Origin of the sequence: uncultured Granulicatella sp., from assembly GCF_938030755.1 — a bacterium.
Lineage (GTDB): Bacteria > Bacillota > Bacilli > Lactobacillales > Aerococcaceae > Granulicatella.
In genome coordinates this window covers 1-53,797 of sequence record NZ_CALHIF010000013.1, presented here as the reverse complement: position 1 = coordinate 53,797, position 53,797 = coordinate 1, and the positions used below count along the sequence as shown (strand labels likewise).

Genomic DNA, 53,797 nt, shown 5'->3' with positions numbered 1-53,797 from the left:
GGAAATTTTTGCTAGTAGAATTCGATAGCTCTAGTTGTCAATCTCTGTCAAACTTTTTAAATTCTGAGGTTCATAATTTTTATCTGGATGTTCGAGAAGCTTTGGAGAATGTAATTACTGGGAAGATGGAAGAATATGCTTTTGATGGTAATTTGTTGGGAATCGAAATTGGAAAAGAAATAACAGAAGTTTACTTTCAATTTGAGGAAGAAATATTAGGTGAACCATATTTTATTTCAACTGATGAGCTATATAAATTAGTGATTGAGTGGAAAGAAATGGAAGATAGAATGTACAGAGGAGAAGATATTTTTCCTCTTACCCTAGAGGATTGATGTTGAATAAACAGATTAAGTAACTAATAACAAAATTGCTTTTCAATTAAAGATCATAGATTTTGTGACTCAAAAGATTAAGTGGAGACGAAGAAGATGCTCGAATCGCAAACTTATATCACGAACTTGAAAAAGTTTTTAGGTCATGTTGAAGTCGTTGAAAAATCAGACAGCATTCAAATTCACGATGGTGTGGATATCATTTATTCATTAGTGGTAGAAGCGAATCGCTACTCTATTCTTATTAGTGAACGTGGAACTGTATCGAGCTTTTGTACCATACAAGATACGAAGTTCGCACAAATCTATTTTGCAATCTTTGTGAAGAACACCTTGGCGGATATCAAACTTCCGCTAATGCCAAAAATCGAAGACTTAACAGAAGAATTGGAGACACTACTAGACTTATTCAATCAAGAAGGCCTAGCACCATATTATTCGGTGGATTCGGTTGAAGCGCAAAGAGTGAATCTGTCTACGGCTTCTAAACGTCTTTACTACGTAGACGCAAGCGGTCGTGAATACGATATCGCTTATCTACCGAACCGATTCCATCAAACCTTCTATTCATCTATTGTGAACTTGGAAAACCGCAGAGAGTGGTTAACCGAGTGGGTGGATTATTCAGATGCAATTCAAAAATACGAAGCGACTTTACTAGGATTTAGTTCAGAAGGCATCGTAAAATAACAAGCAAAAAAGGAGTAAGACTACTGCCCTACTCCTCTTTTTTTATCTCACAAACACCAACTTTTCTGGAGTTGATAGTTCTGCATCAAACTTAAATCCATCTTCTCTAAAAGCCTCCAACTGCTTGACGTCAGTTACTTGTTCGCGCATGGCAAACCCCACTAACAACCCGCGTCCTTTTTTCGACGTCGTAGAGTGTTGTTTTAACGTTCCGTCTTTACGTTCGTAAAATTCCACATCTACCCAGTTGTAACGCGAGCGGTCTAACAATGTGCTGAACTCATCACTGGCACAGTTGACCACCGTTTCACCTTCTTCGAACAACTCGGCCCACTCCGCTTTCCAGTAAGCCTTCAAGCTCTTCCCGTCCACGCGCAATGGTCGTAACATATCCAAGCGATACGGCTTCACAAAAGCATCCGGCGCCACAGCTCCATACAACGCTGATAAGATGCGCACATGCTCGCTTCCATAGCCTAAGCCCTCATTCCATCCCTCTACTTGCTTCAACCAGCGAAACGCCAGTCCGTTGTAAAGTTCAATGGCAGGTGCAGACCTGGCCACCTTCCACCCTTTGATAAACGCTTTGTTTTCGTCGAGCAACTTCCCTTTCACCCCAAGCACGCGTGCAAGCTCTTCTTCAGGCACTGCGCTCACAGCTGCCACTACTTTCCTAGCAGCCGAGCTCACTTCCCAGTCGCGTTTCTCTAATGCGTCACTATTCATTTCCTTTGCAGGCGATAGTATGAGTTTCATCTTGGTCCTCCCTTCGTTCATGTCCTCTTTAGTGTACCGCACCCGCCGGATTTTGACAAAACACAAGGAGAGATTTATACTGATTACTATCAAGCTTAAAGGAGAATTGTATGCCTCAACCATTGACACTTCTGATTAATTCCATCGCCTCATTTTACTTATTACCGTTTTTTGCCGTTGGAATTTATGCTATTTGGGCCAAAAAATATTCACTCGCAAACTTCTTACTCTTTTTTGGAGGTGCGAACGCCCTCCATTCGATTCGTCTAATCTATCAGAAATCAGTTATTGGATATATCATATGGTTTGTAGCGTGGGCGCTGATTCTTTACGCGTCTTACTGGAATAACCAGCACGAAAAGCCCTATAAAACAGAAAATGCCATGCTGGATTTTCTCGTTTGTATTGTGAATGGAAATCCGTTTCCTGATAAAATCGAAGACCCAAACAAAGCTCGTGCCATTATTGCACTCGTACTCACAATTTTAATGATTATCGCCTAACAAGGAGAACCTCATATGGACTTTGTATTCATCTTATTTTCTATTCTTAGTTTCTTTATCGTTACATTTGCTTTCTTACATCTACTCGCAGGAGGCGTCGCTCTTTCAAAAGGAGACAAAACAACAGGAAACATCCTCATTTTTGTAGGAGGCCTCATCGCACTTCCTGCAATCCCATTACTAGCAATGGTCCACGGACTTTCATTCGTTACATGGATTGTTGGGGCAACTCTTTGCTGCGTGGGAGCCTATATGAACGGAAAAGAAAATGGCAATAACAATATATCACATCACATTATCCGCATCACCATTGCAGTCCTTCTCACGATTGGACTGGCACTGGTTTAAGAAAGGAGTCACTATATGCTTGGACTGCTCTTAATACTACATGCTCTCAGTTTTATCGCATTTATATTTGGTTTCTACCACGCTGCAAAAGCCGCTTTGCTTCTCTACAATCAAGGCAACATACTTCCTGCCTATCCGATTCTTATTGGAGGGATTCTCGCTACAGTGTCTCCCACCATGTTTATTCCCATTCAGGACATCGGATTAATTCTATGGGCTATCGGTTCCCTCCTCTGTTGCATTGGAGTCTTTTGGTATAATAAAATCACTGAAAACCCTACTGCCGTTCCTCTTATACTACATTTATTCATTCCGGTTAGTATCTTTATGATCTTAAATTTCTTTCAAAGCGTTCTATAACACAAAATCGTACGGAGCTTCCGTACGATTTTTTAGTTACCACACCATTAAAATAGTCCCTGTTGCAATGAGCGCACAACCGATGAGTGATTTCACTGTAAACGTATCCTGTAAAAAAATAAACGCCAAAATCAAGGTGAAAACAATGCTCAGTTTATCCACCACAGCCACTTCAGTCGCCTTTCCTAGTTGAAGCGCTCGGTAATAACACAGCCATGACGCCCCTGTCGCAAGCCCGGATAAAATGAGAAATACCCAGCTCTTCTTACTAATTTGTGCCAGTCCTGACTGATTATTCGTGATAAACACTATTAACCACGACATCACAACGACCACAACCGTCCGCACCGCTGTTGCCAAATTCGAATTTACACCATCAATTCCTATTTTTGCAAATATCGATGTTAACGCCGCAAACACAGCCGATAACAACGCAAATACAATCCACATTTGAAAGACCCTTTTCATTACATCTTTCTACTATTATACCTATTTTTTTCCTAGAAAAATATAGATTGCATCTGAATGAATTTCTGCTACAATGAACTTACTGACTGAAAGGGAGGAAAAGAGGATGCCAGAAAAACTTTTTGAAGAATTAGCACAACTAGAGCAAGTCGAAGCCGTGGTCCTTGGAGGTTCCAGAGCTGGAGAACAGTATGATCAAGATTCAGACTATGATGTCTATGTCTATTTGAAAGCTCCGATTGATCCTGAAATCCGCGAAAAACTACTCGGCAAGTACTGTTCGTATATGGAAATCCAAAATCAATTTTGGGAAGTGGAAGATGACTGCATTCTAAATAATGGAATTGAAATTGAATTTATCTATCGTTCCTTGGATGATTTTGATAAAGACTTACAGAAGGTGGTTCTAGAACATCAACCTCAAAATGCGTACACGACTTGTATGTGGTACAACTTGCTTCATAGCAAAGTTCTATACGACCAAGAAAACCGATACACCGCGCTTCAGAACAAATACCAGATCCCTTACCCTGCGAATCTGAAGCGGAATATCATCGAGAGACAGTCCCTTTTACTCGAAAAATCCTTGCCCGCTTTTTCAAAGCAAATCAAAAAAGCCCTTAAACGCAAGGACGTTCTTGCCTTGAACCACAGAAGTAGCGAGTTCTTTGCTTCCTATTTTGACCTTCTCTTTGCTTTGAATGAGCAATTACACCCTGGCGAAAAACGGATGCTGTCATACGCAAAAGAAAACTGCGCTCTTCTCCCACAAGATTTTGAAGCAAACATCCAAACTTACTTCAAAAATCTCTATCAATGGGACAAACCACAAGAAACACTAGACACTTTAAACCAACTCTTAGAATACCTAGAAAAGCTTGTCGAAACAACTCATAACTAAGAGGAACGCTCTTGGCACTGGTTTATTAACGGTGCGGGCAATAAATTACGAAACAAAACGGATTCACAGTGTGAATCCGTTTTTTGCTTCTGCCTTTCTGTGTTGTATGCTGTGTAGTTGAGCTCGAAAAGGCATAGGCTCAAGCCTTTCGAGGTTAGTCCGCAGGACTACAAGCAGTCCTTTGCGTCTAACCTGCGAACCGTCATCACCTATTAACGCCTTTTCTCACATCCTGGTAGTTGAGCTCACTATCGCAGAAATGGCGTTCACTTCCCGTAACGTCCGCAGAACGTTTCTCGTTCTTTACGGCGTTCCAGTCCAGTGGTCCATTTCTGAGCGCGATGTCTCTCATCCTGTTAGTTGAACTCAGAAAAGCAGAAACGACGTCCACTTCCCAGAAAATCCGCACGACTGCAAGCAGTCCCTTGCGTTGTTCTGGTCCAGTGATTCGTTTCTAAACGCTTTTCTTCGTATCCTATTTTTCGGATGGTCCGGTGGTCGACGAAGTAAATTTTAATCGTTCAAAAGCCAGACCCTCTTGTTTTTCGCTCAAAAAATAAAGAAAAATTCGTCAAACCATTGTGTTTGAAAAATAGAAGTGTGCGAGTTTCTTTGGATTCCATCCAAACGCCTAAGGAGGATAAACGAAAAAAATCAGTTTATTGAAAGAATAGTGGGACTAAGCATTAAAACGAATTAGCGGACGTAAGAATTTATTCCGTACGTCCGCTTTGAGGCTTTAAAGGTGAGAGACCTAGGCTCGAACCGGTGCCCCACTATAACTCTTTCAATAATAAAACTGATTCTGAACTCGTTTATCCGACGATGTACTTTCCTCTAAAATCCAAAGAAACGAAGCGAAGCTTCTCCTGTTCCCTCAAGCACACACTCATTCACAATGGTTCAACGAATTTTATCCTTTTATTCCATCACCATTTTATTTATTTTTTTGCACATAAAAAGCCGAGAGGGTTCTCGGCTTTTCTCAACGATTATTTGTTTGCTAATAAGTCGCGGATTTCTTTTAAATAGTCTTCCGCAGTTGGTGCAGCTGGTTCAGCTTCTTCAGTAGGTTTGTTACTTTTTGCTAATTCAGCAGCTTTATTCATTCCTTTAACGATTAAGAATAATACCGCTCCAACAATGACAAAGTTGATGATTGCAGCGATGAACGCTCCAATACCGATTTGAGCAGAACCTAATTTAAATGAAACTGCTGCGATATCGCCAGTGTTAGCCACCATTGCGATGATTGGTGAGATAATATCTTTTACTAATGAATCAACAATTGCTTTAAAAGCACCACCAATAATAACGGCTACAGCTAATTCAACGATATTCCCACGCATTAAAAACTCTTTAAACTCTTTTAACATTCGTTTTTCCTCCTTTTATAAAAAGTTACATAATTACTTCTAATAGAATACTAAATTTTTATTCAAAACACAAATAAAATTATATTTTGTTTCTATGTTTTTCTTATATAATTTTTGGGAGGATAGTTTTTAATGGCAAAATCAACGCTCTCTTCTGCCGATAACCGCGCTAATAATTCGCCAATCCAAACGCCACTGGTCAGACCCGAAGAACCGAGTCCACTCGCCACAAAGGCATTCGAAGTTTCCGGAACTTTCCCAAAAAATGGTAGAAAATCGGAAGTATACGCGCGTGTTCCTACACGAACCCCGCTTCGTTTCGCCTCTTTTAACGATGGCAAACTTGCACAGGCTTCTGTATACATGCCCTCTAACAACGCTTTATCTGGCGTCAAATCGAACCCTTGCGTATTCTCATGCGTCGCCCCTACTAAAATCTTGCCATCAGGGAATGGTAAGATATCGATTTCTCCATGAAGCATGCACACCGGCCATTTTGAGGTATCTTCCGTCGTTTCTAGTTCCAATTCGATCAATTGCCCTTTTTGCGGACGAACATCCACATAGTAGTCGAGCCCTTCTAATAATTCCTTGACCCAAGCGCCACTGGAGAGAATCACGGCATCAAAAGGAAGGACTTCTCCATCCTCTACCACTCGAATGTCTTCGCCTTCTTTGGATAAAGAAACTTTTTGATGCTTCACTGTAGCTCCGTTTTTTTCGGCTTGCTCTAGAAGGAGGGCTACAAGTTTTTCTCCGTCAACACGACCGCCACCGCTACAATACAACGCCCCATCTGGATTCGCCCATCCTGGAATCACCTTTGCGACATCTTCTCTGGATAGTGCCTCTACTTCTCCAATCATTGGCGCATCCACTCGGCGTTCGACCGCCATTTCTTCCACCTTTTTGAGTTGTTTTTCAGTATGTTTGAAAATATACGCCCCAACCTGTTCATACGGCAAGTCCGTGACGCCATCCGCACGTAACTGTTCCATTAAAATAGGATAATACGCTGCCCCATGCGATACGAGTTGGTACCAGTCTTTATTGCGGCGTTGCGATAGCCACGGACAAATAATTCCCGCCGCGGCCTTGGTTGCTTGACCGACTCCCGCATCAAAAACGGTCACGGCCATTCCTTTTTTGCTGAGTTGGTAGGCCGCCGTTGCCCCTACAATCCCAGCTCCTACGATTGCTACTGATTTAGTCATCTTGTTCACTCCTAGCTGAACTGTCTCATTTCAAACTGCCCTTGCTCTTCAAACCACTCTGCCACTTGCAAGAGTAATGCCTCTTGCCCACGAGGTGCCATGAACTGCACGCCGATTGGTAAGCCTTTATCACTCAGATACACCGGCAAGCTAATGGCAGGCGCACCTGTAATATTCGATAATTGCGTAAATGGCGTCAAGGCCAAGGTGCGATCAAACATCCGCCAAATCACACTTTGTTGCTCAGGGACGCTGAGTTCTTCGATATGGTTGAGCGCTTGACGGACCGATTCCTCCATCGGAAATTGCGTTTGAAGAGGCGCCACATCACTCACAGTCGGCGTTAGAATAAGGTCAAACTCCTCATGCACCTTCTCCATCGCATGTGCGTAAGTATCCCATTTGGCAAGAGCTACACTGTAATCTTTAGCAAGAATGTTCTGTCCGGATTGATAAATGCCCCATGTCATCAGTTCCATATCGTCCTTGGTGAGCGCTCGTCCAAGACTGGCTTCCAAACCTTGCATCATCGCTGCGGTCTCGACACTATTCATTAAGTAGTAATTCTTCATCACTTCCACACCGTCGACAGGCCAGCCGATGGGTTCCACTTCACAGCCGATGTCTTCGAGGAAATGAACCGCCTTACGAAGCGCGGCTTTAGCTTCTGGAGCGACCACGCTCTCAATCGGGGATTTCTCAATGACCCCCACTCGAAGCGGACGCTCTAAACGGACTTTCCACTCGCGAATCAGTGGCGCTAAAAACGGACTATCCTTCTGCTCGACTTGCAAAGCGCGCAACAGTTCACGTGTATCGCGCACACTTTTTGTCATCGCAAAATTCACCGAAGCGCCTTGCCAGCCACGATAGCTACCAGGACCGACAGGAATTCGACCACGACTCGGCTTCAAACCTAGTAATCCTGAGAAACTTGCGGGAATACGAATCGAACCGCCTCCATCACTGGCTGCTGCAATCTGCACCATCCCGCTTGCAACGGCTGCTGCTGCGCCACCGCTAGACCCCCCGGCATTACGTTTCAGGTCATAGGGATTATTCACCGGCCCCCAGAGCTTGGCTTCCGTCATATTTTTAAATCCAAACTCGGGAATATTCGTCCGTCCCACGATAATAAACCCGGCCTCTTCCAGACGCTTCACAAAGTTGTCGGTGCGTTTCATGGGGATGTCCTTTAATAGTTTACTACCGCAACTTGACGGTTCCCCCGCTTGATTTTGCCCGAGGTCTTTCAATAGAAGCGGCACGCCTCCAAACGGTAAGCCCTCAAACGAGCGCGTCTTCGCTTCTTCTAGCGCCCGCTCTGCTTGGATGTGAACAACCGCATTCAACTCGGGATTGAATGCTTGGATTTTTTCTAAACTTTCTTGTACTAATTCAACCGGAGAGACTTCCTGATTCCTTACAGCCTCTCGCATCTCAATGGCGTCTTTCCACATAGTTCCACGTCCTCTCTACAGCTTCATTGTACAAGGAAAAAGAAAGAGGGTAAAGGGGCACTCAGCTGCTTTGGTGCGATTTAACAAAGATTTTACTCCTTGAAGCTTATCTCTTCCTCAGAAATATCGCCAATATGGTTCTGACACAATATTATCAAATGCTCATAGAGGTATCTTCTGACAAGAAAAATGTCGCCTATTATGTCAACATAAAAAAATAAAGCCATAGAAATAAGCTTGTATAAATATAATAAAAAAATACGAAATGCTAGAGTTAAATATACATCTCAAGTATTATAAATTTATCTAATGACTTAATATAGTTTATTTAATGTGTTCCTATTTGGAGTCTTAATATCGATTTGTTTCATTTTGAGACAGACTTTTCACCAATGATTATCAAAGAGACTATTAGAAGGAAGATCAATCGGTCTATAGATAGAATTATTAGATTTATCTCCCATATGGATTTATATAACGAGAAATTTCTTCCTTATACACGATTCATAACGTAATACTAATTTCGTTATAAATACATTCAATCGAATCAATTTAGCTAAGGATATTCTACCACGTGGTAATTAAAATATGGTTTATATCTCTGCAGAATACTATAATCTATATAAAGAACAAAACATTATCCTCAGCCTATAACGTAAGGGGCCCCCGCAGATAATACTTCTATTGAAAACTTCCATTCTTCTCTAAAGTTCGAATCTTTCTACCTAAAAGGTGAAATAATAAGCTCATCTTCTATTAAAATTGTAGAAAATTACATCAAATATTATCAAAAAAACAAATCTATCTAAAAATAGACTACCTATATCCGGTTAAATACCAGATATGGTAGCCTTAAAAAATGCTATTAAACTCTCTCTTTGGGAGTCAAATCCGATGAAATCGAGAAAATCTAATATTTAGATCAGTCTAAGTTTTTCATAGTCGGGAATAATAAGACGTTTCGGATTGATTGGCTGTTTGTTAGTAACATAACTAAACGGTCAATTCCGATTCCTACCCCCCCTGTTGGAGATAAACCATATTCCAACGCTTGGATGAAGTCTTCATCATGTGGATGTGCTTCGTCGTTCCCCGCAGATTTTTCTTCTACTTGTTTCATGAAACGTTCACGTTGATCAATTGGGTCTGTTAACTCCGTGAAGCCATTTCCGTACTCTTTCGTACAGATGAAGCATTCGAAACGATCTGTGAAACGTGGGTCTTCATCGTTTTTACGCGCTAGTGGAGATACTTCCACTGGATGTCCGTAGATGAAGGTTGGTTGGATTAATGTTTCTTCAACGAATGTTTCGAAGAATTCGTTCACGACATGTCCAAATGTCATTGAATCTTCGACTTTCACGCCTTTTTCTTTCGCGATGGCGCGTGCTTCTTCGTCAGTCATCTGTGGCCAGAAGTCAACACCTGTTACTTCTTTAATCGCATCTACCATATGAATTCTCTTCCATGGAGCTTTTAATTCCACTTCATGTTCGCCATATGGAACTAATGTTGTTCCTAGTACTTTTTCAGCAACGTCTGAAATGATTCCTTCTGTTAAATCCATAACATCTTTGTAGTCTGTGTAAGCTGTATAGATTTCGATTGAAGTAAATTCAGGGTTGTGAGTGGTGTCGATTCCTTCGTTACGGAAAACACGTCCGATTTCGTATACGCGTTCCATCCCACCAACGACTAAACGTTTTAAGTGTAATTCTGTAGCGATACGCATGTATAATTCCATGTCTAACGCATTATGGTGTGTGATAAACGGACGAGCGTTTGCCCCACCTGCTAATGTGTGAAGTACTGGAGTTTCCACTTCTAAGTAATCACGGTCGTCTAAGTAACGACGGATTTCACGGATGATTTTACTACGGGTTACAAAACGGTCGAAGCTGTCACGGTTACTAATTAAGTCTAAGTAACGTTGACGGTATTGTTGTTCTACGTTTGTTAATCCGTGATATTTATCAGGAAGTGGACGAAGTGCTTTTGTTAAATGAACGAATTGCTCCGCTTTAACAGATAACTCTCCCGTATTTGTGACCATGACAGTCCCTACAACACCAACGATGTCTCCTAAGTCTGCTTTTGTGAAGACTTCGTACGCATCATCTCCAACAGTATCTTTACGCACGTAAATTTGGATTTGGCCTTTGCCATCTTGGATGTGGGCAAAACCAGCTTTCCCTTTTCCACGTTTTGTCATCATACGACCCGCAATTTGAACTGTTACAGGCTCTTGTTCAGCAAGTGATTCCTTTGTAGCTCCTTCAAATTGATTGTGGATTTCTTCAGTTGTATTTTTTTGTTTGAATCCTGTACCGAAAGGATCGATTCCTTTTTCGCGTAATTGACTCATTTTTTCACGACGAACTTGTAATTGGTCATTTAATGTTTCTTGTGTTTCTACTTCGAAAGACACGTTTGTTCCTCCTTTGAACGCTGCTTGTTCTTCATAACTCTCCTTATTGTACCAAAAGAAGAGGCTTTATTGAAAGTATTTCAAGGCTTTTTACTTAAATTTCTGCCAAGCGTTGTTTTTGACGTTCTTCACGTTCTAAATGTTCTACCACGAATTGGTCTAATAAGGCTTCTACCGTTTGTAAATTCTCAGCTTCATTAATGGCTACTTTTGTTTTGGAAGCACGTGGCACCCCTTTTAGGTAATAGCCCGCTAATTTACGAAATTCTTTTGTTGCGACCGCTTCACCTTTCAGGTTGGCAAGTCGTTGTAAGTGTAATTTTGCAATTTCAATTTTCTCTGGAACGGTATTTTCAGGAAGCAATTCGCCTGTTTCTAAATAATGAACCGTTTGACGAATCATCCATGGGTTTGCTAAGGCGGCACGTCCAATCATAACGCCATCTACTCCTGCAATGTCAATCATGCGTTTAGCGTCTTCTGGAGAGCGAACGTCTCCATTTCCGATTAAAGGAATGCGCGTTAAGTTCTTCTTCACTTCTCCTAGGATTTCCCAGTCGGCTTTCCCGTCATACATTTGAACACGAGTACGGCCATGCATCGCAACCGCACTTGCACCGGCACGTTCTGCAGCTAGCGCATTCTCAACCGCGAATAAATGCTCGTGGTCCCATCCTGTACGCATCTTCACCGTCACAGGTTTGTCCACTGCGTCTACAACCGCTGCTACCATTTCGTATACCTTATTTGGGTCTAACAGCCATTTTGCTCCGGCTTCTGCTTTAATGACTTTGTTTACTGGGCACCCCATATTGATATCGATAATCGCCGCTTCTGTATTTTCAGCCACGTATTTCGCTGCTTCGACCAAAGTATCTTTATTTCCACCCATAATTTGCACGCTCAGTGGATACTCGTTTGGTTCGATATGAAGCATGCTTAATGTTTTTTCATTACGAAATTGAATCCCTTTATCGCTAATCATCTCGCACACGACTAAACCAGCACCGAATTCTTTTACAGTGACACGGAAAGCAGAGTTTGAAATCCCAGCCATTGGGGCTACAACCACGCTATTGTCAATTTGAATATCTCCAATTTTAAAACTCATTTTTTTCTCCTTTTTCAAACTGATTCGCATCTTAGCAAATCTTTGTTACGTATTTATAGTGATAATCGTAAAGAAGTCACTGATTAACAAGAACATCCCTTACGATTACCGCTATCCATCTAAAAACACGAGCTGCAACCCCCATAGTGAGTGCGACTCGTGCGCTATGTTCACTGATTTCTTGCCGGATTATTGTACCATAACCCACGTCAACTTGCATTTGTTTCCTCTTAATAAAAGAGTCTCATCGAAAACAGCAAGTACGTAATGAGGAATCCACCCGTTAAGAGTAACTGCCATCCCGTTTCGTTCACTGTTTTTAGTTTAAACGAAATCCAACTAAACAATGAGAAATTGAGAAGAACCCCACTGCCGCCACTGCTAGAATATACAGCATAAAAAGGAGCATTCGACCATCTGGTAAAAAATAGTTTCCCATCGCTAACATCGCAAAGAAAACTAGGACCCATGAAATCCACATCAAGACAGTAGCGACTTTATGCATTTTTTATAACCCTGATTGTTTTTCAAAACGTCGTACTTCCATTAACCTCTTCCTCCTAAACCTTTTTTATCAAAACCTAATTACTCCCGTGAATAACAATAACAAAAAGGTACTCCAAGCGCCTGTGAGCAGTAGCTGCCACCAAGTGTCTTTAACCGATTTTTCTTCTACCGCAATTAAAACATACATCAAGAAACTCACAAACGTCATGATCATGAAAATCGGCATAATGAAGATGGCAATCAATAGCCCTCCTGGAACGCCACGACTGGTCATGAAAATCCATTGTGGCACTAACCCGATCCACATCAAGACTTCTGCGATATTCTTTGTTTTCTCTAGTCTCATTCAAAACCTCCAACATTATCGAATAGTTTGTTTCTGAATTTGTTTGGCAAGCGATTTTGGAGCTAGCGACAAGAAACAAATGGCAATTCCAAATAAGAACACCACCAACCCAATCACTTCAAAAACGCTATTGAACTGCGAAAACACACCGATCATGAATGCAAAAATAATGACAGAAACACCGACCTTACGAACAGCCTTTGCAATTGCTCTGTAATAATCTTTAATCGTTTCAGGTGTAACCGATGTATATTGCAACTTCACAAGTTCCTGATACGTTTTTCTCCAATAATTCATCCCCATCCAGAAGATTCCGCCGATGGTCATCGCTGAAAATAGCACTAAAATCGCTGCACCGATTTGGTCCATATTTTCAATAGAATTTACAGATGAATCCATCTCTTCAAACGCCACCAGTGTAACCACCCCACAAATAAATGAGATAAGAGTAAACCAGCCTGCTTTATTTGACACTTTTTGTTCCATACGAACCTCCTATGTTAGATTCAGTATAAACAAAAACGAGCCGTGACCAAAGCCACGGCTCATTTATTTTAACAATTCTTTATTAATCTAAAATGGTAAATTTTTCAATAAACAACGGACTCACTGAACGGTTTTCGTGAATACGACGAATCGCTTCCGCCATTAATTGGTCAACGCTGATTTGAACAATCTTGCCACCTGTTTTTTCTACAGGTACTTCGATTGAGTCAGTTACAACAACTTCTTTAATCACTGAGTTGTTAATACGTTCTAACGCTGGCCCAGATAATACGGCGTGCGTACAGCAAGCGTATACTTCTTCAGCACCTGCATCTTTAATCGCTTGTGCAGCAAGTGTAATTGTTCCAGCGGTATCAATCATGTCGTCGATTAATACAGCAACCTTGCCTTTGACTTCACCGATGATGTTCATCACTTCTGCCACGTTTGCTTTTGGACGACGTTTATCAACAATCGCGATCGGTGCGTGTAAGAACTCAGCCATTTTACGAGCTCGAGTTACCCCACCGTGGTCTGGAGATACTACTACGATATCTTTGTCTTTGAAGTTGTTTTCTAAGAAGTGGTTCGCAAGAAGAGGAGCCCCTAATAAGTGGTCCACTGGAATGTCGAAGAACCCTTGAATTTGAGCAGCATGTAAATCAAGTGTTAACACACGATCTGCACCTGCTTGTGTAATCATATTTGCAACTAATTTAGCGGTAATAGGTTCACGAGATTGTGCTTTACGGTCTTGACGAGCATATCCATAGTAAGGAATTACAATGTTAATTGTTTTTGCACTCGCACGGCGTAATGCATCTACCATGATTAATAACTCCATTAAGTTATCATTTACTGGATAAGAAGTTGATTGAACGATATACACATGGCACCCACGTACACTCTCATCGATATTGATTTTGATTTCGCCATCGCTGAATTGAGTAACAGAAACTTTACCAAGTTCTAAACCGACTTCTTCAGCAATCTTTGCCGCTAAAGGACGATTTGAGCTTAAAGCGAATATTTTTAAATTAGGATCGGAATAATGTTCCACAATGATAACCCCCGAAGTTTATTTTATAGTACTATCATACCGTTTTTTGTTGAATTTTTGAATATTTTTGCTAAATTTTTTCTAAAAAAATTTAGTCTTTTTGAGCAGATGGTAATTTTGAAGCGTAATCCTCTTTGTTCACTTGACGACTACGTGCAATGGCTAATGCTCCATCGGGAACATCTTGGGTAATCGTTGACCCCGCAGCGATAAACACATCATCTCCAACCGTAACAGGAGCTACGATATTTGCATTACATCCAATGAATACATGGTCTCCAATGGTTGCACGGTGTTTATTTTTCCCATCATAGTTTACGAACACTGTCCCACAACCTACATTGATATCTTTTCCAAGATCTGCATCTCCGATATAGGTTAAGTGACCTACCTTCGTATCCGAACCTAGTGTAGAATTCTTCACTTCCACAAAGTTTCCTACATGCACGCGTTCACCTAATACAGAATTTGGACGTAAGTGTGCAAATGGACCAGCATTGCTGTCTAGTTTCATATGAGATTCTTCAATATTAGCTGCCACCAAACGAACACCGTCTTCTAACACGCTGTCACGAACGACGCTGTGAGCACCGATGAAGCAGTTTGAACCAATGACTGTTTTTCCTTTTAAGACAACACCTGGTTCAATCACTGTATCCGCACCGATTTGAACGGTTGTTTCGATATAAGTTGCTTCTGGGTCGATTAAAGTAACCCCGTTACGCATATGCTCTTCGTTAATACGGTTACGCATGTATTTCTCTGCTTTGGAAAGAGCCACGCGGTCATTGACACCCATTCCTTCGTCGAAATCTTTCATTGGGTAAGCAGAGACCACTTCTCCACGTTTTTTCAAGATTTCTAATACGTCTGGTAAGTAGTATTCCCCTTGTGCGTTGTCATTTCCGACTTCTTGTAACGCACTAAAGAGCGCTACATTATCAAAGCAGTATGTTCCTGTGTTGATTTCTTGTACTTTTAGTTCGTCAACAGAAGCATCTTTTTGCTCCACGTTTTTAAGCACTGAACCATCAACGTCACGAATCACACGACCGTATCCAGTTGGGTCTTCTGCGATTGCTGTAAGGATTGTTGCTTTTGCTCCAGTACGTTCATGTTCTTCCATTAATGCTGTAAGAGTTGCGCTTGTTAATAATGGAGTATCTCCACAAATCACAATCGTTGTGCCTTCTTTTTCCTTTAGGAGAGATTCCGCTTGTAAAACAGCATGACCTGTTCCTAATTGCTCCTCTTGTACGGCATAAGAAACTCGGTCTCCTAAATGATTTTGCACCATTTCAGCACCATGTCCGACAATTGCTACGATTTCAGTAGCTCCTGTTTTTTCTACTTGGTCAACAACGTGCTCTACCATTGGTTTTCCGCATACGGGATGCATCACTTTGTAAAGAGCAGATTTCATACGAGTTCCTTTACCTGCTGCTAAAATAATTCCGAATTTTTCTTTCATAATAAGCTCCTTGCTCTTCGAATTTCTACCCTATAATAGTATAGTACAATGCTGTTTTTTTCAAGGGAACTCATGGATAGGCTCTCTTATATGGTTGCATAAAAAAACTCCCCAGCTTTTCGCTAGGAAGCCGCCTTTACCCAATAAGGGTTTGAATAATTGGAATGACAATAACAAATAAAATGGTACTTAATGTAACAATATTTGTTGAGAACTCGACATCTCCGTCTCCTTGATTGGCTAAGATTGGTAATACCGCTAACGCTGGGGTTACAGACTGTATCATAAAGGTTTGATATTCTGCTGTTGCCATTTGCGGATCCATTAATTTAAGAACCAAGAACATTAGTAATGGGGAAACGATAAATCTTCCAACTAAAGCAAGAATGCTATCTTTATCAAAATGAATCGTTTTAATTCCTGCCTTCGCTAGCACAATCCCGATATAGATTAGTGAAAGTGGCGTTGTTAATCCACCGACATAACTTAATGTATTTGAAACGTAACTTGGTAGTGGAATATTGATGACCAAGAATACCACCGATACAATAAAACCTAATAAAGGCGCAGGAAGTAATTTTTTCCAATTAAATTTCGACCCTTGTTTCTTCTTCCCATCTTTACTATCACTTGTCATTAAGAACACTCCTAATGTCCAAGTTGAAATAGTATTTGTAATATAGTAAATCAAGAAGTACGCTAATGCATTATCCCCAAACAACGCAATATTCAACGGCAAGCCAATAAAAATCGTATTGGCATTGACAAAGGTATTAATAACAGTTCCTCTTCGCCCTGGCGCAACTTTTAACACCTTGACACTTAGAAAAGCAACAATGTACCCAAGAGCAAAAGCAACGAACGTATAGATTAATCCACCAGATAAGCTCATCAGCTTTTCTAAAGTTAAATACTTCAATACGGATACAAAAATCGATACTGGCATTGCCACATTCATAATGAGTTTAGACAAATCATTTCCAAAATCATTATGGAACCAACCCTTCACTTGTAGAAAATACCCAAGTACAATGAGCGCAATAATTGGAACAATAGACTCAAGAGATGTTAGGAATAACATCAGCATCTCCTCCTAATATCTTGGTGTCCATCTAAATTCACGAACCGCTTTTTCCATATCTTGCTCTTTGGCACGAACTAAGCCTTGCTCTTGTGCCTTCTTCGCTACAGCAGTAGCTACTTTCAAGGATACTTCATTAACGTATTTGAACGGTGGCAATACAGGTGCCCCTGGTTTTGTAATATCCACAATACCATTTACAGCATGTGCTGCTTCCCCAATCATCTCATCTGTTAACAGACTCGCCTCAGAAGCTAACATTCCTAATCCAAGACCAGGATAAATCAAGGCGTTGTTTGCTTGTCCAATAACGTAGTTCACTCCATTGAACTCAACATCATCTGAAGGAATTCCAGTTGCAACAAATGCCTTTCCGTTTGACCATTCAATTAGATCTTTAGCAGTTGCTTCTGCTAATTTTGTAGGGTTTGATAGAGGGAAAATCACTGGACGTTCTGTAATTTCACACATCGCTTCTACAATTTCTTTAGTAAATGTATTTGGTTGAGTTGAAGTTCCAACTAAGATCGTCGGTTTAACAGTCTTCACAACTTCTAGTAAATCTGTTAATTGATCTGCATTTGCAAAATCACTACGTTTTTTCGCAAATGGACGTTGTTCAGGAGTTAATCCTTCCATGTCATCAAATAATAACCCTTGTTTATCCACCACGAAGAAGCGTTTATAAGCTTCTTCTTCGCTAAGGCCATCGACAACCATCTCACGAAGAACTCGAGAAGCGATTCCACATCCTGCTGTTCCTCCACCGTAGCATAAGTACACTTGGTCTGTTAATTTTTCACCAGCGATATCCATTGCTGAGAAAATTCCTCCAAGAGTGACAATTCCTGTTCCTTGAATATCATCGTTGAAAGTTGGAATTTGAGTTTTGTATTTATTTAAGATGTTAGCTGCATTTCCACGACCAAAATCTTCCCAATGTAAGTATAATTTAGGGAATAGACGTTCTGCTGTTTCGACAAATTGGTCAATAAACGCATAGTAACGGTCACCGCGAACACGTTCATGACGATTTCCGAGATAATTAGGGTCGTCTAATAGACTTTGACGGTTTGTTCCAGCATCAATTACTAAAGGAAGAACACTTGCTGGATCGATTCCAGCTGTACCTGTGTACACCATTAATTTCCCAACAGAAATATCCACACCATTTGTTCCCCAGTCACCGATTCCAAGAATACCTTCTGCGTCTGTTACGACGATTAAACGAATCTCACGATCTCCTGCAACATTTTTCAATGTAGCTTCGATATTTTCTGGATGATTAATGTCTAAGTATGCCGCATATTGAGGATCCACAAAGAGTTCGCTGTAATTTTCAATTGTGTCTGCAATGGTTGGGTCATACACGATTGGGTTAAATTCTTCTAAATGTTGTGAGAATAAATAATAAAATAACGTACGATTTGTATTGAAGATTTCCATCAAAAATAGACGTTTTTCAACATCACTGCCTTTTTGGTGCATATGCGCATATGTTTGCGCTGCTTGTTCTTCTAATGTTTGAACGTAAGGGGGTAATAATCCTACCAATCCTAATTCTTGACGTTCTTCTTGTGTAAATGCTGTCCCTTTATTTTTAAAAGGGTCATTTAAAATTTGGTGTCCACGCATGGTGATCCCTCCTATAAAATAGTTATTTGCAAAACGGCGTCTAAAGGCCATTGGTGCTTTATTTAAGAGCATAAAAAAACGGAGACAGAAAAGTTTATCACCAATAACTCTATCTCCCACCCTATGCCCTTATTGACATTTTAAAATTTTCCTTTTAGCATAGTCAAATAGAGGACGTGTTATAAAATTTTTAAATATGAGGAGTCTTACTTATGAAACTTCAGCAACTCAAGTACTTTAATGCTCTATGCCGTTTAAAATCTTTTTCAAAAGTAGCTTCAAATTTCAAAGTCAGTCAGCCTACTGTCAGCTACGCCATTAAATCATTAGAAGAAGATCTCGGTGTGAAGCTGATTCTACGTAATCAATCTCATACAGAAGTGTCTCTCACGAAAGAAGGCGAACTGTTTAAAAAATATTCGCTTAATGCCCTTCAACAATTGGACATGGGCATAACGGCATTAAGGAACGCTCATGATGGACGTATTAAAATCGGGATTACCGCCGCTCTTTCTCGTTTCTTCGATTTAACACAACATATTGCATCGCTAGAAGAGATTTTTGGAACTGAAATCGGCTTATTAGAAGATGGTTCGAAAGAAATCACAAAGAAAATTATTTCGAACAAATTAGATATTGCCTTATTCGGAACTTGTAAAGAAGTTGTTAGCAGCCAACTGGATTTGAAAAAAATCGCAACTTTCCCATTTAAATTAGCTGTTTCAAAAAAACATCCACTATCCAAAGAGTTTCACGTTCATATCTCGCAAGTAAAAAACGAAAAATTTATTCTCTTTAATGAACATTTTATTCATCATGAAGTGTTCTGGAAATTTATGAATTCATACGGAATCATTCCAAATATATTAGCCGAAGTTAGCGACCTTCAAGGGTTCGAAAACTTTATCAAACAGAAAAACACTATTGGAATTCTTGTTGACTTCTTAAAACTGGACCATATTCATTTGATTGATCTGGACGAACCAGAACCTGTCCAATTCTATTTATATTTAGCCAAACAAAAAGATGGAAAGATTACAGATGAGGAATTTAATAAGATGGAATTTTATATTAAAAATCAAATTTACGCTTTAAAAAATTAGCTACTCATGCACTCTAAAAGCAATATATTCTAAAATGAACCTCTACTATGAAACGCACCCCAAAAGTTAGACAGAAAATCTACCTTTTGGGGTGTTTTTATTTTGAAATAAACTTATAAGGATAAAGTTCCACTCTAAATAGATTCTAATGAATATAACTTTCCTTTCGTACTTCGGCTTGAAGTGAATAATCCAACTTTTACAAAAAATGATAAACTTCGATAACCTTTTTATAGAATCAAGCGAAAAATGAGCGGATTATAAGCGAAAAGGAACTTCTTATCGAGGTTCCTTTTCATTTATTTTTACAAAGTGAGTTTTTGGTATTGATTTATTGTATACACAGAACTATACTACTGTATATACAGTAAGGTAAAGGGAGAGTTTTATTCTGATGAAAAATGTTCGTTTTATGACACTAACCGCACTATTAACCGCAATCGCCATCTTCATTCCGATAGCGATGCCACTAAAATTGGTGATTCCACCTGCTTCGTATACACTCGGAAGCCACGTTGCAATTTTTATTGCAATGTTTATTAACCCGTGGATGGCCATCTTCGTTGTTCTAGGGTCATCGTATGGATTCTTTATTTCCGGAGCATACCCACTCGTCATCGTTTTCCGCGCGCTATCGCATATTCTCTTTGCGACACTAGGAGCCTTTTTCCTACAGAAATATCCAAAGACGCTAGAAAACCGCAAATCCTCATGGATTTTCAACTTCGTATTGGCGCTCATTCACGCAGTCGGCGAAGTATTAGCCTGCGTACTTTTCTACTCAGTTTCAGGGACAGATCTTCAAAGCATGTTTTACGTCCTCTTCGTCCTAGTCGGATTTGGTACAGTGATTCACAGTATGGTAGACTATGAATTAGCACTAGCGGTGTATAAAATTTTACAAAAAAGACGTTAAAAGAGGTCTACTATGCCAAAGGAAAGAAAATCAGAGTTATTAAAGCTCTTGAAAGAAGCTCCAAAACCACTTAATGGGCAAAGTCTGGCGGAACATTTCCACGTGACCCGGCAAATCATCGTCCAAGATATCGCCCTTCTTCGCGCTGATGGAGCCACGATTCTATCAACCAACCGCGGATATGTCTACAAGGAACCAGAGAGCTCGCCGTACGTCCATCGCCTCTTCAAGGTCAAACATGATACGGAGGCCATCGAAACGGAACTGCTTGCGATTGTTGATAACGGAGGACGCGTCCAAAATATTCAAATCGACCATCCAGTATACGGGGAAATTCAAACGCTCGTGAAACTGACGTGTCGCCGGGATGTTCAACACTTCTTGGAACAAATCCAGCAAGAAGACTATCGCCCTCTTTCCTCTTTAACAGATGGTGTGCATTATCATCTGGTAGAAGCAGAAAACCAACAAGATCTTGACTATATCGAAGATGCCCTCGATAAGTTAGGATATTTAATGAAGGAAGAGTAAAAAAGTGACCACCATACTAATTGTACGGTGGTCACTTTTTCTTATGGTCGATATCTCTTTTCTTTAGACGTATGGATTTTCCCTTGGCGTTTTGCTTCCGCCTCTGTCATTTCCACAATATTCTTCTTATTCGTATTTCCTGGCATATTTTCTTTATAGTACCAGTAAACATCTGATTTCCCTTTATTAGCTACATATACAGTAATTTTTTCTTCTTGATTTACAGTCGTTGCTTGTGTTGTTTCCACTTTCTTCTTTGCAAATAATGGTTCCGCATTCCCCGTTGCATAGTCAATTTTTGCATTTGGTGATGTATTCTCTAGAATTACATGAGTTACACCGTCTTCATCCGTTTTCTCTTATTTTGTTCCAAAAGAAATTTTCATCAGAGTTCCATCGCTCTTTATTCCAGCATACTGCAACTCAACTTGACGTGGAATCAATTCATCTCCTTGATAGATTGGCGTTACCTTATAATCCAACCAATCATTCGGATGAGCATTTATCCAATCCGCAAGATTATTCTCATAGAAAAGCATCGCGGTTTTGTTCGCGGAATCCTTATCCGACAAGCTTCCTGTATTTAATAAGGCTGTCATCGGTGTTAAATTACGCAACTCATTATCGAGTCCGCTAAATTGGTATCCTACTAAATGACCACGATTCATCAACCAAGCTTCTTTTCCACTTCCTGAATCATCAATTGGCATCTTATAATTATGCCAACCAACTGGATCCACACTGATTTTTGGTTCTCTCTTAGCTTTTGGTTTATCTTTAATATTCAGTTGAATATGTGCTGATGTAGAACGCTCCAGCTTATCCAGTTCCCCCAACACCAATTGTTTCTCCTTTTTAAAAGGAAGTAAAGAATCTGGTAATTTAGCCGGTGCCACTGTCGTCGTTTCGACGGTCGTGACGGTCACTACTGTCTCTGTCGTTGACTTAGTCTCTTCTTTACGCCCCCCACATGCTGCTAAAGAAACACAAGCCAGAACCAATAACCCCAATTTCCAATTCGAACGAATTTTCACCCTAATTCCCCCTAATATACTTTATTAAAAACTCCCTTATTAGTTTCAGTATAGACCTCCCTCAACTTGAATACAATAGTGTTTTTATTTAAATTTCGTCCTTTCGAGTGTAAAAAACGTATAGGGTATATCGATAACAGAAAAAGACCTGGCATTTCTGCCAGGTCGTCTACGTCACCCATAATTCATCTCTTTGATTTGCTAAACTAAGAGCATTGAACTAGATTCTTCGATATTAAAGTCTGTATGTCGAAGGATATTTCTCACGTCTCTTAATTCATGAGATACTCTCAATATCAGAACTTTCTTTTTTCTCTTCATGACGAGGTAATAAATGACATATCTCCCAATCAGAACCCTTCGAATCATATCTGTTGGAACAAATTTGTTATCTAAAACTTCTCCACTCTCAGGGAATGTACAAATGCGATTGAATCCTTTCATCAGTGTATCCATAAAACGAGTGGCTGATTGTGGAGTCATTAATCTTTTGGAAAGATAATAGAGAATCCCTTCAATATCATTATTCGCTTTTTCGGTCAGTTCAAACTCATATTCCATACTTCTCCCTCAATTTTAGAAGTGCCTCTTTTCCATCTAGCACACGACCTTCTTTGACATCTTCAAGTGCTTCAATCAATAAGCGAGCTTCTTCCATTTTTTGAATTGTACTTTCATAATATTCGATATCCATCACGACTAATCTCCCATACCCATTTTTAGTCACAAAAATAGGTCCTTGTTCTTCTTTGCATTGTCTTTCTACTTCAACTGTATTTTTTAAATCTCTCATCGGAATAATTTTCATATTCATTCCTCCTTTTATTTTGCGACTTAATTGTACCATAATTTAGCCACAATTTCATTCGCCCTCCTCTCATAATTTGATTACGTTATTTTTTCTCAATACGTTTTTTATAAAAAGAAAGACCTGGTATTTCTGCCAGGTCATATATTTTCTATTCAGAAGCTAACCATTCTTTCGCCCATTCAAGAACGGGTAATTCGCGATTTGCAAGAAGTACTCCCCATGGTTTAGAAGCACACTTTCGGTACTCAGAAACAGCCTCTTCATAAGTTAGCTTTAATGTCGATAATTGAAATTCCTCTTGTTCTACTGGAGTCATCTCGGTTTTCCCGAAAGACTTAATCCGACAAAGATAGTAATGATTTAAATTGTGACGGTGAATCTGATTGTAGTGGTCACTAACTAGGCCAATTTTACAAAGGACATTGACCTTGACGCCTAGTTCTTCCTTTAGTTCGCGGTGGATGGCTTCTTCTGTGGATTCCCCTTCTTCTACGCCTCCACCAGCAGTCTCGATAAAAACGCCAGTCCCAAAGATATCATCGCGATGTACACGAACGAAGTAAAAATACCCATCTTCATCTACCACAATCGCTCGCACAATACTTCGATCATGCGTAATCGTCGTCTTCTCCCACTGCGTATCTTCTAATGTTAATGCTAATTCCTTCACTGCTAAACTCTCTTTCTACCGTTTTTCTCTACGTAAATATCATTAATAACACAAATAGTAGAAGCAATCCAATACCTAGGATTAACTCAACTTGCCCAACTCGAATCGCATCTATATCCTTTTGGCTCCCCGCCCTCTTCCGTGCTTTGAAATCATTGATGAGCCCATACTGCTTTTTGAACACGATGAGATATCCAAAAACAGCAAAGGTTTTCCCGAGAACAAATAGGATAGTTTTTACCGTGTGCATAAGTCTCACCTCATTATTAATCGTAATTCTATTATACCATCTATTGAAATAAGCTGGTATCTGATTCATCTCTAATGTTTAGGGCTAACTTTTATCAAAGCCGACAAACTAATGACTGAACTTTTAAAAAATCTTAAAAAATGATACACTAATGCTATAAATTCATATTTTAGGAGTGTAACGATGAAAAACAAAATTTTATTAGGCTCTGTTACTGTTCTTTCTGCTCTTGTATTTGCGGCATGCGGTAACTCTACTAAAGAAACAAAAGAAACGACTACTGTTCAAACTACGGAAGCCGTTAAAGAAACAACTACGCAAGCAACCACTCAAGCGCCGACAACAACTGGAGCTTCTTCAGAAGAAAAAGAAATCTCACTCAATGACACTCAACGTGTTGGACGAGACGATACTGGATACGTCAACGTTCCTAAAGATTGGGTCAACTTTAAAGATGTGAATGGTGGTCCACAATTCCAGTACTCCGCTTTAGATGGGTACAATATTATTACATTAAATGGATTTACTCAAGATCAAGCACAACCTGGTGAAGGAGAAACTTGGGGAGCAGAAATGATTGCCAATCGTCTAGCAGCTAGCTGGAGTGGTCAACAAAACGTTGATAAAATCCAAGGTTCTAAAACAAAAGTATCCGGAATGGATGCTTTCCTCTTACAACTCTTAATGAAAGACGGTAAATACTACTTTACTTGGATTTTCGAAAAAGGAGATAAAGTCTATACCGCTTCTTTTGAAGGAGACAAAAAGACGATTGTAACAATGATTGCACTGATCGAACAAACTTGGGGGCTAGATCCTAAGAATCCTGGAAAATAATCAATAACAACCTAAAAGAGACTAATCCACGCGACTAGTCTCTTTTTTGATACCCTATCTTTCCTCAGCCTTTGTAAAATGTTTTTTATTTAAATTCAATCTGCTACGTGTTATAATACAAATATAATAAGTCTGTTGAGGAGAACAATTATCTTGAAAAATAAAATTTTATTAGGTTCCGTAATGCTTCTATCTGCGTTAATGGTAGCAGCTTGCGGGAACGGTGAAAAGAAATCAACGGAGACAACAGCAGCACCAACAACCCAAGCAAATACAACTGCAACTGTAACGGCTACAACAACTGCTGGGACTTCATCTGACGTAAAACAAATCTCACTTGCAGACACTCAACGAATCGGGAATGCTGATACTGGTTATGTCAATATCCCTAAAGACTGGACTAAGAATAGCGAAACTAAATTACTATATGTTTCACCAGATCAATATAATGCTGTGGCACTATACAATTTCACTAAAGATAAAGTAGAACTTGGAAGCGGTGAAACATTTGGTGCAGAGTTAATGTCTAACCGTACATATGCTAAGCTTAAAAACTCAAAAGAGGTCGACCAAATAAAAGGTGTAAAAGCCAAATTCGCTGGCGAGGAGGCTTTCTTACTGAAAGTTCTATTTACAGATGGTAAATACTACCTCTGTTGGTTTTTCCAAAAAGGTGAGAAGATATACGCCATCGAAACTGAAGGTTCTGAGGAAATGCTTAATGCTTTAAGACCTGTTCTCGAACAAACATGGAGCTTAGAGGCAAAAACTCCCGGACAATAATCAAAAATCTGAACTAAATAAAGGAGAATAATTTTTATGAAAAACAAAATTTTATTAAGTTCTGTAATGCTTTTATCCGTATTAATGGTAGCCGCTTGCGGGAACGAAGAAAAGAAAACATTGGATACTACTGCAGCGCCAACTACTGAAGTCGCTAAAGAAACTACAGTTGCACCCACTACAACCGCTCCGACAACAACTGCTGGCGCTTCTTCTACCACTAAAGAAATTTCACTTTCAGACACTCAACGTGTTGGCCGTGAAGCATCTGGTTATGTCAATGTTCCTAAAGATTGGGTCGCATACCAAGATAAAAATACTGGTTCTCAATTCCAGTTTTCTTCACCAGATAAATACAATGTATTATCAATGAACTCGTACACTAAAGACTCTGTCAAACTTGCTACCGGAGAAACATTTGGCGCAGAGTTAATTGCGAATCGTTTGTATGACCACTGGCAAAATGACAAACAACAGACTAGTTTACAAGGCTCAAGAGCTAAATTTGCTGGAGAGGATGCCTACTTAATGAAAATCGCATTCTCTGATGGTAAATACATGTACGAATGGGTCGTTCAAAAAGGTGATAAAGTGTACGCTATCGCAATAGAAGGTACAGCGGATACGATAAATAATTTAAGACCAATTTTAGAACAATCATTTGGCTTAGATCCAAAAACTCCTGGAAAATAATGACAAATATACTAAAAGAGACTGATTCGCGTAATCAGTCTCTTTCTTTATTGTTATACTCTCGCAGTCCACTCTTCGCGTAAAATTCCATACTTTACGCTGTCATAATACTTTCCTTGATAGTAACGGACTTTACGGATTTGACCTTCTTTTAGGAACCCTAATTTTTCAGCAACGGCCATCATCGCACTGTTCCCGCTCCAAGTCGTCATCCCAATGTGTTCAAGGGCTCTTATTTCATTAAAAATAGCATCTGCCCACATTTTCAACGCTATTGTCGCAATCCCTTGCCCCCACAACTGATCATCGTAAATCACAATCCCGATTTCTAGCCATCGCGTGGCTTCATCCACCCATGATTTTGAAACCATCCCCACAGGCTGGTCTCCAGCGACAATACACCGGCAATCTTCGCCCATTAAGAAGGCTGCAACAGGACTTTCTTCGAAGCTTTTGGCATCGTCAAACTTACGATAATCATTAAAGTACGGTGCGTTCCATTTCGTCCACTCTGGCTTCTCCGTTGAAAAACCAATCTTCCAAATCGTTTGCAGGTAGCTTTTGCTAAAAGGCAACAATTGCACCTTGTTCGTTTGCACTAAGCTTGCCACTGATTCATCCCACCTTCAACATTCGTCACATCAAACCCTTTTGCCTCTAAAAATTCACAAGCTCTTGCTGAACGCATGCCCCCTTGACAAATTACGTAGTATTTTTGCTCAGGATTTAATGTTGTGTATTCTTGTTCCAATGTACTTAAAGGATAGTTCTTTGCATTTGCAATATGTCCGTCTTGAAATTCTCCCTTTTCTCGTACATCTAATACCGTGATTTCACTAGTTTGGTATAATTCTTTAAACTCTTTTGAAGCAATTTTTTTCATGTTTTCTCCTTCACCTTTCTCCTATTAAAAATTTTATTTAATTCTTCTCTACCCTTCTAAACTTACAGTCCAAAAGGTGGTCATTTACCATCCCTACCGATTGCATAAATGCATAAGTAATAGTAGATCCAATAAACTTAAAGCCTCTTTTCTTCAAATCTTTACTAATCTTGTCCGAAAGCTCCGTTTTTGCTGGGACTTCTGTGATGGATTTCCAAGAATTAATGATTGGGGTATGATTAACGAATCCCCATAAATAGTCACTAAACGACCCAAACTCTTCACATATCTTAAAGTAAGCTTTGGCGTTATTCGCAACAGATTTTACTTTCAATCGATTTCGGATGATTTCTTTATTTTGAAGGAGCTCTGCCTCCTTTTCTTCATCATAATTCACCACGATGTCAGGATCAAAGTTATCAAAAGCTTTACACAGTCCTTCCATTTTTTGAAGGATTGTAGACCAACTAAGCCCCGCTTGCATTCCTTCTAAACAAAGCATCTTAAATAATTCCTTATCATCAAAGATAGGGACTCCCCACTTTTCATCGTGGTATTTTTGTTCAAGTAGACTATGGTTAGCCCAATCACATCTTTTTGTTTCCATATTTACTCCTTTTCCATAAGAGTTTTGCTTCTCAGGTATGGATTCATCGATACAGTAGCGATAGCATCATTATTCATCTCATACCTAATTTTGTTAGAATTCACCTCATTATGGCATTTCTATTCCCATTTGTCAGTAAATACATCTTGGAAAATATCACCGTTGTAGAAAAATGAAAGCAGACTCCTCTTCCACATTCGAGTCTGCTTCATTACTCTCACTTCTGTAATTTTATTATTCATAGATAAAACGAATCACTTGGTCGTCCACATCCACTTGGGCTTCAATCCCAAAAGGAATGATACAACGAGGGGTAGCATGTCCAACATTAATATTGTAAACAATGGATAGATGCTTCTCCCCTAATTCTTCCACGAGAATCTCTTTATACTCTTCATAATAGGTTTCATCTTGTGGTTTCCCAACAAGCACTCCGGACACCACATCAAAAAGGCCATAGCGTTCTAGCGTTTGAATCATCTTTTGGAAGCGTTCAGGAGTCGGCTGTTCTTCACTCGTCTCTAACAGAAGAATTTTTCCTTTCCATTCTTCTAAAGTAGGAAATAGTTGATACTGTTGTACGAGGCGAACCGTATCCTCATATCTTGAATTTTCAAGACATTCCGACATGGATTCCAAGCACCCTCCTAGAATTTGTCCTGTAAACTGCGCATCCCCTGAAAGCAACTCAAACCCTTGATTTGGAAAACTTGGCATCGAAACCCCTAGCCCTTTTTCACTAAAGTCTTCTCTTTCTTGAACCCAGATATCGCTTGGTCGGATTTCTGTAATTCTTCCTGTTGTCAGTAATTCCTCAAAATACGATTTTGTATACGGAAGCATTTCACTTGAAAGTTCACACACATCCGGTAAAAAGGCTTGTCCATAGAAACTGCGAACGCCCACCTTATGCAACATCAAATGATTGATGGTCGTATCTGAGAACCCTAAAAAAATCTTTTGCTTAGCGACTTTTTTAAGCGCGTCTTGTTCAAACAAATAAGGGAGTAAGCGATACGTATCATCTCCGCCAATGGCACATAAAATCATATCTATCGAATCATCTTGAAAAGCAGTTAGTAAGTCTTTTGCTCTACATTCTGGATGTTGCTTTATAAATTCAAGCCCTTTTAATGCATGAGGTAAAAACACAACTTCTACCCCATATTCTTCTAAACGTTTTTTCCCAAGATTGAGTTCATGTTGAATAGAACTCTCTCCTAAAATGCCGCTAGACAAACTGACGATACCAATCTTCTTTACTTTCATCGAACTCTCCTTTATTTCCTATTTCCTGTTGTAATCTTCCGCTTCATTCCCCTAAATATTTAATATAGATTTGACACGGATTCCATTCATCCCACAAAGTCGGGAAGCATTCTAACTCCTTATACCCCATCGCCTTATAAAAAAGATTCGTATCATCATACTGTTCGTAATGCCCCATTTTTACAGTTTTCACTTGGGAATAAGTGTACCCTAAACTCCTGGCTAGTTGCTCATACGCCTTATTTAATTTTTGGCCGATTCCTTTGCGGTGAAATTCCTTTTTGACTCCCATCACAAAAATATCTGCACAATCCTCACTCGTAGCATTCAACACAACATATCCTGCGAGTTTATCCTCTACAAAACAAGCGAGAAATGGTTTGTCCATCGCATCATCAACATATTCCTGCGTGCTTTCTGGCATTCCAAACCATTCTGGAAGATCATATAAAACTTCTTTTGAAATCGATTCTTTTTCCTCTTTATCTATAATTTCTCTAATAATCATGTTCATCTTTAGTGTCCTACTTTCTTTAAAAAGTCTCGCGCTAATGCGATTTGTCGTTCTCTTTCCCATTGATATAAATATTTTGTTCCCACTCATTCCAAGAATACTCTTCTGGCTTCATTGTCTTCGCCTCAAATCCCTTTAAATTATACTGTCATTATACCAAATAACTTGAGACGGTTATATTCCCATTCAACCATTTTTTCCAACATGTCAAAAACACCTATAGCACTTTGAAACTGCTATAAGTGCTATCGTTACTTTATGGATTCAAAAGAATGCCTGCTAATCGTCTAATATAGTGACGTTCTTCTCCATGCATTATTTCTTTTTCTTTGGTTTCGGAGCGGGCAGTTCATCATAGATAGCTTTAAACAAATTCGTTAAGAACTCCTTATCCTCTACATTTTCCACCAGAAGCATTTCTCTTGCCCCTTCATAAGGTTTTTCCAATGAAGCATCAGGCATGCTTTCTCTGGCAGCTGTTACATTTTTGATTAGGAATCGATCATCATAAATTCCACCGGCAACCTTTTCTCGGTAATACAAAATATATTCCCTCATCATTGCTCGATAGCGGATATCCTCTAATCCTGATAATTGTTCTAAAATATAGGCTAAATATTCCTTGCTAGAAGCCATCCTTTTACCTTCCTCCGTTACTTCCTAATTGCTTACCAAGATGAATACATCCTTTTTACTTCATCTCTACCCATTTGTTGTTATCCATAATGAATGGTTTCGCTAACCCTTCTCCGGTATAATCTTGGTATTTCGTTGAAAGGTACTTGTAAACATCTTCTTTGGAAGCAAATTTAATCGCTTGATACGGCTCCTCAAACGTTAACTTCTCAACGAAAAGGAAACCGTCACTCGTTGGCACTAATACACCGACATGCCCAATGAAGAGGGACTCGCCATCCAGATTGTCATGAATCACTACAGAAAGCATTCGAGCGTTCTCATTAAACTTGAACCTAGAGAGGAATTGCTCCATTTTTGCAGCATGTACTTTCACATCGGTTGTGGCTTCTGTTTTTACTCTTGAAAATAATCGATTTAACGCTTCTTTATCCTCAGAGCTAAATAATTTTCCTTTGTCGATGGCGTCATTGTCAATGAAAAGGAGCGTATCATCTTTTTCAATCGGAGGAATCTCAATGCTATTTTTCAATAATGCATAAGTATTAATGCGGCAGTTCGTTCCGACAAAATCACCCATCTTCGCATTCCAGAGATTACTGATTTTCTCTACGTCATACTCTGTTTTGGTGAAAGACGCAAAATCTCCTTGAAGACCCGTCTCAGCCACAATTTCATTGTACTCCTTCACCAATTTTAAGAATGATTCTACACTCTCTTTATCGATGTATGCAGAGAGTAACGCCTTCACTTCATCAATACTGCTCTGGTTCGACATATTCGTATAGGACGCCACCCATTGCGGCGTTTCTTCCTTCGCGCTTGCGACAGTTGTCGATGGAGCAGTTGTTTCCGCCACACTTTTTGACTCGGATTTTGTGAATGTTTGTGCACACCCAGCTAACGTCACTAGCGTTGCCACACATAAACCTATTTTTATTGTTCTAGAAAAATTTTTCATTAATGTTTCCTCTCACTTTCCTTCTAATCCTATTTTTAATTCATCATTCTCTTACCAAGCATAATTAGGTTCCTCGCAAGCCGCCATTGCTTCAAGCAGCTCTTCTGGCGTCACCTTTTTTAATCCACCATATACAGGATCTTGTTCATGTGTCATAGAGTCTAAATAATAAATGGCAGAAATATCTTTCCCGTCTGGGGTCAATTCATAGCCAATACCAATCACATTATGCTCCCCATTTTTTCCAGGATAAATTTTGGAAAGGGTGAAAGTGTAATACATTGGATAGCCATCATCAATATTTTTGCGAACGCGCTCCTTGAATACTCTCATCTCTTCAGAGTTTGGACTTGCATTCGTAACAACGGCTAGGCGATATCCAGCCTGTCCTTCCATAGGCACTGAATAGCCAAATAAATGCTGATTCAACACACGAATGGCATCTTTATTATGCGTTCCAAAAGGTACATAAGTCCCCATCTCCCGTGCCAATTGTCGCTGAGAAACGAATTTCCCCTGGGTGGAAAGAATCATACTCACTGTTGCAGGCGCACAGAAATACCATTCTTCTTGAATTTGCGGAGTGACGGCTAAAATCTTCTTACGACGTTGCGGAGTTGGAGCCACCGCCTCGGTTGTGGTTTCGGTTTGTGTTTCTTGTATGGTGACGCTCGTTGTTGTTTCTTGCGTAGTCACTGGTGCAGGAGTCGTTGTTTCACTCGTTTGCGACTGCTCTGTCACTTGCTTTGAAGTTGAAGTTTCTATAGAAGTATCCGTTGTCGTTGTCTTGTTTTGTTCGTTAGGAGACTTGCAAGATCCTAATAGCAACATATTCATACACATCAGCAGTATAAGACCCTTTTTCATCTTAATGCCTCCATTCTCTCTTCTAAAAGGGACAACTACAATACTTACTTTGGAACAACTTTCTCTCATCTAAATCTTATATTTACTGGAGTCTACGATTTTTTTATACGTGCCATTGTTCGATTGGATGATTTCTCCATGTTTCTTTTCTGCATAGAAACTGTCACATCCTTTGAATACGGTTTTAATCTTCTCATTTATAGTCTATTCTATTCTTTCGAAAAATACAACATAACCTCTATGAAGATGATGAGTTTTAGCATGAGAATTTTTTCTACACCTCAGTTCTAGAGCAAGTTCTATGTTGAACACCTAAGGAACGAAAAACGAGCACCCAAAGATGCCCGTTTCAATCTAGAATAAATCAATAATTAACTTGAAGTTTAGAATAGTAAGGATAACTGCCACCGCGTATCCAAGAAAAGTATTCCATTTAGCGTTTGTAAATTCTCCCATGAGTGATTTCTTTGAAGTAAAGTAAATCAACGGGAAAATGGAAAATGGTAACGCCACTGATAAGAATACTTGTGAATAGACCAAGAGTTGGTCCAATGTTTTTTCTTGCGCCCCAAAGAGGAGTGCCACTACAATCACAGGTAACAACGCAAATAATCGCGTTACGAGTCGGATAATCCATTGTGGTAATTTCATATGCAAGAAGCCTTCCATCACGATTTGTCCGGTCAATGTTCCCGTGATGGTTGAATTTTGACCACTAGCTAATAGAGCGACTGCAAACAGTGTCGAAAGAGTGGAACTTGCGACTGCCCCTGCAATTTTGGAGTCTTGTAACGCATTGTACATTTGCGAGAACGCTGAGATTTCAGAAGCATGTCCGAAAAACAATGCGGCTCCTAAAATTAATAACAGCGAATTTACAATGAATGCTAAACTTAATTGAATATTCGAATCCCATGTCATAAAACGGACGGCTTTACGAATATCGTTTGGATCATTGTAATCGACTTTTCTTGTTTGAGACAGTGACGAATGTAAGTACAGATTATGCGGCATCACAGTTGCTCCGACAATCCCGAGTGCTAATGTTAATATACTCTCGTGCCCTGGTGCTGTCTTATCAAACAACTGCGCTGTCGGTAAGAATCCTTGGAAAATTCCAGAGATACTTGGATCAGCTAGCGCTACAAGATACACGAAAATCAAGAGAATTGTAAAAATCAAGGTCGATACAATCGCTTCGATTTTCTTGAATCCCATCTTCATAATTCCTAACAGTAAAAATACGTCTAGAACTGTAATAAAGATGGCTCCCATAATTGGAATGCCAAACAAGAGATTCAATGCAATGGCCGACCCTAGCACTTCTGCTAAGTCAGTAGCCATCAGCGCTAACTCGACAATCACCCATAAAATATGACGCAACCATTTAGGTGCATGATGAGCCGTCGCTTGCGCTAAGTCCATTCGTGTCACAATTCCTAGTTTTCCAGACATTTGTTGCAACTGCATCGCAATTAATGACGAAACAAGAATAACAAAGAGCAATGTATATTTATAAGAAGCTCCTCCAACCACACTCGTTATCCAGTTTCCTGGATCCATGTACCCTACCGCTACAAGAGCACCTGGTCCCAAGAAAGCTCGTAAGTTTTGCCAAAAATGATTATTATTAGGAGTTTCTATTGATTGATTCACTTCTGAAAGTGATACTTTTTTACGTGTAGACATAATTTCCTCCTTTTCATGTAAATTATTTCATTTCATGAAACTTTTCTAAAATAAGTCCATTTCATATAATTAAATATATAAAAAACAGTGCCTATTATAACACTCAGGCGACCATCGCGCAATGTGAGATGTTACAGTAGGCACTGCTTTATGTAATTTTATTAACTCTGATGAACTATAATCGAATATCACTTCACGACTTGAGGTAACTGCTCCAGAAGCGCATCGTTGGTTTGGCTCTTCCCCATGAAGAACATGGTCGTTGTGCCATCCTTTTGTTCAATTCTGACAGCATATCGGCTGCCTCCACTCTGTCGACCATGCATGGAGTCAATCGAAATCTGGCGAATCGATGCTAAAGGGATGCAACGCCTTTTGAAACAGAACGCCACGTGAATGTAAAATGTCCCATTCGCAATATGAAACGGTGCCGTAAACGGACCTCCGCTCTGTTTTGTAGCTGTCCATCGGCGAACGAGAATGACAAGCAGACATGTCGCAATAAACCCAAAACTCATCAGAAATATCAGCGGAATCCCCTGGCCTACTCCACTTTCTATCGTTGCCATCTTCGTTCCTCCTTTCTACCTTTTCACTCTGACTTTTTCATGCTCTTAGTAAGAGTCCACAGCGCTCCTACTATCAACAAGATTCCAACAACAAATAACGGACCTTCTAACGCTTTGATTTCCTCCATAAACGGTACGACATACATGCTGAGCTCTACTAAGATGACTCCAATAAGAATCAGCACAAACACTAGGATTTTCCCTTTTTTAGACATTGCTTTCTATCCTTTCTTAGTTGTTGTTGAGTGGTCTCTTTTATCCCACTTTAAAGGTAAATGAGGTGTAATATCAACCGAATTACGATACGCAATTACTTTGTTCAATCTATCAAAATACGTCTTCCAATCTTCTGGTGAAAAGTTTCGATATTTATATTCTGAAATTTCAGCATTATCTATCAACGGTTGCAAGTTTTCTACTGTTATCTCCAGATTCTTTTTATCAACTATAACTTTTCCACTCTCAATTTCACTTAAAGAGTGTTGGAAAAAGTCTTTAGAAAACATACATTCTAAGTTTTCTGAATAAATCCATTCCACTAAATTTTTGTTATCGTTGTTGAAATACTCGAGTAGATTCCCTTCAAAACAATAGTATAAAAACTGATCCAGTTTATCTTCTGACATCATAAACTTATCAGGATTCAAATTCCGTTTTCCTGCTTGATTTGCCATGTTCGGTAACAACAACAAATTTCCCCTCGATGCATAATGGTCTGCTAAATCATTAAAAAGCGTCCACTCCTCATTATTATGATTTGAAAGAATTTTATCGATACTGGCATTATTTTTCGCTATTATCTTGCCATCTTTATTAAGATTCAAATAATAAGTCAGCGGAGTCCAAATGGAAGTCATAATGTCCCCGCGTTCAGCATAATCCTTTTTCTCCCAACTGTTCTCAAGGGAAGAAATTTTTTCATCAAATTGATAAAAGTATACCGCATCCGAATCATATAAAAATCGAGGGGTGTTAGGAATATCCTCTCTATAATAACGTAATAGCATTTTTAACCCACTATTATCTTCCCCACAATCCACTGAGGCTGTTGAAAAGATGTGATCAAAAACTTCCTTGCTACTCCCTTTCATTTTTCCTCCCACTCCCTTCTAATCGATTCATTCAGTGCTATTTCCTTCTGCTCATTGTTCATTCTACCTCTATCTTACCGAGTCCATTGATTTTTTTCCACCTCTTTTAAATACATTTTAGGTTCGTCGTGCACATTTTAGTTGCACTAACGGAAAGGAGAAGCTCCCTAACCAGGCGAGCAGTCACAACCATTGCTACATTGGTCGCAGGAACGTCTATGAATTCTTCAGCCACCAAGTCTACTCCCCATTCATGTACTTACTGTTTATGATTCCACTCGTGCTTGGAGTGGTGCCAAATCTCATAGCAAAAATGACCAGAAAAACCTTCCTAGAGTCAGAAGGCACACAAGCATCTTACAAGATGGGGCCTCACGTTCATCTTCGGCAGCTTCCTCAAAGGAGTCTTCGATATCTACAGAACAAGCTCCGTCTACCCAACCCTCTACTTACCAGTTGGTGTATTCCTTCTAGTTGTAGCATTGGGATTAGAACTGTACTACAAGAAGGCAGTTGCTAAATAAAAAGGCCGGAGCCCTTTACAAAGCTCCGGTTTGTTTTAGAAATAGCATATCGATACTTACGCTGATTATTTTAGATTTCTTTCAATGTAATAGTTTCGTGCAAAATCAACGCATTCTGCCATATCGATTAAGAGTAATTCTGCGCCGTTCAGAGTTTCTTTTCCAACGTGATGAGCTTTCATAAATTCTTTCTGGATTTCTAAATAATCATCATAACTATCTAAATCTACATTTTTAAATTCAATCCACTCATCGCCATTGGTCGTTGAAATTTTACTTCGCTCTATCAATACTTCTCGATTTAATCTATTTTCAGCTAGGTGTAAAGAGGTATTGGTTTCAAAATTTGTTCCAATCATTAGTATTTTAGCCTTTAATGCATACATCTTTCCAAGGGGTGATTGTTCTCCAAATGGAAAATCAAACCCTTCATTTGGAGCAATTTCAGCCGCTCGATGACCAATAGCCGTAAACGAATACATCGGATGTTCTCCTCTAATGGCTTGAGGTAAAATTCCAATAAAATTGCTAAAGCTACCCATTGATTTAGAAAACGACAATTTCTTGTTATAAGCTGGCAAATCCTCTCTAATGCTATCATGCCACTCTACAGGAACTGGAGGATAGTGCCAATTCACAGGATCAGAGATTTCAACCGTTTGAGACGGCACAACAATGGTCCCTTCTTCCCCAACAACACTCTTTAAAGCATTATAAAGACTCTCTGGACCTCCAATCACATATCCCATAGATGACAATGAAACATGTGTCAGAACGATATCCCCTCGCTTGATTCCCAAATCTATAAATTTTTGTTCTAAATCTTTTGTCGTTACTGGTGTAAGACCCTTTTCTATTGAATCATTCATATATTTAAACATCTTTGGTCCTCCATTATAGTCCTATATCAATCTGTTTTATTCCAGCTTTCCAAAGGGGTAATTCTTTTATTAAATATTGAGGTCGTATATCATACTCACTTAATCTTTGGAGGTCTATCCATTCACATTCATATTTTCCTTCATCCAACGTATGAGATGGAACCTCCCCTAGAAGAGTCACTTTATAATGAAATTCAATCATATGATGGAGTTCACCTTTATAGTCAAATCGATTTTCAACAACGAACATTAATTCTTCGACTTCACAATCGACACCTAATTCCTCTTTCACTTCTCTGGCTACAGCTTTACGGCTTGCTTCGCCGACTAATATCGCCCCGCCCACTAAGTGATTTTGGCCTTCTACCTTATAAGTGAGCAACTTTCCATCCTTCACTACAATGGCTGATACTCTAACGCCATATCTATAAGTATCTCCTATTACTCTAAAATCCACGGTAATCACTTCTTTCTGAAAAATGAATACAACCATTATAGCACAGTTCTTACACTTGTGGATTCCGCATAAAAATAACACCTTATCCTACTGATAAGGTGTACTCTATTCGTCTATATGAACTTCCACACTTTCCTTGGTTAAAACGACTATTTTTTCTCTTTTTTATTCTTAATAAAGACGATGATCACTATACAAATCACTAACCCAGTAGCTGCTGGTTTAACGAGCGCCATTCCGTTTTCTCCACTAGATAGGATACTATGGACGACCTTTAATACAGCTCCAGCAATTACAACCCATAATAATTGTCCCCATTTTCGATTCCAAGTAGTATAAATCATAAAAATAAAGAATAATAAAATCAATGTACAAACGACTATTTTCTCCGTTGTCCAGCCACTCGTTAAATAGTTCTTTTCAAACTCTAAGAATAAATGAACCTGTTCGTCCACCACTTCTGGTTTTGGAAACCAAAACATACTCGTAAATAAGCCAAAAATCGACATAAACAAAATCGAAAAAGATTGTTTATAAGCACCAATAACAATTGGGATTATAAACAATGGTCTGATATACCAACTGAGAATATTTTGGTGTCTTGAAAAAGCCCACGTAAAAAACTCTCGATTTGTAAAAAACATATAAATCAACACTACCGTTGAAATCACAAAAAATAATCCCATTGTTCTATCTAATTTTTTAATTTTCATTCTCTATCTCCATTAATTCAAAAACTTATTTATCTTTTTACAAAATATTTTGTAATGATGCTTCTTCTATCTTTCAACTGTCCCATTCAATAGAACCTTTGCCATTCTCACCACATACAACTCTTCATCTTCATGAACCAGCTTGCTTAGTAATTCGTGAGCCCGAGCCGCATCGCCTTTAATGGTAGAATTCAAGGCTTGATAGTAGATAATTTCTAACTGTGGATACTTGAATTCATTCGTCAAAGTTTCGAAGTAGTCGTTACTCTCATGCGCGATGGTTAAGTCATAGAGAGCTACACTTACTTGTTCGGTTTTCTTGGCCAATGTCTCTTCTGTAATCGTCAGCTCGTTAAGCAGTGCATCCAGTTCTTCTCGGCTTAATTCTGGCTGACTCAAAACGACTGAACGAATTAAATAGCTTTCCAAAATATCCTTAAATTCTGGTTTAAGGTCCTCCAATTCCAAGGCCTCTTTGGCTTTCTGAACTGCTGTTTCAAAGTCCCCCGTCATGTAGGCGTAAGAGACTTCTGTCGTTTTTGCATCTATCTGAAGGGCCGCTCTTTTGGCCGTTTTATTGAACTCGATATATTGTTTCCACGATGCTAAATCCAAATCCACGTGAAGTAATTTCGCTACATTGCCTAAATACCATTTATTAATCAGTTGGATTCCCAGCAATAGTCCTGCGAAGACCACTAAGACTCCCACCGTTTGAAGAAGCGTATCGCTGATCACCACTGCGACACAAAGAATCAGAACCATTGCTACAATACCCGCGCCTCTAGTATATAGTGTGTATTTTTTTCGTACTGCTTGATAATCCATTGTTTCTCCTCCAAACTCTCTAATTGCCACTTCAAACTTGCTTGTTTCGATTTCAAGTACGGCAATATCATTTTCAAATACGATTCGAATCCATTATCTCATGTTCACCAGTTTGCTTCAATGACTTAGGAAAGGTGAATTCATAGCTTCCATATCTAGAGTTAGTATTTTCCCTCGTAATACTTATTCATCATCATCATTAGAATGGGAGAACTTCCTAGCGAAATAGCTAACAGAGCTGCTGGTACATATGCCTGTATTGCAATACATACTACTGCGATAACTCCCATTAAAAGCATGAGTACAGATGCCATCGTTGCATCTACTTTATCTCTGATTTTTTCATTCCGTTCATCATTCATACTAATTTTGTAATCGCGATCCTTTTCCAATAGTCTATAGTGTGCGAGTTGTACAAATGAAACAGATACACTAATGGAAAACACGAAACTCAATAACACTCTAACCAATTCATTCAAGTTAAGTGTAAATACTGCCAGTAAACTACAAATCCCTACTAAATATCCTAGATACCACAATTTATTCGTCTTCATATTGATCCTCCTCGTAAATAAATACTTCTTCAATCGAAATGTCAAAGAAACGCGCGATTTTAAATGCCAATATAATAGACGGATTATATCTTCCGTTTTCTAAAGAACCCACCGTTTGCCTAGATACTTCAAGTGCATTCGCAAGTTCTTCTTGTGTAATTTCTTTTGCTTTTCGAATTTCCTCAATCCTATTTTTCACATTGCATCACCTCTCAATATGGAAAGTTTACTTTACATCCAATATAATTAGTTTTCAACAAAATGTCAAGCTTGCTTTCCATAAAGAATGCAAAAATACCGGAGCTCTTTGACAGGACCCCGGTTTGCTGTAGAAATAAAAAATCAATATTTTATAATTATCCCTTAAATCACATCCATTTTTAAGGGATAAAACAATTTTTAAGGGTTAATTTGCTCAATTACACGAAGAATTTTTATAAAATCAAGTCGTAGGGAAGATATCCAACTTCTTAGTGGAATTTGTCTAAGATTATCTTTTCGTATAAAAAAAGGGATGTCAGATTCACTCATCTCTTAGAGTAAAATCCATCATCCCTCCATGTCTATCAATGAAAATACAATTATGTTTATAATCCCATAATCTCTTTCTTTTTGGTATTAAACTCGTCTTCAGAAAGAATTCCAGCGTCTACAAGATCTTTCAATTTCTTTAAAGCTTCAATCTGCTGATCGAAAGACATTGATGAACTTTCTTGTTTTTGAGAAGCATTTGGATTCAAAGCTTGAGCCATATTCATGCCCATAATAATATTTCCACCGTCTCCTAAGCCGTGATCTTGGATTCCGTGAGCAATTTTTTGTTGAGCAGCAATATTGGATGTTTTTTGTGATACATCCTCATAAGCCTTCATATTCATCTTATTCGATGAGTACTGTTTAACAAGTTCTCTTGAATCATCAGTAAACTCAATATTTTCGATTGCAACTTGAACTATTGAAAATCCAAATCTTTCCGGCCAAGTTCCTGCATTATTATTATCGTTAATAACAGCTTGAGCGAGCGCATTTGCCTGCGATGGAAGCTGAGAAATTCTATATGTATTAGACATAGAATTTAATGCAACAGTAAACGACTGTAAAAATTCAGAAAGAATCTGTGAACGAACTTTAGTATCATCAAAAGTATAATAATTCACATTGGCAGGCACAAAATTACGAATGAATTTTGCAGGGTCTACAACCTTGATAGTAAAAGATCCAAATGCAAAAATTTCTAAATCTGTACCGTAATAGTAGTCATTATAGACCTGTGCTCCCTTAGTGCCAAATTTAATATCTCGAATTTCCCGGAGATTTACAAACGCAATTTGTTTATTGTCCGATGTGATTCCACCATAACCTACTCTATCAGAAACTTGGTTAAATATGGATTTTACTATTCCGTTTCCATTAAATATACTTTCTTGTCCGTTCTGGTATTCATATCCACCAGCTTCAGTAATAATCTCTTCAATTCCAGACTGATTAAAGATAAAAGCAGCTGTATTTTCAGGCACATAGATTTTAGAACCATTCGATATAACGCCCTCTGAACCTTTATAATTAGAACCTCTTCCATTGTTAAAGGACTTCTGTATAGCCGGCATAACTACGACATGCTCATCAAAACTTCCTGCAGTATATATATCCTTCCATTGATCAGCAAAACTACCACTGATTGCTCCAGTAAACGCTTTAATAATTCCCATATTTCAAATATCCTCCAACTATAATGTTTGATCCGTATCACAATATTTACAGTGTACCAGCTGTCCCTTATAACCAATCAATGGTGCCGAACACGAAATGCATTTTTTATTAATTTTACTCTGCGATTCGCTTTGAATAGCCTGCTTTTGTACTTGCTTCTTTCCTAGCTGAAAATTAATCCCCAATTCAGACATAGCATTATTGAAGGCACCTTTCATTTCTCCCATTAGAGTTCCACTATCATCAAACTCATCATCTTCTTCACCTTCGTATCCAAGTGCCTTATTTATTTCCTTAATCCATTTTTTTATCGTTGATTTATTATTTGACTTAAAACTAAAAGACTCATTACCATTCATAAGATAAATTTCCAATGACGGGGTCCCATTAGTTTTCTTGCCTTGAATAGCCTGTGGACGTCCATTCACTTTTTTCAGTTGATTAAGAGGATAACAAAAAATATTTTTGGTATTTCCAAAAACTCCCTTATTAACACAATATATATTTCGAGTTGTCAAATACAACTCATCCGTATAAGCAGTTGCTATTCCGAAACCATGCTCTACGAAAACTTCTTGTAGAATCATTGCTTCATCTGGTTGTAAACTAAACTTAGCCATATTTATTTCTCCTTCGTCAATTTATATAAAAACAAATGACTGTCTTAGCCCATTATCTCACATTCCCTTGGCCCCTTCAATGGCAAAATGCATATTCTTATAAAAAAAGAAGCAGACAAATGTTACTTTGCCTGCTTCTGATTTCAATTCTATCTATAGTTTCTTTATCGACTCTTTCGAGCCCAAAAAACGACTGTTACCCTCTCTCTTTGAACTCATCGAAGTATAGGACCTTGACTTGCCCAGACCAATCCAAGACGCATCCAACGAAGTCCACAAGGTCAAGTCCTGGCATTTCATAAGTGTCGCCGTCATTGACGCTGCCCGTTGCATCTTCAATATAAGTCACCTTATAGCCTCTGTCTGAAGCGATAATGGCAGAAAATAAGCAGCAATATTCCGCGTTCAATCCCGTAATCACCACTTCGTCTACCGGATGATTCGCAAGAATTACCTTCAACTCTTCACTCTGGAAAATATTTGGTGAGTCTTTTTCTACAATAAAATCCACATCCGCAGAAAGCTCTTCGTCAAGCGCTCCTCGTTGGTCTCCATTGTAAATAATACTCTCCTCATTCTCATCAATATGTCGCGTATGAATAATGAGGTCCCCGCTCACTTTAAACATCTCTTGTAACTTCAAAATATTCTCTCTAAGCAGGTCAAAATCCCCTCTAGCTAACATCCCTTTTTGACAATCTAAAACAATTAATGCTTTCACTAATAGTGCTCCTTTAATCTCAACTCCTACAACCACGTCATGCCTTCTCAACGGCCTTTAGCTGAATGAGTCAATCTCTTCTTTCACATACCCCTCTATATCTTCAATCCCTACAAACAGCGGGTCTAAGTGACATAAGAAATGCCAATCTTTGGCACCTTTTTTTCTGTAGAGAATCGCTTCGCCGTCTTCACTTCCGAAAAAGCTTCTATCGACTTCATACCCTTTACTTTCTATGAAAGCTTTTGCCTTGCGGAAGTTTGCTTCTCTGGCTTCGACATAGTCTTTCACTTCATCGTTATGAATGACAAAAGCATCGATTAGTGAGTATCCTTCGATCATTTTATTGTTTTTAACGGATAGATTCGAAATTTCTTTCCAAACAATGACCACAATTTCCGCAGGGTCGAACATCCATTTAGACAAAGGTACAATGTTTCCATTATAGACAATCTCTATATAATCCGGTAAGCGTACAGGATTAAAAGATTCCATTTCAAACTCATCTTCTTTTTCTAAAGTATATCCAGGGATTTGAGCGACAAAAGCTCTTCCTTCTTCTAAAGAATCAAACGCGACCAAATCTTTTTTATAATCACCTTGATACAATTCCAATATAACCATCGATGACCCTCCTAAACTTTTTCATTCTAAACATTATTACGATACCTTTAATCACACGAAACAAGCACTCACAATGTACATCCAATAGACCTGTCTGCATGACGACCCTCTCTATAATCCTTTTAAAGGTACATAGAGTTTTCTAAACAACGTATCAGACAGAAAAACAGAAGATGTTTATTTATGATACTCCTCTATTTTGTGGCTATGTTCTTTCAGAAGCTGTTTGTAATAAACTTTTTCATTTTTTGAATCTCGAACTTCCCTCCAAAGGATCGCTGCAACGGTTAGCTTGTTCGCATACTGATGGCTACATTCATCTGCACAAAAGTCTTTTAAAAATTGATTCCATTGACAAGCCGAATGATCATACTTGGCGTAATCGGACTCTCCATAATAAATTTTAATCATATCTTGAATCGTAAATTTTAAATCATTATCCCTTTTTACTTTTCTCCAAGCAGTTGCCATATCTGCATTAAATTTAAAGGGACTAACCCCTGTTACCGCTGCAAAATAATCTCTAAACTTCTGGTTAAAAGAAAACCCACAGTTCAGGAGCGGAGTCTCTAAAGTGATTACTTCGGATTGAGTTTTGAGACCTTTCCTCACAGATTTCTCTATTTTATTTCCCTGAAAATATTGTTCAATTATATAAACCAATTCTTTCTTGGTACCTCTATACTCTAATCCAAGAGACTTACAAATTTGGGAAAGTTCCTCTCGATACCAATAGTATTGGTTAAATTCTTCAAATGATTTTATCTCTTTAAAACTAGGTCTATTTTCCGCCAAACCATCATCTCCACCCTTCATATCTATGACGTTAACGTCAATCCGCATGCCCCGTAAACATATGGTCATACACTAATATATACGATTATTTGATTACAACGAATTCTTCCCATCGTCTGAGCACATCTTTTAAAGGCTCATCTAGATAGGTATAAACCTTGTCTGTGATCCACTCAGGAATTCCATAAGCTGCCTCTGCGATACTTCCTGTGATTGCAGCAAGAGTGTCGCTGTCCCCACCAAGAGAAATCGCATTTCGAATCGCATCTTCAAAATCTGTACTCTCCAGAAAGGCAACAATCGCCTGAGGAACGGTTTCTTGGCACGTTTCATTGAAACGATAGGTCGGGCGAATTTCATCTAGCGTTTTAGAAAGGTCATATCCATACTCTTTCTCGATGTGTTCCTTGATGCGTCTTTTAATCTCCTCAGGGGTATCGCTATTTGATTGCCCGTTGTCACTAGCATGAGCGCCAAAGAAGTAACGGCACATAAAGATTGCATCTGCCGTTGCCATAGCCCCTTTGATTCCTTCTGGATGGTTATGCGTCACCTCTGAAGAAAGTTGCGCCAGACGTTTTCCCTCGGACGGCAACTCGCTTGTTGCAGCCTCCATCACCCAAGCGCACGGAGAAACACGCATCGCAGAACCATTCCCAAAACTATTGTAAGGCTCACGGTTGTCGGTCATAAGCCACCGGTTAAACCTGGCACCGTAATCCGCATTTGGATACATTCTGCCGTACTTCTTCATGGCATCAATGAAGTCTTCCTTCTGTCCGCCATTCATAATTGCTTCTGCCACAGCACAGGTCATTACCGTATCATCTGTGAAAAAACAATCATCCCTAAATAAGGGAAAATCCTTCGTTTTAATATTGTTCCATTCATAAACAGAACCCACAACATCTCCAACAATTGCTCCTAACATAAATATCCTCCTTTTACAAAATTAATTATTTTTGTCAAAAAATGTATATAGACATTTCAAGCTCCTATGACAGTCCTCCTTTTTATACTCTATATCTATGAACCCTCGGAACTATATCCCTTAACTAGAACGACCCCCAAAAATAGAGAGTTACCGACTATTTCTTAATTTAACATAAGAATATATATCATAAACCTTTTTATTTAAATAAACTCATGGAAAATCCCTAGTTTGGTTATTGGATACCTTTGCTTTATCTATATAAAATAGTTATTTTAAACTTTCTTTTCATACTGATAAAAAGGAATGTTAACAGAATCTTGAGTATAAGGTTTTATGTTCGATCTATTTTTCAACCATGTGGGTAACAAGGCAATTCCTTGTCCTTTTTCAACTAAGGTAATAATATTTTCAAATGAATCAATTTCTACAAACTCTTTTAAATGAGCGAACTCTCTTACGGTTCTTTTTCTAAAAGGACAATTTTCATCTTTATTAATTAAAAAAGGTGTCTTCTTGGCAACCAATTGATTGCTTGAGCAAAAATACATTGCTTCAATGTTTCCTAGAATTTCATCATAATTGTTAAGATTTTTGATCTTTTGAAAACAAAAAATCTTATCAAAATCTTCTTGCTGAGCGACACTTGGTATTTCTGAAGTTTTTTTGATAGTGATATCACTTATACCTAAATCAATTGTATGCAAATTATTAATATCATGATTTAATAATAATTCTGAAATTAAGACGGTTACTTTTGCCTTTGAAATCCTCTTTTTTAAATTCTCCAAATTATTAGAAGTTTCTTTACAAAATTGATAAAACAAGTCTCCTTTTTCAGTTGGAACTAATCCATTATAATTTCTAAGAAATAGCTTGCACCCCAGTTCAGTTTCAATCACTTTTAATCTAGCGCTTAAATTTGATTGTGCATATTGTAAAATCTTTGAACTTTTATTTATGGATTTTGTTTCATAGATTGTCACAAAGATTTTCATATCATTAAAATTCATCTAAAACACCTTATCATTTTTTATGATAATTATATCATAATTAAGTATTATTCAAAATTACAGAAATCATATTTACTATAAGTATAAATTAGAAAAGAGGTACTTCCATGCAAGCAATGCAATACACTATAAAATTACCATCTGATTATGATATGAATATCATTAGACAACGTGTCCAAAAGACAGGGCACTTGATGGATGGTTTTGAAGATTTATTTTTAAAAGTCTATTTAATCTCTGAAAAATCTGAAGGTCAACTATTTAATAGTTATTGTCCACTATATATTTGGAAAGAAACTAATGGAATGACCAAATTTATATTTGATGGTTATTTTGATAATATTTTAACTTCTTTCGGTTGGCAAAATATTGAAATTGGAGTAACCACATCAGTCGAATTGTCGGACCATTTTGATTCGGCCAAGTATGTCACATTAGAAATCGTTGATATAAAAGTTTCTGAATCTTTAAAGACATTTACTATTTATGAGCAATTACAAAATGATGAAAGTGGTAAAATTGTAGTTTTTAATCCCGATAAATGGAAAAAATGTATCTTTACATTTTATACCAATAAACCTGATAAACACCTACCGACTTTTGAAATTCTACATATTTCAAAATAATCAAAATATAAGTAGCGATGAAGAAAAAGAGCGATGAAAATATTTCATTGCTCTTTTTCTATAGCGATAATATAACTGTTATCTTCCTTATCGCCTAATTTTTTGAAATAAGTTTCATACTTAAAAGCAAGATTTACTTTAAGTTTTATTACAACGGTTTCCCTCAAATTACTTTTTAACATTCTGTTGTGCCTTGTCACATTAGTGAAACATCTACTTCTACTTCACTAATGCCTCAGCTCGTACAAGCAGTGATTTACTTAAATGAAATCCATTCTGACTTTGATAAACAGGTTATATGTTCTGTGCGAAGAACACCTTCCAAAGCACATGGAACGTTCTCTTTTGTATGATGATAACGGAAGCCGCATTTTTCCTGAACTCTCTGTGACTTTGTATTGCCATCAAAATAACCGCACCACAATTTCTCCAGATTCAGGTCATCAAATCCATGTCTCATTATCTCTCGAACTGCTTCTGGGATAAGACCCTGACCCCAATACGGAACTCCTATCCAGTAACCAATCTCCGCCTCGGTATCAGGAATCCCTATATGACTTGCAGAGCCAATCATCAATCCTATGCTACCCACTGGCTGCATCGTTTCTTTTAAAACGATGGCGTATGTCTCTGGTGCGGAAAAAACACTTTTTATAATCTCTCTACTATTTTCAACACTGGTATGTACAGGCCAACCTGCACTCGGACCAACCTCAGGATGACTGGCATATTGAAATAAATCACTGGCGTCTTTTTCTTCCCATGGGCGAAGAATCAATCTTTCTGTTTCTAAAATCATTTTTCTCTCCTTAAATTCCAGCTGTTTGCATGATTGCTTACGATGGAGGATTTTCACGATTTGACTCTTTGTATCAACGCTATACACTCCACATACGCAGTCATCGGAAACATATCCACATCCTTTTTCACAATAACATAAGGTTATCGTTAAAGGTTATTACCTCCACAAACTGAATTTAGAAAGATCTCCGCAAATAAACCATATCTACCAACTGAATGCCACCTTCATATATTGGATGGTCATAATTGTCTGTAAAGAAGTTCGGGGCGATATGTGATCGCACAAACCCACACTTTTCGTAAAACGGAATCGTCATTGGACTATCGCCCGTTCCTACCTGCAAGGTAGAATACTCTCCTCTGTATTTCGTGATAATAAAATTAATCATGGCTTTCGCGTAACCTTTGCCTTGATATTCCGGAACTGTCGCAATATTCTTAATTTCAAGTACGCCATTCCCCACATCGATTACAACACTCTCACATTTAATACCATTATCATCAAGTACAAACATTTTACCCTTATCAATATAACGGTCTATCATATCCTCCTGCTCATCTGCCAATAATAGCAACTCAATATAATTTTTCCTGTTTTCCATAACCTCTATTATTTCCATCAACAACCCACTTCTTAAAATATTTATTGTTATTATTGTTTCGCAAATAATTTATAAACTCGATTTTAGCATTCCACGGGTTCAATGATTTGTAATCAAATCCAATGATTTCAAAGCTGTCATCAAAAAAATGTTTATAGTGATTAGCTTCTTCTGCATTACCGCCCTTACCATGAACATATATAACGGCATTTTTCATTCAAATACTCTCAACAAATTCTAATTTGATTATTTCTTTTTCTTCGGTTTTGGTGCAGGCAACTCATCATACATCGAATTGAATAAGCCGGTTAAAAATTCTTTGTTGTCAATATCATCTACCAATAGCATTTCCTTTGCTCCATCATATGGTAACTCATACTTTGCATTTGGCATATATGCTATTGCAGATTTAACAGGCTTCACTAAAAATCTATCATCATAAATCCCACCAACAATTTTTCCACGATAATAAACGATATATTCGCCCATCATTGATCTATATGTTATTTCTTCCAACTCGGATAATTGTTCTAAAATGAAATCTAAATACTCTTTACTTGAAGCCATAATCTACCCCTCCAAAATTTGCATTTGTCTACACCGTTTTAATACTTATATTAGATTAATATGTTGGGCATTCCTTTTGCACTAGCACGCAGCTAATCACTCTTCACCTTCCTCGTTTTCTTGGGTGTACATTGCATGGGCCGAACATCTACTTCTACTTCGCTGATGCCTCAGCTTGCACAAGAAGTGATACCGCCTCAACCTGTGGTAATATTCTGCTTTTATACTAATAAACAAAAGGCAATGAAAATCATTTTAAAATGATACTGTGGAACGGAAAGTTGATCACTTCTTCCAAAAGAAACGACATCCATAACTCCACTTAAAATTACAATTGATAATTCTCTAACATTAACCATCTAATTATAAAATCGTTACTTTCAATAATGGATAAGCTGATCTAAAATTTAAAATCCTTTTCTTTACTAATTCTATTACTAGCCAATATAGTATAAATTAAATGACCTATAAAAATGATGATAAAAATAACATAGCAGCCAGTCTTACAACTTACTACTTTTCATATGATAATTTACAAATGTCTTTCCAGCCACTCGATCTTTTTAAAATCCTTATTGTTATTGTGATCATTTCGATAGGAGTCTTGAGAAGAAGCTTTGTAAATACTTAGATACTGTTCCAGACTTGGAAGACGAAAAGTGATGCCTTCAATCTGAATAAGCTCTATATTCGATTCCGAAACTCCTGCAAAATCAGATAAGGTATCGATACTTCCAAATTCAACACTCACTCGATTCTTTTTGAATTCATGCTCATGAATATCTATCAAGACGTAGCCTAAGTCTTTCATCACTTTCATTATCTTGTCCCAGTCATAAATTCTGAGATGATCAGGTGCTTCCCAACCTCTAGGGTCACCAGGCACATGAATGTCAATGTCAGACGGCCCCCAATTTTCTTTCGTTCTAAACTCCAATCCCAAAGAACCCATCAGTGTCGGTGTAATTCCGACTCGATTTAAATGGAAACAAATGGTTTTAAATTCTTCAAATAAGAGACTCATGTTTACTCTAATCCTTTCATATAAATGTTCGTTATTTCTACTTTATTACCTTGAACAAAATCATCTTCATTTTCTAGAGTATATCCAGTTATTTTGGATATAAATTCTTTTCCTTCTTTTAAGGACCCAAATGCCACTAGATCTTTATAAGAAGGATTTTGATATAATTCCAACATATACATCTCTAGTCCTTCTGATTTTTGAACGATTATCCACATTTCACTAACAAACTTACACACTCAACATGCGCGGTCATCAAGAACATATCCACGGGTTGCACGTACTGTGCCCCATAGCCACGTTTTTTGAACTGCTAAGTTGAATCACTTATTGTCACCCTCTAGCTGGACCTGTGTATGAGCTAGCAAATCTCCTAGATGCCTTTTATCTTTTCTAAAAATTGCCATTGCTAGTAACAACAGTGCAAGTAGGGTTGCTAAAGACGAGAGGATAATGGATATTAGATCAAAATCACTATAGACTCCATGAATAGTTCCCATATGCCCTAATTGCCAAGGTAAAAATTTGATGAAATTTCTAATTAAGCTGGCCTGAATTGTTTTTTTCTGATAGACCAGACGAAGCCCTGCTTTTGATTTCCCAAAACTTCCATTTTTTGCATAATCCAAAAATGTGAAATAAAGCATGATTGGCAAAACACTGATAAAAAATGTAAGAGTCTGTGCCTGAAATTCTGTTTGCATTGGTACACCATTAAAAACAATGTAGTAATAAGTTATAGCGCAAAGAAACAGAATACCCAAGTAAGTTATGATTATAAGATAATCAAATAGTAGTTCGGTTATTCTTTTTTTAACCGAAATAGGATTCATTTCCAAAATCTCCATTATTTTATCCTCCTGTCTAAGAACGTACAAGTAGTGACATATCCGCAACATGAATCAATTGAACCTGTCTATATGTGGAAACATAGCTACAAATTGAAATTTACCATTTCTCATCATTACTGAAAATTTTCAAGTTAATCCAAGCAAATTTCTACTTTAATCCTATCCGGATCTTCAAAATAGACTGCATAATGTTCTGCACCACCGGCATATGGATATTTATCATCATAAAGCAAAACTATATTTCTCTGAATAAGATTCTTCCTAATTTGATCGATTTTACCCTTAGTTTGACAACGGAAAGCAAGGTGATTTAAGCCTATATTACATCTATTGTATCCGTTATTAAGATACTTTTCTTTTGTCTGTACAAAAACAATATAAAATTCGTCCTTTTTATAGGAAAATCCGTCTTTCCATTCTTGAAATAACTCAAAATCTAAAACCCTAAGTATCCAAGAATAGAATTCCTTGGTTTTATCTAAATTACTTACATAAATCTCAATATGATGCATCGTTTCCCCTCCATCTAGTGCTGGAAATATCAATATACTCAATTTTTACTTCACTGATGACTCAGCTCGTACAAGCAACGCCATACACTCCATTATCTTCTGCATTATCTCCCTTGATTTTACCGTCTGAAATACAAAATCGCAATGAAATATCTCTTATTCTTTTTCACTTGTCTAAAAGTGAATACATTAAGCTGATAAAATCTTTAATAGTATTCATACACAATCTCTTTTCGGTTCAAAAAATTACAGCCAGACCTCAAAAAGTCTGGCTGTCGGCGTAAAATATAAGTATGCAACTCTCTATATTATTTAGCAAATACTTCTATTTCATTTTTTATTTCTGTTTTCGTCTTTCAGCAAGTATTTTATTTTGTTCTTCTAACTGTTCTGTTGTCTAGAGATTATATAGAATTTAAGGAAACGATTGAAGCAGCTACTCAATTAAATCTACCTCCTGTTTTAAAAAGAGTATTAAAGACTCTTATTACTTACCTGCCATATATTCAAAATACTTGTGAGTATCCAACTAGAACAAATGGCCCCATTGAAGGAATAAACAATAAAATAAAAGTACTCAAAAGAAATGCCTACGGCTTTAGAGACTATTACCATTTTAGAAACAAGATTATTTTAATAATAAAAATGTTTGGCCCAAAACAAAAAAGAATTAAGCAATAATTAGTTGCTTAATCCCTTCCTAAAATTCTTCATCAACACTATTTGACAAAGAGCCAGAAAAAAAGAATACCCTTATGTAAGAGTATTCTTCTACAAAATCTACTATGGACGAGCTTTATCAAATACGAAAAAACTATGGAATATACATGGATAAGGAGATGGAGAGGAGTGTGTGAAACTTTTTCTGTAAATTAGCCTTCTGTGGTAGATTATTGAATGTATCCCGCTGTTTGCAGGGAATACGCCTTTAGGTCAATATATTAAATTTGCTTACGCATGTCAAGGGAAGCCAAGCCATTAGGCTGGCTTCTCTTGTGTTATATAGGTTAATTTGTTTCCGGCATTCTGCCTGGATACATTATACAAAATTCACCATATACCTTTGCCCAATCCCTTATCGGAAGATACCATTTCTTTGTAGCTTGCATCGTAGATAGGTAGAGAGCTTTTAGCAATGCTGTATCGCTTGGAAATACGCTTCTCTGCCTGTTTAACTTCTTGTATGTGCTGTTTAGCCTTTCAATTGCATTTGTGGTGTATATTACCTTCCGCACATCTTGCGAGAACTTAAATATTGGCGTTACAGCATCCCAGTTATCTTCCCAGCGTTTCATAGAATTAGGATACTTACTATTCCATTTTTCAGTTACTTCCTGCATGTTCTCATATGTTGTTTTCTCATCTGGTGCATGGTAGATTGTTTTTAAGTCACTTGCAAACGATTTCATATCCTTGTAGTTTACATATTTAAGTGTATTCCTTACCATATGCACGATGCATCTTTGGTATTCTGCTTCTGGATATGCTGTATATATCGCTTCTTTTATCCCTGCTAATCCATCTGCGCAAATGACCATAATATCTTCCACTCCGCGGTTCTTTAATTCATTAAGAACACCAAGACTGTATTTGCTGCTCTCATTTTCACCTATCTGCAGAGATATTACTTCCTTCTTTCCATCTGCATTTATCCCAAGCATTACATATGCTGCAAGCTTCTTAATTACATGGTCTTCGCGCACAGAGAAATGAACCGCATCTATGAAGACTATTGGATATACGCTATCAAGGGGTCTCTTTTGCCAGTCATCGATATCTTGCAATATCTTATCTGTAACATTGGAGATGAAGCCTTCACTACAATCAAAGCCATAGATATCTTCTATCTGTTCAGATATCTGCCTTGTTGTAAGACCTCTTGCGTACATAGAGATTATCTTCTGATCTATTTCCGAGATGTCTTTTTGTCTCTTTTGAATAACCTGTGGCTCAAAGGTGCTGTTTCTATCTTGCGGTACTTCTAGTTCAAATTCTCCATACCTACTTCTAACATTCTTTCTCTTAGTTCCGTTTCTGTAGTTGTCTTTCTCGCAGCGTTCATATGGGTCGTAGCCAAGATGTTCATCCATTTCTGCTTCCATCATGGACTTTATGGTTCCGCCTAGTAAATCCTTTAGGGCATCCTGAATGTCTTCTGCTGTCTCAATGTCATATTCTTCAATAAGAGACTGAATAATATTTCTCTTATTATCATTGAGTGGTTTGATTTTGTAGATATCTTTCTTCTTTGCCATAAAAAATTCCTCCTATGGTGTTTTTATACTACCACAGGAGGCTAATTTATTCTTTAATTTACAGACTTTTTGTCACACACTCTGGAGAGATAGTGTTCTATCTCCTTAAATTGAAACTATATTCCAACCATCCTTTTGCAAACCATCTTTTATGGTTTCATTTATAGAGTCTTCTGGAATTGCCACGCACACTAACCCTCTAGCTCTTGATAATGCTACATATTGACATTTTAATCTTTTCTCTATTGTTTTACTAATCTTAGCTTTACCTACATATACATAATTGTTTATGGACTTTATGTTATGTGTCCTCATATATGTTTCAACAACAAGTGTGGCTAAATGCGTTTTTCCCTTTACCGAATGAATGCTACCAAATATCATATCTACACTTCTATTCGTTTCATCGTCAATATATTTATATATAACATTTTTTTCGTTTTTTATTTCAATCTCATTTTCGACCCATTTAACACATTCAATCCCTTCAATGCATTTTTCTTCATCAAAAAACAAATTAATCTTTATGCAACACTCTGCTTAAAAACTGTCTGGTTCTAAGTTCTTTCGGATTGTTAAGCACTTCCCTCGGGATTCCCTCTTCTATTACCCTGCCATCATCTATAAACATCACTTTATTGGCAACTTCCCTTGCAAAATCAATTTCATGACTTACCACTACCATGGTCACGCCATCCTCTGCAAGTTTTTTCATAACTTTTAACACCTCTCCCACAAGCTCTGTATCAAGGGCGGAGGTGGGTTCGTCAAAAAGTATAAGCTTGGGGCTTGCAGCTATGGCTCTGGCTATACCCACTCTTTGCTGCTGCCCTCCCGAAAGCTTTGAAGGGTAATAATCATATCTGTCTGAAAGCCCTACCCCATCAAGTGCCGACTTTGCTATCTCTATAGCCCTTGCTTTTTCTATCTTTCTTGCA

At 38.2% G+C, this 53,797-nt stretch carries 69 protein-coding genes and 1 pseudogene; 13 read left to right on the top strand and 57 right to left on the bottom strand.

Annotated elements, in window-relative coordinates; all coding sequences use genetic code 11:
* Nucleotides 1–8: 8 nt before the first annotated feature.
* Together Q0594_RS01465 and Q0594_RS01460 are read left to right on the top strand one after the other, a co-directional pair.
* Entirely contained in the window at nucleotides 9–335 is a 327-nt protein-coding gene (locus tag Q0594_RS01465; protein ID WP_298729235.1) for a hypothetical protein, read from the top strand.
* Between the two features lie 96 nt (nucleotides 336–431).
* Complete coding sequence (locus Q0594_RS01460; RefSeq protein WP_298729228.1) at nucleotides 432–1,025, top strand: hypothetical protein; 594 nt, start codon at nucleotides 432–434, stop codon at nucleotides 1,023–1,025.
* A gap of 42 nt (nucleotides 1,026–1,067) precedes the next feature.
* On the opposite strand, the gene Q0594_RS01455 is transcribed toward Q0594_RS01460, so the two are convergent.
* Nucleotides 1,068–1,781, bottom strand: a complete 714-nt coding sequence (locus Q0594_RS01455) for a peroxide stress protein YaaA (RefSeq protein WP_298729227.1) — start codon at nucleotides 1,779–1,781, stop codon at nucleotides 1,068–1,070.
* Between the two features lie 110 nt (nucleotides 1,782–1,891).
* Between Q0594_RS01455 and Q0594_RS01450 the strand changes: the two genes are divergently transcribed.
* Together Q0594_RS01450 and Q0594_RS01445 are read left to right on the top strand one after the other, a co-directional pair.
* Nucleotides 1,892–2,284, top strand: coding sequence for a hypothetical protein (locus Q0594_RS01450; protein ID WP_298729226.1), 393 nt, complete (start codon nucleotides 1,892–1,894; stop codon nucleotides 2,282–2,284).
* Between the two features lie 15 nt (nucleotides 2,285–2,299).
* The gene (locus Q0594_RS01445) at nucleotides 2,300–2,632 is read left to right on the top strand and encodes a glucuronide permease (protein WP_298729225.1); all 333 of its coding nucleotides are present in this window, start codon (nucleotides 2,300–2,302) and stop codon (nucleotides 2,630–2,632) included.
* 396 nt (nucleotides 2,633–3,028) lie between these two features.
* Here the strand turns inward: Q0594_RS01445 and Q0594_RS01440 are convergent, their stop codons facing one another.
* Complete coding sequence (locus Q0594_RS01440) at nucleotides 3,029–3,442, bottom strand: EamA family transporter (RefSeq protein WP_298729224.1); 414 nt, start codon at nucleotides 3,440–3,442, stop codon at nucleotides 3,029–3,031.
* A gap of 124 nt (nucleotides 3,443–3,566) precedes the next feature.
* On the opposite strand from Q0594_RS01440, the gene Q0594_RS01435 reads away from it, so the two are divergent.
* The gene (locus Q0594_RS01435; protein WP_298729223.1) at nucleotides 3,567–4,361 is read left to right on the top strand and encodes a nucleotidyltransferase domain-containing protein; all 795 of its coding nucleotides are present in this window, start codon (nucleotides 3,567–3,569) and stop codon (nucleotides 4,359–4,361) included.
* A 992-nt stretch (nucleotides 4,362–5,353) separates the two neighbouring features.
* On the opposite strand, the gene mscL is transcribed toward Q0594_RS01435, so the two are convergent.
* From mscL to Q0594_RS01375, 12 genes are all read right to left on the bottom strand, one after another.
* Nucleotides 5,354–5,737, bottom strand: a complete 384-nt coding sequence (mscL, locus tag Q0594_RS01430) for a large conductance mechanosensitive channel protein MscL (protein ID WP_298729222.1) — start codon at nucleotides 5,735–5,737, stop codon at nucleotides 5,354–5,356.
* A gap of 92 nt (nucleotides 5,738–5,829) precedes the next feature.
* On the bottom strand, nucleotides 5,830–6,951 hold the full coding sequence (locus Q0594_RS01425) for an FAD-dependent oxidoreductase (RefSeq protein ID WP_298729221.1): 1,122 nt from the start codon (nucleotides 6,949–6,951) through the stop codon (nucleotides 5,830–5,832).
* Between the two features lie 11 nt (nucleotides 6,952–6,962).
* Nucleotides 6,963–8,411: an amidase gene (locus tag Q0594_RS01420; protein ID WP_298729220.1), complete on the bottom strand. Its 1,449-nt coding sequence runs from the start codon at nucleotides 8,409–8,411 to the stop codon at nucleotides 6,963–6,965.
* A 922-nt stretch (nucleotides 8,412–9,333) separates the two neighbouring features.
* Nucleotides 9,334–10,839, bottom strand: a complete 1,506-nt coding sequence (gene lysS / locus Q0594_RS01415) for a lysine--tRNA ligase (protein ID WP_298729219.1) — start codon at nucleotides 10,837–10,839, stop codon at nucleotides 9,334–9,336.
* Nucleotides 10,840–10,933: 94 nt separating this feature from the next.
* A complete protein-coding gene (gene dusB, locus Q0594_RS01410; protein ID WP_298729218.1) occupies nucleotides 10,934–11,950 on the bottom strand; it encodes a tRNA dihydrouridine synthase DusB in 1,017 nt (338 codons plus the stop codon).
* A 319-nt stretch (nucleotides 11,951–12,269) separates the two neighbouring features.
* A complete protein-coding gene (locus Q0594_RS01405; RefSeq protein ID WP_298729217.1) occupies nucleotides 12,270–12,455 on the bottom strand; it encodes a hypothetical protein in 186 nt (61 codons plus the stop codon).
* Nucleotides 12,456–12,524: 69 nt separating this feature from the next.
* Nucleotides 12,525–12,803 carry a hypothetical protein gene (locus Q0594_RS01400; RefSeq protein WP_298729216.1) on the bottom strand — a complete coding sequence of 93 codons (279 nt, stop codon included), beginning with the start codon at nucleotides 12,801–12,803 and terminating at the stop codon, nucleotides 12,525–12,527.
* Between the two features lie 15 nt (nucleotides 12,804–12,818).
* The gene (locus Q0594_RS01395) at nucleotides 12,819–13,289 is read right to left on the bottom strand and encodes a hypothetical protein (RefSeq protein ID WP_298729215.1); all 471 of its coding nucleotides are present in this window, start codon (nucleotides 13,287–13,289) and stop codon (nucleotides 12,819–12,821) included.
* An 82-nt stretch (nucleotides 13,290–13,371) separates the two neighbouring features.
* The gene (locus Q0594_RS01390; protein WP_298729233.1) at nucleotides 13,372–14,352 is read right to left on the bottom strand and encodes a ribose-phosphate diphosphokinase; all 981 of its coding nucleotides are present in this window, start codon (nucleotides 14,350–14,352) and stop codon (nucleotides 13,372–13,374) included.
* An 88-nt stretch (nucleotides 14,353–14,440) separates the two neighbouring features.
* A complete protein-coding gene (gene glmU / locus Q0594_RS01385; RefSeq protein ID WP_298729214.1) occupies nucleotides 14,441–15,820 on the bottom strand; it encodes a bifunctional UDP-N-acetylglucosamine diphosphorylase/glucosamine-1-phosphate N-acetyltransferase GlmU in 1,380 nt (459 codons plus the stop codon).
* Between the two features lie 136 nt (nucleotides 15,821–15,956).
* On the bottom strand, nucleotides 15,957–16,904 hold the full coding sequence (locus Q0594_RS01380; RefSeq protein WP_298729232.1) for an AEC family transporter: 948 nt from the start codon (nucleotides 16,902–16,904) through the stop codon (nucleotides 15,957–15,959).
* 9 nt (nucleotides 16,905–16,913) lie between these two features.
* On the bottom strand, nucleotides 16,914–18,536 hold the full coding sequence (locus Q0594_RS01375; RefSeq protein ID WP_298729213.1) for a malolactic enzyme: 1,623 nt from the start codon (nucleotides 18,534–18,536) through the stop codon (nucleotides 16,914–16,916).
* Nucleotides 18,537–18,748: 212 nt separating this feature from the next.
* On the opposite strand from Q0594_RS01375, the gene Q0594_RS01370 reads away from it, so the two are divergent.
* The 3 genes from Q0594_RS01370 (at nucleotide 18,749) to Q0594_RS01360 (ending at nucleotide 21,086) form a co-directional block, all read left to right on the top strand.
* Nucleotides 18,749–19,639, top strand: a complete 891-nt coding sequence (locus Q0594_RS01370) for a LysR family transcriptional regulator (protein WP_298729212.1) — start codon at nucleotides 18,749–18,751, stop codon at nucleotides 19,637–19,639.
* Between the two features lie 394 nt (nucleotides 19,640–20,033).
* Nucleotides 20,034–20,555, top strand: a complete 522-nt coding sequence (locus Q0594_RS01365) for a hypothetical protein (protein ID WP_298729211.1) — start codon at nucleotides 20,034–20,036, stop codon at nucleotides 20,553–20,555.
* A gap of 12 nt (nucleotides 20,556–20,567) precedes the next feature.
* The gene (locus tag Q0594_RS01360; RefSeq protein ID WP_298729210.1) at nucleotides 20,568–21,086 is read left to right on the top strand and encodes a transcription repressor NadR; all 519 of its coding nucleotides are present in this window, start codon (nucleotides 20,568–20,570) and stop codon (nucleotides 21,084–21,086) included.
* Nucleotides 21,087–21,127: 41 nt separating this feature from the next.
* Here the strand turns inward: Q0594_RS01360 and Q0594_RS01355 are convergent, their stop codons facing one another.
* The 6 genes from Q0594_RS01355 to Q0594_RS01330 form a co-directional block, all read right to left on the bottom strand.
* Entirely contained in the window at nucleotides 21,128–21,334 is a 207-nt protein-coding gene (locus tag Q0594_RS01355; RefSeq protein ID WP_298729209.1) for a hypothetical protein, read from the bottom strand.
* Between the two features lie 111 nt (nucleotides 21,335–21,445).
* Nucleotides 21,446–22,120: a DNA/RNA non-specific endonuclease gene (locus tag Q0594_RS01350; RefSeq protein ID WP_298729208.1), complete on the bottom strand. Its 675-nt coding sequence runs from the start codon at nucleotides 22,118–22,120 to the stop codon at nucleotides 21,446–21,448.
* Between the two features lie 201 nt (nucleotides 22,121–22,321).
* Nucleotides 22,322–22,681 carry a type II toxin-antitoxin system RelE/ParE family toxin gene (locus Q0594_RS01345; protein WP_298729207.1) on the bottom strand — a complete coding sequence of 120 codons (360 nt, stop codon included), beginning with the start codon at nucleotides 22,679–22,681 and terminating at the stop codon, nucleotides 22,322–22,324.
* The gene (locus Q0594_RS01340; protein ID WP_298729206.1) at nucleotides 22,671–22,928 is read right to left on the bottom strand and encodes a type II toxin-antitoxin system Phd/YefM family antitoxin; all 258 of its coding nucleotides are present in this window, start codon (nucleotides 22,926–22,928) and stop codon (nucleotides 22,671–22,673) included. Before Q0594_RS01340 ends, Q0594_RS01345 begins: the two co-directional genes overlap by 11 nt.
* A 151-nt stretch (nucleotides 22,929–23,079) precedes the next feature.
* Entirely contained in the window at nucleotides 23,080–23,601 is a 522-nt protein-coding gene (locus Q0594_RS01335; RefSeq protein WP_298729205.1) for an NUDIX hydrolase, read from the bottom strand.
* Between the two features lie 28 nt (nucleotides 23,602–23,629).
* Entirely contained in the window at nucleotides 23,630–23,851 is a 222-nt protein-coding gene (locus Q0594_RS01330) for a DUF3784 domain-containing protein (protein WP_298729203.1), read from the bottom strand.
* A 183-nt stretch (nucleotides 23,852–24,034) separates the two neighbouring features.
* Between Q0594_RS01330 and Q0594_RS01325 the strand changes: the two genes are divergently transcribed.
* The 3 genes from Q0594_RS01325 (at nucleotide 24,035) to Q0594_RS01315 (ending at nucleotide 26,164) form a co-directional block, all read left to right on the top strand.
* Entirely contained in the window at nucleotides 24,035–24,688 is a 654-nt protein-coding gene (locus Q0594_RS01325; RefSeq protein ID WP_298729202.1) for a hypothetical protein, read from the top strand.
* A 153-nt stretch (nucleotides 24,689–24,841) separates the two neighbouring features.
* Nucleotides 24,842–25,471 (top strand): hypothetical protein, encoded by a 630-nt coding sequence (locus tag Q0594_RS01320; protein ID WP_298729201.1) that lies wholly within the window; start codon nucleotides 24,842–24,844, stop codon nucleotides 25,469–25,471.
* Between the two features lie 36 nt (nucleotides 25,472–25,507).
* On the top strand, nucleotides 25,508–26,164 hold the full coding sequence (locus tag Q0594_RS01315) for a hypothetical protein (protein WP_298729200.1): 657 nt from the start codon (nucleotides 25,508–25,510) through the stop codon (nucleotides 26,162–26,164).
* A 53-nt stretch (nucleotides 26,165–26,217) separates the two neighbouring features.
* Here the strand turns inward: Q0594_RS01315 and Q0594_RS01310 are convergent, their stop codons facing one another.
* The 25 genes from Q0594_RS01310 to Q0594_RS01190 form a co-directional block, all read right to left on the bottom strand.
* Nucleotides 26,218–26,775, bottom strand: coding sequence for a GNAT family protein (locus tag Q0594_RS01310; protein ID WP_298729199.1), 558 nt, complete (start codon nucleotides 26,773–26,775; stop codon nucleotides 26,218–26,220).
* On the bottom strand, nucleotides 26,763–27,047 hold the full coding sequence (locus tag Q0594_RS01305; protein WP_298729198.1) for a rhodanese-like domain-containing protein: 285 nt from the start codon (nucleotides 27,045–27,047) through the stop codon (nucleotides 26,763–26,765). Before Q0594_RS01305 ends, Q0594_RS01310 begins: the two co-directional genes overlap by 13 nt.
* 37 nt (nucleotides 27,048–27,084) lie before the next feature.
* Complete coding sequence (locus tag Q0594_RS01300; RefSeq protein ID WP_298729197.1) at nucleotides 27,085–27,654, bottom strand: DNA-3-methyladenine glycosylase I; 570 nt, start codon at nucleotides 27,652–27,654, stop codon at nucleotides 27,085–27,087.
* A gap of 234 nt (nucleotides 27,655–27,888) precedes the next feature.
* Nucleotides 27,889–28,923, bottom strand: a complete 1,035-nt coding sequence (locus Q0594_RS01295) for a S66 peptidase family protein (RefSeq protein WP_298729196.1) — start codon at nucleotides 28,921–28,923, stop codon at nucleotides 27,889–27,891.
* A 43-nt stretch (nucleotides 28,924–28,966) separates the two neighbouring features.
* Nucleotides 28,967–29,437, bottom strand: coding sequence for a GNAT family N-acetyltransferase (locus Q0594_RS01290; protein ID WP_298729195.1), 471 nt, complete (start codon nucleotides 29,435–29,437; stop codon nucleotides 28,967–28,969).
* A gap of 315 nt (nucleotides 29,438–29,752) precedes the next feature.
* A complete protein-coding gene (locus Q0594_RS01285) occupies nucleotides 29,753–30,073 on the bottom strand; it encodes a competence protein TfoX (RefSeq protein WP_298729194.1) in 321 nt (106 codons plus the stop codon).
* A 55-nt stretch (nucleotides 30,074–30,128) separates the two neighbouring features.
* On the bottom strand, nucleotides 30,129–31,034 hold the full coding sequence (locus tag Q0594_RS01280) for a DUF4300 family protein (RefSeq protein ID WP_298729193.1): 906 nt from the start codon (nucleotides 31,032–31,034) through the stop codon (nucleotides 30,129–30,131).
* A gap of 51 nt (nucleotides 31,035–31,085) precedes the next feature.
* Nucleotides 31,086–31,901, bottom strand: a complete 816-nt coding sequence (locus Q0594_RS01275) for a C39 family peptidase (protein WP_298729192.1) — start codon at nucleotides 31,899–31,901, stop codon at nucleotides 31,086–31,088.
* Between the two features lie 354 nt (nucleotides 31,902–32,255).
* A complete protein-coding gene (locus Q0594_RS01270; RefSeq protein ID WP_298729191.1) occupies nucleotides 32,256–33,590 on the bottom strand; it encodes an Nramp family divalent metal transporter in 1,335 nt (444 codons plus the stop codon).
* Between the two features lie 188 nt (nucleotides 33,591–33,778).
* A complete protein-coding gene (locus Q0594_RS01265; protein ID WP_298729190.1) occupies nucleotides 33,779–34,159 on the bottom strand; it encodes a hypothetical protein in 381 nt (126 codons plus the stop codon).
* A 23-nt stretch (nucleotides 34,160–34,182) separates the two neighbouring features.
* Nucleotides 34,183–34,374, bottom strand: a complete 192-nt coding sequence (locus Q0594_RS01260; RefSeq protein WP_298729189.1) for a hypothetical protein — start codon at nucleotides 34,372–34,374, stop codon at nucleotides 34,183–34,185.
* A 6-nt stretch (nucleotides 34,375–34,380) separates the two neighbouring features.
* Nucleotides 34,381–35,262, bottom strand: coding sequence for a hypothetical protein (locus Q0594_RS01255; protein WP_298729188.1), 882 nt, complete (start codon nucleotides 35,260–35,262; stop codon nucleotides 34,381–34,383).
* Between the two features lie 577 nt (nucleotides 35,263–35,839).
* Nucleotides 35,840–36,655 (bottom strand): AAC(3) family N-acetyltransferase, encoded by an 816-nt coding sequence (locus Q0594_RS01250; protein ID WP_298729187.1) that lies wholly within the window; start codon nucleotides 36,653–36,655, stop codon nucleotides 35,840–35,842.
* Nucleotides 36,656–36,668: 13 nt separating this feature from the next.
* Nucleotides 36,669–37,112: an NUDIX domain-containing protein gene (locus Q0594_RS01245; RefSeq protein ID WP_298729186.1), complete on the bottom strand. Its 444-nt coding sequence runs from the start codon at nucleotides 37,110–37,112 to the stop codon at nucleotides 36,669–36,671.
* Nucleotides 37,113–37,261: 149 nt separating this feature from the next.
* Nucleotides 37,262–37,825 carry a hypothetical protein gene (locus Q0594_RS01240; RefSeq protein ID WP_298729185.1) on the bottom strand — a complete coding sequence of 188 codons (564 nt, stop codon included), beginning with the start codon at nucleotides 37,823–37,825 and terminating at the stop codon, nucleotides 37,262–37,264.
* A 66-nt stretch (nucleotides 37,826–37,891) separates the two neighbouring features.
* Nucleotides 37,892–38,683 carry a hypothetical protein gene (locus Q0594_RS01235; protein ID WP_366518780.1) on the bottom strand — a complete coding sequence of 264 codons (792 nt, stop codon included), beginning with the start codon at nucleotides 38,681–38,683 and terminating at the stop codon, nucleotides 37,892–37,894.
* Nucleotides 38,684–38,814: 131 nt separating this feature from the next.
* The gene (locus Q0594_RS01230) at nucleotides 38,815–39,207 is read right to left on the bottom strand and encodes a DUF2178 domain-containing protein (protein ID WP_298729184.1); all 393 of its coding nucleotides are present in this window, start codon (nucleotides 39,205–39,207) and stop codon (nucleotides 38,815–38,817) included.
* Nucleotides 39,194–39,406 (bottom strand): helix-turn-helix transcriptional regulator, encoded by a 213-nt coding sequence (locus Q0594_RS01225; protein ID WP_298729183.1) that lies wholly within the window; start codon nucleotides 39,404–39,406, stop codon nucleotides 39,194–39,196. The genes Q0594_RS01230 and Q0594_RS01225 overlap by 14 nt, the downstream gene beginning before the upstream one ends.
* 388 nt (nucleotides 39,407–39,794) lie before the next feature.
* A complete protein-coding gene (locus Q0594_RS01220; protein ID WP_298729181.1) occupies nucleotides 39,795–40,916 on the bottom strand; it encodes an SPFH domain-containing protein in 1,122 nt (373 codons plus the stop codon).
* Between the two features lie 18 nt (nucleotides 40,917–40,934).
* On the bottom strand, nucleotides 40,935–41,537 hold the full coding sequence (locus Q0594_RS01215; RefSeq protein WP_298729180.1) for a hypothetical protein: 603 nt from the start codon (nucleotides 41,535–41,537) through the stop codon (nucleotides 40,935–40,937).
* A 196-nt stretch (nucleotides 41,538–41,733) separates the two neighbouring features.
* Nucleotides 41,734–42,294 carry an isochorismatase family cysteine hydrolase gene (locus Q0594_RS01210; RefSeq protein ID WP_298729179.1) on the bottom strand — a complete coding sequence of 187 codons (561 nt, stop codon included), beginning with the start codon at nucleotides 42,292–42,294 and terminating at the stop codon, nucleotides 41,734–41,736.
* A 21-nt stretch (nucleotides 42,295–42,315) separates the two neighbouring features.
* Entirely contained in the window at nucleotides 42,316–42,882 is a 567-nt protein-coding gene (locus tag Q0594_RS01205; protein ID WP_298729178.1) for a hypothetical protein, read from the bottom strand.
* Nucleotides 42,883–43,059: 177 nt separating this feature from the next.
* On the bottom strand, nucleotides 43,060–43,677 hold the full coding sequence (locus Q0594_RS01200) for an SAP domain-containing protein (protein ID WP_298729230.1): 618 nt from the start codon (nucleotides 43,675–43,677) through the stop codon (nucleotides 43,060–43,062).
* Between the two features lie 85 nt (nucleotides 43,678–43,762).
* The gene (locus Q0594_RS01195) at nucleotides 43,763–44,608 is read right to left on the bottom strand and encodes an ADP-ribosylglycohydrolase family protein (protein ID WP_298729177.1); all 846 of its coding nucleotides are present in this window, start codon (nucleotides 44,606–44,608) and stop codon (nucleotides 43,763–43,765) included.
* Nucleotides 44,609–44,883: 275 nt separating this feature from the next.
* Complete coding sequence (locus Q0594_RS01190) at nucleotides 44,884–45,621, bottom strand: LysR family transcriptional regulator (RefSeq protein WP_298729176.1); 738 nt, start codon at nucleotides 45,619–45,621, stop codon at nucleotides 44,884–44,886.
* A gap of 107 nt (nucleotides 45,622–45,728) precedes the next feature.
* On the opposite strand from Q0594_RS01190, the gene Q0594_RS01185 reads away from it, so the two are divergent.
* Complete coding sequence (locus Q0594_RS01185; RefSeq protein ID WP_298729175.1) at nucleotides 45,729–46,247, top strand: DUF4865 family protein; 519 nt, start codon at nucleotides 45,729–45,731, stop codon at nucleotides 46,245–46,247.
* Between the two features lie 44 nt (nucleotides 46,248–46,291).
* Here Q0594_RS01185 and Q0594_RS01180 read toward each other — a convergent pair whose 3' ends face one another.
* The 9 genes from Q0594_RS01180 to Q0594_RS01140 form a co-directional block, all read right to left on the bottom strand.
* On the bottom strand, nucleotides 46,292–46,429 hold the full coding sequence (locus Q0594_RS01180) for a hypothetical protein (RefSeq protein WP_298729174.1): 138 nt from the start codon (nucleotides 46,427–46,429) through the stop codon (nucleotides 46,292–46,294).
* Between the two features lie 74 nt (nucleotides 46,430–46,503).
* Entirely contained in the window at nucleotides 46,504–47,046 is a 543-nt protein-coding gene (locus Q0594_RS01175) for a GNAT family N-acetyltransferase (RefSeq protein WP_298729173.1), read from the bottom strand.
* 178 nt (nucleotides 47,047–47,224) lie between these two features.
* On the bottom strand, nucleotides 47,225–47,668 hold the full coding sequence (locus Q0594_RS01170) for a GNAT family N-acetyltransferase (RefSeq protein ID WP_298729172.1): 444 nt from the start codon (nucleotides 47,666–47,668) through the stop codon (nucleotides 47,225–47,227).
* Nucleotides 47,625–47,867, bottom strand: a complete 243-nt coding sequence (locus tag Q0594_RS01165; RefSeq protein ID WP_298729171.1) for a hypothetical protein — start codon at nucleotides 47,865–47,867, stop codon at nucleotides 47,625–47,627. Before Q0594_RS01165 ends, Q0594_RS01170 begins: the two co-directional genes overlap by 44 nt.
* Nucleotides 47,868–47,896: 29 nt before the next feature.
* Nucleotides 47,897–48,217, bottom strand: coding sequence for a TfoX/Sxy family protein (locus Q0594_RS01160; RefSeq protein WP_298729170.1), 321 nt, complete (start codon nucleotides 48,215–48,217; stop codon nucleotides 47,897–47,899).
* A gap of 532 nt (nucleotides 48,218–48,749) precedes the next feature.
* Complete coding sequence (locus tag Q0594_RS01155) at nucleotides 48,750–49,241, bottom strand: nucleotidyltransferase (protein WP_298729169.1); 492 nt, start codon at nucleotides 49,239–49,241, stop codon at nucleotides 48,750–48,752.
* A 2-nt stretch (nucleotides 49,242–49,243) separates the two neighbouring features.
* The gene (locus Q0594_RS01150; protein ID WP_082160249.1) at nucleotides 49,244–49,423 is read right to left on the bottom strand and encodes a hypothetical protein; all 180 of its coding nucleotides are present in this window, start codon (nucleotides 49,421–49,423) and stop codon (nucleotides 49,244–49,246) included.
* A gap of 141 nt (nucleotides 49,424–49,564) precedes the next feature.
* Nucleotides 49,565–50,092 (bottom strand): RDD family protein, encoded by a 528-nt coding sequence (locus Q0594_RS01145; RefSeq protein WP_298729229.1) that lies wholly within the window; start codon nucleotides 50,090–50,092, stop codon nucleotides 49,565–49,567.
* A gap of 131 nt (nucleotides 50,093–50,223) precedes the next feature.
* Nucleotides 50,224–50,604, bottom strand: coding sequence for a VOC family protein (locus Q0594_RS01140; protein WP_298729168.1), 381 nt, complete (start codon nucleotides 50,602–50,604; stop codon nucleotides 50,224–50,226).
* Between the two features lie 399 nt (nucleotides 50,605–51,003).
* On the opposite strand from Q0594_RS01140, the pseudogene Q0594_RS01135 reads away from it, so the two are divergent.
* Nucleotides 51,004–51,285, top strand: a pseudogene (locus Q0594_RS01135) (transposase); the annotation flags it as partial.
* A 326-nt stretch (nucleotides 51,286–51,611) separates the two neighbouring features.
* Here the strand turns inward: Q0594_RS01135 and Q0594_RS01130 are convergent.
* The 3 genes from Q0594_RS01130 to Q0594_RS01120 all read right to left on the bottom strand — a co-directional run.
* A complete protein-coding gene (locus tag Q0594_RS01130) occupies nucleotides 51,612–52,859 on the bottom strand; it encodes an IS256 family transposase (protein ID WP_298729167.1) in 1,248 nt (415 codons plus the stop codon).
* 105 nt (nucleotides 52,860–52,964) lie between these two features.
* A complete protein-coding gene (locus Q0594_RS01125) occupies nucleotides 52,965–53,375 on the bottom strand; it encodes a hypothetical protein (protein ID WP_298729166.1) in 411 nt (136 codons plus the stop codon).
* Nucleotide 53,376: 1 nt separating this feature from the next.
* Nucleotides 53,377–53,797 (bottom strand): ATP-binding cassette domain-containing protein (locus tag Q0594_RS01120; protein WP_298729165.1); only part of this gene is annotated, 421 nt, incomplete at its 5' end.

What these genes read in the sequence shown, in the direction of transcription:
- Q0594_RS01295 (WP_298729196.1), bottom strand. Translation starts at nt 28,923, where the DNA reads ATGAAAGTAAAGAAGATTGGTATCGTCAGTTTGTCTAGCGGCATTTTA.
- Q0594_RS01345 (WP_298729207.1), bottom strand. Translation starts at nt 22,681, where the DNA reads ATGGAATATGAGTTTGAACTGACCGAAAAAGCGAATAATGATATTGAA.
- Q0594_RS01405 (WP_298729217.1), bottom strand. Translation starts at nt 12,455, where the DNA reads ATGCATAAAGTCGCTACTGTCTTGATGTGGATTTCATGGGTCCTAGTT.
- Q0594_RS01160 (WP_298729170.1), bottom strand. Translation starts at nt 48,217, where the DNA reads ATGGCTTCAAGTAAAGAGTATTTAGATTTCATTTTAGAACAATTATCC.
- Q0594_RS01450 (WP_298729226.1), top strand. Translation starts at nt 1,892, where the DNA reads ATGCCTCAACCATTGACACTTCTGATTAATTCCATCGCCTCATTTTAC.
- Q0594_RS01315 (WP_298729200.1), top strand. Translation starts at nt 25,508, where the DNA reads ATGAAAAACAAAATTTTATTAAGTTCTGTAATGCTTTTATCCGTATTA.
- Q0594_RS01250 (WP_298729187.1), bottom strand. Translation starts at nt 36,655, where the DNA reads ATGTTTAAATATATGAATGATTCAATAGAAAAGGGTCTTACACCAGTA.
- Q0594_RS01445 (WP_298729225.1), top strand. Translation starts at nt 2,300, where the DNA reads ATGGACTTTGTATTCATCTTATTTTCTATTCTTAGTTTCTTTATCGTT.
- Q0594_RS01270 (WP_298729191.1), bottom strand. Translation starts at nt 33,590, where the DNA reads ATGTCTACACGTAAAAAAGTATCACTTTCAGAAGTGAATCAATCAATA.
- Q0594_RS01330 (WP_298729203.1), bottom strand. Translation starts at nt 23,851, where the DNA reads ATGCACACGGTAAAAACTATCCTATTTGTTCTCGGGAAAACCTTTGCT.
- mscL (WP_298729222.1), bottom strand. Translation starts at nt 5,737, where the DNA reads ATGTTAAAAGAGTTTAAAGAGTTTTTAATGCGTGGGAATATCGTTGAA.
- Q0594_RS01360 (WP_298729210.1), top strand. Translation starts at nt 20,568, where the DNA reads ATGCCAAAGGAAAGAAAATCAGAGTTATTAAAGCTCTTGAAAGAAGCT.
- Q0594_RS01440 (WP_298729224.1), bottom strand. Translation starts at nt 3,442, where the DNA reads ATGTGGATTGTATTTGCGTTGTTATCGGCTGTGTTTGCGGCGTTAACA.
- Q0594_RS01215 (WP_298729180.1), bottom strand. Translation starts at nt 41,537, where the DNA reads ATGGCTAAGTTTAGTTTACAACCAGATGAAGCAATGATTCTACAAGAA.
- Q0594_RS01300 (WP_298729197.1), bottom strand. Translation starts at nt 27,654, where the DNA reads ATGGAAACAAAAAGATGTGATTGGGCTAACCATAGTCTACTTGAACAA.
- Q0594_RS01140 (WP_298729168.1), bottom strand. Translation starts at nt 50,604, where the DNA reads ATGCATCATATTGAGATTTATGTAAGTAATTTAGATAAAACCAAGGAA.
- Q0594_RS01420 (WP_298729220.1), bottom strand. Translation starts at nt 8,411, where the DNA reads ATGTGGAAAGACGCCATTGAGATGCGAGAGGCTGTAAGGAATCAGGAA.
- Q0594_RS01195 (WP_298729177.1), bottom strand. Translation starts at nt 44,608, where the DNA reads ATGTTAGGAGCAATTGTTGGAGATGTTGTGGGTTCTGTTTATGAATGG.
- Q0594_RS01285 (WP_298729194.1), bottom strand. Translation starts at nt 30,073, where the DNA reads ATGGCTTCTAGCAAGGAATATTTAGCCTATATTTTAGAACAATTATCA.
- Q0594_RS01150 (WP_082160249.1), bottom strand. Translation starts at nt 49,423, where the DNA reads ATGTATATGTTGGAATTATATCAAAATCCTTCTTATAAAGATCTAGTG.
- Q0594_RS01455 (WP_298729227.1), bottom strand. Translation starts at nt 1,781, where the DNA reads ATGAAACTCATACTATCGCCTGCAAAGGAAATGAATAGTGACGCATTA.
- Q0594_RS01260 (WP_298729189.1), bottom strand. Translation starts at nt 34,374, where the DNA reads ATGTCTAAAAAAGGGAAAATCCTAGTGTTTGTGCTGATTCTTATTGGA.
- Q0594_RS01275 (WP_298729192.1), bottom strand. Translation starts at nt 31,901, where the DNA reads ATGAAAAAGGGTCTTATACTGCTGATGTGTATGAATATGTTGCTATTA.
- Q0594_RS01170 (WP_298729172.1), bottom strand. Translation starts at nt 47,668, where the DNA reads ATGGAAATAATAGAGGTTATGGAAAACAGGAAAAATTATATTGAGTTG.
- Q0594_RS01190 (WP_298729176.1), bottom strand. Translation starts at nt 45,621, where the DNA reads ATGAATTTTAATGATATGAAAATCTTTGTGACAATCTATGAAACAAAA.
- Q0594_RS01205 (WP_298729178.1), bottom strand. Translation starts at nt 42,882, where the DNA reads ATGGTTATATTGGAATTGTATCAAGGTGATTATAAAAAAGATTTGGTC.
- Q0594_RS01340 (WP_298729206.1), bottom strand. Translation starts at nt 22,928, where the DNA reads ATGAAAATTATTCCGATGAGAGATTTAAAAAATACAGTTGAAGTAGAA.
- Q0594_RS01130 (WP_298729167.1), bottom strand. Translation starts at nt 52,859, where the DNA reads ATGGCAAAGAAGAAAGATATCTACAAAATCAAACCACTCAATGATAAT.
- Q0594_RS01305 (WP_298729198.1), bottom strand. Translation starts at nt 27,047, where the DNA reads ATGAAAAAAATTGCTTCAAAAGAGTTTAAAGAATTATACCAAACTAGT.
- Q0594_RS01155 (WP_298729169.1), bottom strand. Translation starts at nt 49,241, where the DNA reads ATGAGTCTCTTATTTGAAGAATTTAAAACCATTTGTTTCCATTTAAAT.
- Q0594_RS01265 (WP_298729190.1), bottom strand. Translation starts at nt 34,159, where the DNA reads ATGGCAACGATAGAAAGTGGAGTAGGCCAGGGGATTCCGCTGATATTT.
- Q0594_RS01375 (WP_298729213.1), bottom strand. Translation starts at nt 18,536, where the DNA reads ATGCGTGGACACCAAATTTTAAATGACCCTTTTAAAAATAAAGGGACA.
- Q0594_RS01290 (WP_298729195.1), bottom strand. Translation starts at nt 29,437, where the DNA reads ATGAACATGATTATTAGAGAAATTATAGATAAAGAGGAAAAAGAATCG.
- Q0594_RS01185 (WP_298729175.1), top strand. Translation starts at nt 45,729, where the DNA reads ATGCAAGCAATGCAATACACTATAAAATTACCATCTGATTATGATATG.
- Q0594_RS01220 (WP_298729181.1), bottom strand. Translation starts at nt 40,916, where the DNA reads ATGGGAATTATTAAAGCGTTTACTGGAGCAATCAGTGGTAGTTTTGCT.
- Q0594_RS01365 (WP_298729211.1), top strand. Translation starts at nt 20,034, where the DNA reads ATGAAAAATGTTCGTTTTATGACACTAACCGCACTATTAACCGCAATC.
- Q0594_RS01165 (WP_298729171.1), bottom strand. Translation starts at nt 47,867, where the DNA reads ATGAAAAATGCCGTTATATATGTTCATGGTAAGGGCGGTAATGCAGAA.
- dusB (WP_298729218.1), bottom strand. Translation starts at nt 11,950, where the DNA reads ATGAGTTTTAAAATTGGAGATATTCAAATTGACAATAGCGTGGTTGTA.
- Q0594_RS01180 (WP_298729174.1), bottom strand. Translation starts at nt 46,429, where the DNA reads ATGTTAAAAAGTAATTTGAGGGAAACCGTTGTAATAAAACTTAAAGTA.
- Q0594_RS01395 (WP_298729215.1), bottom strand. Translation starts at nt 13,289, where the DNA reads ATGGAACAAAAAGTGTCAAATAAAGCAGGCTGGTTTACTCTTATCTCA.
- Q0594_RS01370 (WP_298729212.1), top strand. Translation starts at nt 18,749, where the DNA reads ATGAAACTTCAGCAACTCAAGTACTTTAATGCTCTATGCCGTTTAAAA.
- Q0594_RS01325 (WP_298729202.1), top strand. Translation starts at nt 24,035, where the DNA reads ATGAAAAACAAAATTTTATTAGGCTCTGTTACTGTTCTTTCTGCTCTT.
- glmU (WP_298729214.1), bottom strand. Translation starts at nt 15,820, where the DNA reads ATGAAAGAAAAATTCGGAATTATTTTAGCAGCAGGTAAAGGAACTCGT.
- Q0594_RS01435 (WP_298729223.1), top strand. Translation starts at nt 3,567, where the DNA reads ATGCCAGAAAAACTTTTTGAAGAATTAGCACAACTAGAGCAAGTCGAA.
- Q0594_RS01175 (WP_298729173.1), bottom strand. Translation starts at nt 47,046, where the DNA reads ATGATTTTAGAAACAGAAAGATTGATTCTTCGCCCATGGGAAGAAAAA.
- Q0594_RS01400 (WP_298729216.1), bottom strand. Translation starts at nt 12,803, where the DNA reads ATGAGACTAGAGAAAACAAAGAATATCGCAGAAGTCTTGATGTGGATC.
- Q0594_RS01460 (WP_298729228.1), top strand. Translation starts at nt 432, where the DNA reads ATGCTCGAATCGCAAACTTATATCACGAACTTGAAAAAGTTTTTAGGT.
- Q0594_RS01230 (WP_298729184.1), bottom strand. Translation starts at nt 39,207, where the DNA reads ATGAAGACGAATAAATTGTGGTATCTAGGATATTTAGTAGGGATTTGT.
- Q0594_RS01425 (WP_298729221.1), bottom strand. Translation starts at nt 6,951, where the DNA reads ATGACTAAATCAGTAGCAATCGTAGGAGCTGGGATTGTAGGGGCAACG.
- Q0594_RS01240 (WP_298729185.1), bottom strand. Translation starts at nt 37,825, where the DNA reads ATGAAAATTAAAAAATTAGATAGAACAATGGGATTATTTTTTGTGATT.
- Q0594_RS01280 (WP_298729193.1), bottom strand. Translation starts at nt 31,034, where the DNA reads ATGAAAAATTTTTCTAGAACAATAAAAATAGGTTTATGTGTGGCAACG.